Below are 56,235 nucleotides of genomic sequence, written 5' to 3'. Positions count from 1 at the left end.
GCAGCGCCAGCGTCGTTTCCGGTGGCACCATGCCCGTCTCGTCGAAATCGCCATGATTGATGGAGGTGCGAATCCGGTCGGCAATCTGCCGCCAGAGCGCCACGCCCGTTTGTCTCTGTATCTTCTGCCCTGCCATTTCGCCTACTCGCCCTGTCACACGCTTGTCACGACTCGCTAATAGATATAAGACTATCTTGTATGGTTGTCTATATCAATAGACATTTAGAGGAAGGCGCGATGAATTCAGCACAAAGGCAGGAAGCGGCCGCACAGGAGCGTCGGGAGCGCAAGCGCGTCGCCGATCTTCTGGCGCAGGCAGAACGCGACGAGCTAGAGGCAGCCTGGGAAGCATTGCCGAGCAAGCCGACGGTGCAGCCGGTGCGCGGTCCCGAAACCGGACTCGTCATGGTGCGCGGCCGCATCGGCGGCGGCGGCTCCCCCTTCAATCTCGGCGAAGTCACGGTGACGCGCGCTACCGTCCGGCTGGCATCCAACACCATCGGCCACTCGCACGCACTTGGCACGGATCGGGAAAAGGCACGGCTTTCAGCCATCTTCGATGCCCTCTGGCAGCAATCGGCCACGAAGGAATTCGTCGAAAAGGCTCTTCTGCAGCCGGTTGCCGAGCGTATCGCCGAATATGACCGCAAGCGCGCCGAAGAGACGGCAGCGACCCGCGTCGATTTCTTCACCATGGTTCGCGGAGAAGATTGATGAGCCTTTCCAGCACCCCGACCTTTGGCAACGAGGCCCTGACCGGCGGTTTCACCGATCCGGTTTTCGACGCACAGAGCGTCTTCAAGATGACGATGGACGCCATGGCGCGCCCGGGAACGTTACAGGCCGTTACGGCCGATATCGCGCCGCCGGCACCGCTCGGTATCGCTGCCGGTGCCATCAGCCTCACCCTTTGCGACCATGATACGCCGGTCTGGCTTTCCAACAGCCTTGGGAGATCGAGCCTGCCGGAATGGCTGGCCTTCCACACCGGCGCGCCCGTCATTTCGGAACGGCTGGAAGCGCATTTCGCCTTCATCGAAGCAGGCATGGCTCTTTCCTCCTTCAGCCAGTTCGGCATCGGCACCCAGGAATATCCCGATCGGTCGACGACGATCGTTCTGGAAATCGAAAGTCTGGTAGGTGGCAAGCAACTGGCGCTTTCCGGCCCCGGCATCAAGGATATCAACATGATCGCCCCGATTGGGCTGCCCGATGCGCTCTTACGCATCTGGAACGACAATCGCGCGCTCTTCCCGCGCGGCGTCGATCTCATCCTGACGGCGGGCCGGCAATTCCTCTGCCTGCCGCGCACCATCAAGATCACCGCGACGGAGATGTGACATATGTATGTTGCCGTAAAGGGTGGCGAAGCCGCCATCGCCAATGCTCACCGGCTTCTCGCCGACCGTCGCCGCGGCGACCGTTCACTGCCGGCGCTCGGCATCGACCAGATCGTGGCGCAGCTGGCGCTCGCCGTCGACCGCGTCATGGCCGAAGCCTCGCTTTATGACCGTACGCTGGCCGCACTTGCCGTGCGCCAGGCGCGCGGCGACATGATCGAGGCGATCTTCCTGCTCAGAGCCTACCGCACGACGCTGCCGCGCTTCGGCTACTCCCAGCCGCTCGACACAGCTGCGATGAAGATCGAGCGCCGCATCTCGGCAACCTACAAGGATCTGCCCGGCGGCCAGCTTCTGGGACCGACCTTCGACTATACGCACCGCCTGCTCGACCCCAGTCTTTTGACTGACGAGCCGGTGGACGAGCCGATGCAGCGACCGGCGGAGCAAGGCCGCATCATGCGCGTCTCGGAAATTCTCGGCCAGGAAGGATTGATCGAAGGCGACGGCATCCTGCCGGTCGATCACGAGATCGGCGACCTGACCCGCGAACCGCTGGAATTTCCGATGACCCGTGACCTTCGCCTGCAGGCGCTCGCCCGCGGCGACGAAGGCTTCCTGCTGGCGCTCGGCTATTCGACCCAGCGCGGCTATGGCCGCACGCACCCCTTCACCGGCGAGATCCGTATTGGCGAAGTGGAGGTCGAATTCGATGTGCCGGAACTCGGCTTTGCCGTCTCGCTCGGCCGCATCCAGGTGACCGAATGCCAGATGGTCAACCAGTTCATGGGCTCGGCCAAGGCACCGCCACAGTTCACCCGCGGCTATGGCCTGGTCTTCGGCCAGAGCGAGCGCAAGGCCATGGCGATGTCGCTGGTCGACCGTGCGCTGCGCGCCGAAGAACTCGGCGAAGACATCGTTGCGCCGGCGCAGGACGAGGAATTCGTCATCTCCCACTCCGACAACGTGCAGGCGACCGGCTTCGTCGAACATCTGAAGCTGCCGCATTATGTCGACTTCCAGGCCGAACTCGACCTGGTACGGCGGATGCGCCGCGATTTCGAGGCCGCTCGCGAGCGCGGCATGGAACCTATGACGGAGGCAGCCGAATGACCGAACTCGCTACCTACAACTTCGCCTATCTCGACGAGCAGACCAAGCGGATGATTCGTCGCGCCATCCTGAAGGCGATTTCCATTCCTGGCTATCAGGTGCCCTTCGCCTCGCGTGAAATGCCGATGCCTTACGGCTGGGGTACCGGCGGCGTACAGCTGACGGCGGCGATCATCGGCCCGCAGGACGTGCTGAAGGTCATCGACCAGGGCGCGGACGACACGACCAACGCCGTTTCCATCCGCGCCTTCTTCCGGAAGGTTGCCAATGTCGCCGTGACCACCCGCACGGACGAGGCGACGATCATCCAGACGCGACATCGCATTCCGGAAGCCAAGCTCGGCCCGAACCAGGTGCTGGTCTATCAGGTGCCGATTCCGGAACCCTTACGTTTCCTGGAGCCGCGCGAGACCGAGACGCGCAAGATGCACGCGCTCGAGGAATACGGCCTCATGCACGTGAAGCTCTACGAGGACATAGCCCGCAACGGCCGCATCGCCACGACCTATGCCTATCCGGTCAAGGTCGCCGGCCGCTACGTGATGGACCCCTCGCCGACGCCGAAGTTCGACAATCCGAAAATGCACCTTTCCGACGCGCTGCAGCTTTTCGGCGCCGGCCGTGAGAAGCGCATCTATGCCGTGCCGCCCTATACTGAAGTCGTCAGCCTGGATTTCGAGGATCATCCCTTCGAAGTGCAGCGCTTCGACAAGCCCTGCGCACTTTGCGGCGCCGAGCAAGTCTATCTCGACGAGGTGATCCTCGACGACAAGGGCGGGCGCATGTTCGTCTGCTCCGATACCGATTTCTGCGAAGACCGTCGTGCCCACGGCCATGCCGGCCACATGCTGGCGTCAAATGGGCTGGCGTCAAATGGGCTCGCATCCGATGGATTGCCTGGTGGCAAGGAGGCTGCTGAATGAGTGACTCACCTCTCCTGAAGGTCAAGGACATCTCGAAATTCTACGGCAGCCGCATCGGCTGCCGCGATGTGTCCTTCGAGCTTTGGCCCGGCGAAGTTCTCGCCATCGTCGGCGAATCCGGCTCCGGCAAGACGACGCTCCTCAACTGCATCTCGACGCGGCTGCTGCCGACGACAGGCAGCGTCGAATACCACATGCGCGACGAAACCTATCGCGACCTGTTCCGCATGAACGAAGCTGAACGTCGCTTCCTGATGCGGACCGACTGGGGCTTCGTGCATCAGAACCCGGCCGACGGCCTGCGCATGACGGTTTCGGCCGGCGCCAATGTCGGCGAGCGGCTAATGGCGATCGGCAACCGCCACTACGGCAACATCCGCAATACCGCCATCGACTGGCTGGAGCGGGTCGAGATCGATGCCGACCGCATCGACGACCAACCGCGCGCCTTCTCCGGCGGCATGCGCCAGCGCCTGCAGATCGCCCGCAACCTGGTGACTGCCCCACGCCTCGTCTTCATGGATGAGCCGACCGGCGGTCTCGACGTGTCCGTGCAGGCCCGTCTGCTCGACCTCGTGCGCGGCCTCGTCAACGATCTCGGCCTTTCGGCTATCATCGTGACGCACGACCTCGCCGTCGCCCGCCTTCTGTCGCATCGCATGATGGTGATGAAGGACGGACAGGTGATCGAGCACGGTCTGACCGACCGCGTGCTCGACGATCCGCGCGAACCCTATACGCAACTGCTGGTCTCTTCGATCCTGCAGGTCTGAGGAAGAAACATGGCAACCCCACTCGTCGTTTCCGAAGTCTTCAAAAGCTTCACCATGCATCTGCGCGATGGCATTCGCCTGCCAGTCGTTGCCGATGTCTCCTTCTCCGTCGCTTCGGGCGAATGCGTCGTGCTCGGTGGCCCATCGGGCATCGGCAAGAGCTCGCTGCTGAAAATGATCTACGGCAATTATGCTGTCGACAGCGGCCAGATCCTCGTCACGCACAGGGGCAGGATCGTCGATCTTGCCACAGCCGATCCGCGTACCGTGCTCGACGTGCGTCGCCAGACCATGGGCTATGTCAGCCAGTTCCTGCGCACCGTGCCCCGCGTTGCCGCCATCGATGTGGTTGCCGAGCCGTTGGTGGCCCGTGGCGTGACCGTCGCCGATGCACGCGACAGGGCAGCCGAGCTGCTGGCGCAGCTGAACCTGCCGCAGGAACTCTGGCAGCTGCCGCCAGCCACCTTCTCCGGTGGCGAGCAGCAGCGCGTCAACATCGCACGCGGTTTCATCACCGACCACGCCATCCTGCTGCTCGACGAACCCACGGCGTCGCTCGATGCCCGCAACCGGGCCGTTGTCGTCGACATGATCGAGCAGAAGAAGGAGGCCGGTGTCGCCCTTCTCGGCATCTTCCATGACGAGGAAGTGCGCGAGGCCGTCGGCAGCCGCATCCTCGACGTCTCGCAGTTCTCGCCGCGGAAGGCCGCCGCATGAGCCGCAAACTGGGCGAGACGCCCTTCATCAGCCCCTCGGCGAGCGTCAACAATTCGACGCTCGGCCGCTATACCGAAGTGTCCGATCGCTGCCGGATCGATGAGGTCGAGATCGGCGACTATTCCTACATCATGCAGGATGGCGTGGTCTGGTGCGCGACGATCGGCAAATTCGTCAACATCGCCGCTGCCGTGCGCATCAACGCCACCAACCATCCGACATGGCGCGCCACGCTGCATCATTTCACCTATCGCGCTGCCGATTATTGGCCTGACGCCGATATGGAGACCGATTTCTTCACCTGGCGGCGCGACAACCGGGTCGTGATCGGCCATGACGTCTGGATCGGCCATGGCGCCACCGTGCTACCTGGCGTCACTGTCGGCAACGGTGCCGTCATCGGCGCCGGCGCCGTCGTCTCCAAGGACGTCGCGCCCTATACCATCGTCGGCGGTGTACCGGCCAAGCTGATCCGCGAGCGCTTCACGGCCAAGGTCGGGGCACGCATGGACAAGCTCTCATGGTGGGACTGGGATCACGACCGTCTGCGCACGGCGCTTGCGGACTTCCGTGCCCTTTCGGCGGAGGAATTTCTGGATCGCTACGACGCCTGAGGCTGTTTTTCGCCCTGATCGGGCTTGCATGGGGCCGACGGGCGTTCCAGCCTCAAGCGATCCGTCGAGCCCGGTACAAGGGAGGCCTTTTTTCATGGCAAAGCAGTTTTCCAGCATCGATGACAGGCTGCGCGATTTCATCGCGCGCCAGCACATCTTCTTCACGGCATCGGCAACCTCGGAGTCCCGCGTCAATGTTTCGCCGCGAGAAACGCTGTGCCTGCGCATCATCTCCCCGAATGCCGCCATCTATCTCGACCGCACCGGCAGCGGCAACGAGACGTCAGCGCATATGAAGGCGGATGGACGGTTGACCATCATGTTCTGCGCGGTCGAGGGACCGCCGATGATCCTGCGGCTTTACGGTCGTGGCCGGATCATCCATCGATCGTCGCCCGAATATCGTGAATTGCTGCACGATCATTATGCCGGCGAAGAGCCACTCGGGGCGCGGCAGATCGTGCGGCTGGACTTCGATCTCGTACAGACCTCATGCGGTTTTGGCGTGCCGCTCTTCGCTTATGAAGGCGAGCGGCCGAGCCTCGACCAATGGGCGAAAGCCAAGGGTCCTGATGGCATTGAAGAATACCGGCGCGAGAAGAATAGCCTCAGCATGGACGGCCTGCCGACCGGCATGTTTGACGGCTAAACTTAAGGAAAACCCTCAGCCGGCTAATCTTGCAAAATCGGCGAGAATTGTAACAGCAGTTACATAAAACTGACATTGGAGCTTCATGAAGCGGGACTAATCGGTTGCCTTGTGGTTGGCGCCAGCCCCCTCGAAACTCCCTTCGAGGCAGGGGCTCGCGCCCATTCTTAGCACCGGTAACGCTGAAATTTTTGCAGCCCGGCAGCCGCGAAAGGGAAGCATTATGTTCGAACTCAGGAATGTCTCGCGCCGGTTTGGAAACAAGCTCGCTGTCGATTCCGTGACTTTGGACATACCGCAGGGACAGATGGTCGGCGTCATCGGCCGTTCCGGCGCCGGCAAGTCCACCCTGCTACGCATGATCAACCGTCTGGCTGACCCGAGCTCCGGCTCGATCCATTTTTCTGGCGTCGAAGTGTCGAAGCTCACCGGCCGCGCGCTGCGCAGCTGGCAGCGCGACTGCGCCATGATCTTCCAGCAGTTCAACCTCGTGCCGCGTCTCGACGTACTGACCAATGTCATGCTCGGCCGCCTCAACCATCGTTCCACCACGCTGAGCCTCCTCTCCGTCTTCACCCGCGAAGAGCGCATCGAAGCCATTGCCGCGCTGGAGCGCCTCGGCATCGAGCAGACGGCCCTGCAGATGGCCGGCACGCTTTCCGGCGGCCAGCAGCAGCGCGTTGCGATCTGCCGTGCACTGATGCAGCAGCCGAAGATGATGCTGGCCGATGAGCCGATCGCCTCGCTCGATCCGCTGAACGCCAAGATCGTCATGGACGCGCTGCGCGATATCAACGAGCGCGAGGGCATCACCGTCATCACCAACCTGCACACGCTGGATACGGCCCGCAACTATTGCGAGCGCATCGTCGGCATGGCCGCCGGCAAGGTCGTCTTCGACGGCAAGCCGACCGATCTGACGGCAGCCGCCGTCAAGGAAATCTACGGCACCGACAAGGACGGCGCCGGCATCGACGAGACCATGACGTCGACGTCGATCAACATTGCCGATCCGGCCGCGCAGACCGCGGCAACCGAATCTGCCGGCCCGCAACCGCTGGCGCTGGCCGGTCTCTGAGAGGGACGGCCGGGATCGAAGGCCCGCGTCAAGGGCGCATTTCTTCTAGACCGAAGGCATCCGGGGACACCGGTTAATCAGGAGACGAACCCATGTTGAAGAAAGCACTTTTTGCTGCTACGGCGCTCGTCGCGCTCGCAGTCGGCGCTGCTGCCAACGCTGCAGACCTCAAGGAATTCCGCGTCGGCATTCTCGGCGGTGAAAATGAAGCCGACCGCCTGCGCAACTACGCCTGCCTCGCCGACCACCTGAAGAAGGAATTCGGCTTCGAGAAGGTTTCGCTGTTCCCGGCTGCCGACTATGACGGCGTTATCCAGGGTCTGCTCGGCGGCACGCTCGACTTCGCAGAACTTGGCGCTTCCGGCTACGCAGCTGTCGCCATCAAGGATCCGAAGGCTGTTACCCCGATCCTGACGACGCAGCAGACCGACGGTTCGACCGGCTACTACTCGATCGGCCTCGCTCTCAAGTCCTCCGGCATCAAGACGATCATGGACGCCAAGGGCAAGAAGCTCGGCTACGCCGATCCGGACTCCACCTCGGGCTACCTCGTTCCGCTGACGCAGATTCCGAAGACCACCGGCGTTCCGAACGACAAGTTCTTCGCTTCGACCCAGTTCAACGGCGGCCATGAAAACAACCTGCTCGCAGCTTACGACGGCAAGGTCGATGTTGCTGTTGACGACTCCTCGGGCGTTGGCGATTTCAAGGATGGCTTCACCTCCGGTACCTTCCGCAAGGAAGTCGACAAGGGCGCAGTCGACCCGAACAAGCTCGTCGAAGTCTGGCGTTCGCCGCTGATCCCGAACGGCCCGCTCGTCGTTCGCAACGCTCTCGGCACTGAATGGCAGACCAAGCTTTCCGACTTCTTCATGAAGCTGCCGACGGCTGACGCCAAGTGCTTCAACGCCATCGAAGGCGGCGACTTCAAGGGCTACGTCAAGGTTACCCCGGACTTCTACAACGCCGTTATCGACGTTCGTAAGGCTGCTATCGGCGGCTGATACACATCCAGATGATTGGGCGGCCGGCAACGGCCGCCCTTTTGCTATTCACACCCCTTTGCATTCACAAGGGCAGGATTTCATGACGATCGCCGATACGCACCCGAGCATGCAAAGCGCGCCGCAGAGCGCCAAGGAGATCGGCGACGCCTGGAGCAAGATGGTGGCCAAGCGCCGCCTCTACACCGGCATCGGCCTCGTGATCCTGCTCGTCGCTTTCGTCAGTTCGGTGCGCTTCGCCGACGAAAGCAATGCCGGCCACTTCTTCGAGCGCCTGCCGCATCTCTTCGATTTCTTAAGCTGGCTCATCCCCAAGGACTGGAACGACGTCTACCGCGCGCTCTTCGACCTGCCGAGCCCGAATGGCGCGAACGGCGCCGGCGGCGAGGAGTTCAATTTCCCGCTCGGCCGCGTCTATGTCTGGGGCGATTTCTACATCCCCGAATATTTCGAGCTGATGATCATCACGATCAACGTGGCGCTGGTGTCAACCATCATCGGCTTCGTCTTTGCGGTGCCTTTGGCTTTCTTCGCCGCCCGCAACATGTCGCCGTCCCATCCCGTCCGGCTGGTGACGAAGCGCATCATGGAATTTCTGCGCGCCTTTCCGGAAATCGTCATCGCCGGCTTGTTTTCGGCGATCCTGTCGATCGGCCCGATCGCCGCGATCATTGCCGTCGGCCTGCACACGATCGGCGCACTCGGCAAGCTCTTCTACGAAGTCGTCGAAAATATCGACATGAAGCCCGATGAGGGCATGCGCGCCGTTGGCGCGAGCTGGAGCGAACGCGTCCGCTTCGCCGCTCTGCCGCAGGTGCTGCCGAATTTCATGTCCTACACATTGCTGCGCCTGGAGATCAACGTCCGTGCCTCCACCATCATCGGCGCCGTCGGCGGCGGCGGTATCGGCGAGGAGCTGAAGCTTTCGATCTCGCGCGGCTTCGGCGCCAAGACTATGGCGCTGGTGCTGCTGCTCTTCGTGACCATCATCGCCGTCGACCAGTTTTCCGCATGGCTTCGCCGCCGTCTCGTCGGCGAACATGCCTTCCTTTTGCAGCATTGAGGTTGACCATGTCCGTCATCGACGCCGGCCGTATGCAGGAAATCGAAGCGCGGTACCCGGAGGTTCTCCACCGATCCTTCCGCCAGCGCTTCGGCGCGCTGATGATGTTCATCGGCGTCATCCTCTACGGCATCTATGCCGTATGGTTCTTCGACCTCCCGAAAGTCATTTCGGAAGCGCATTGGGAACGCGTCGGCATCTATCTCAGCGAATGGATCAGCTATGACGTGCAGCCGGAATTCCGCATTTCCGGCGATAAGATCAGCATCAAATATCCACGCTTCTCGCCGCTCGGCGACAATCCGAACCCGGACTGGGTAAAGACCAACCCGGATGGCAGCATGGTCGTTTCGGTCAGCGGCACGAGCCGCACCGTGACGGTGACGAAGACGCAGGCGATCGTAACGGCGCATGGCATCACGATCCCGATCGATATTACCGGCGACACGCCGAAGGTCATTGGCTCCGAGCCTGTTCCCAGCTGGATGACCGTCTATGACGACAATATCCTGGTCAATCTCGGCTTTGCCGGCGATGCCAGCATCTCCACCGATCGCGTGAAGATCCGCAAGCGCTTCCTCGGCTGGGCCAACTTCGTCTTCGACACGCATTCGCCCTTCTTCGACAAGCCAGCAAGCGAAGTCATCAGCCTGATCGTCTCCGGGCCGCGCCTGGACCCGGCGCAGTCCAATCTCTCGCTCGCCTTCGACAATATCTGGAACAACGGCGCCTGGCAGCACGGCGACGTCTGGACCAAGCTGTTCCAGACGATCGTCATGGCCTTCCTCGGCACGCTGCTCGGCTCGATCGCCGCCTTCCCGCTCGCTTTCCTCGCAGCCCGCAACATCACGCCGAGCCGCCTCGTCAACCAGATCCTCAAGCGCTTCTTCGACTTCCTGCGTTCGGTGGACATGCTGATCTGGGCGCTGTTCCTGACCCGCGCCTTCGGCCCTGGCCCGCTCGCCGGCAGCGGCGCGATCTTCCTTACCGAGACGGGTACGCTCGGCAAGCTCTATTCCGAAGGCCTTGAAAACATCGACAACAAGCCGCGCGAGGGCGTGAAGTCCACCGGCTCGCCGACCATTCTCGTGCATCGCTACGGCATCATGCCGCAGATCGTTCCCGTCATCGTCAGCCAGACGCTCTACCAGTGGGAATCCAACGTGCGCGGCGCCACCATCATCGGCGCGGTCGGCGCAGGCGGCATCGGTCTCAAGCTTTGGGAAGCCATGCGCACCAATGCCAACTGGGAAAACGTCGCCTATATGGTGCTTTTGATCCTCATCGTGGTCTTCCTGTTCGACGCCGCATCCAACGCCTTGCGCTCCCGCCTGATGGGCACACGGGTGAAATAAAAAAGAACCGGAAAAAATCGTTCCGCATCATCATTCTGTCACGGGAATCCGATAGCGCAGGCCGGCAAGACCGTAGCGTTCAAACCGGCTTTAGCCGGATTCGAGCTGTTGCTGCCTTGCTGCTCTTGCGGTTTGTCGCAAATCACCCAACAGTGTCCCGCGCAGCCGATTTTTCCAAGGAATGCAGCCTTGCGCTATGCTCTCTATTTCACGCCGCCCAAAGATGATCCGTTGACATCGCTTGCCGCCCGCTGGCTCGGTCGCGACGCATTTTCGGGTGAGATTTTTTCCGACAAGGCAATGGCGCCGCTACCGGAAGGCCATGCCGAACTAACGGCCGATCCCCGCCGTTACGGCTTCCATGCCACGCTGAAGGCACCGTTCGAGCTTGCCGGCTCGGTGACCGAGCGCGATCTCCTTGAGGTTGCTGCCGAATTTGCCGCTAAGGCCAAGGCTTTCACCATTCCGGAACTGGTGCTCGGTCAGCTCGGCCATTTCTTCGCGCTCGTTCCTGGCACCGTTTACCCGCCGCTGCAGGATTTTGCCTCACGGGTGGTGAAAACCTTCGAGCCGTTCCGCGCACCGCTTTCGGACCATGATATCGCCCGGCGCAACCCGGAAGCGATGACCGAACCGCAGCGCGCCAATCTGCTGCGCTGGGGCTATCCATACGTCAACGACGAGTTTCGTTTCCATATGACGTTGACCGGGCGCGTTCCGACCGACCGCCAAGCTGAAATGCATGATGTCCTGCGCGAGCGCTTCGCCGAGCATACCGGCAAGCCGCTCGAGATTTCCGGCCTCGCCATCTTCGTCGAAGACGAGCGCGGAGCCCCCTTTACCGTCCGTTCCTGGCTGCCGCTTGCTGGCGCCTAACAGTGAAAGACCCGACATGACCAAAGAAACCGTCCTTTCCAACGCCCGCATCGTCCTCGAAGACAAGGTCGTCGAGGGTTCCGTGCTGATCCGTGACGGTCGTATCGCCGCCATTTCCGAGGGCAAGTCGGAGATCGGCGAGAATTTCGAAGGCGACTATCTGATCCCCGGCCTAGTCGAGCTGCATACCGACCATCTGGAAGCCCATTACTCGCCTCGTCCGGGCGTTCGCTGGAACAAGACGGCCGCGATCCAGGCGCATGATGCCCAGATCGTCACCTCGGGTATCACCACCGTGTTCGACTGCCTGCGCATGGGCTCGGACGAGGACGGCGGCTTCGAAAAGGGCGAGATGCGCGACATGGCCGACGCCATTCAGGCCGCCCAGCGCGAGGACCGTCTGCGCGCCGATCACCTGATCCATCTGCGCTGCGAAGTCTCCTCCGACAACGTTCTCGACCACTTCCAGGATTTCGAGAAGGACGCCTACGTTCGTCTCGTCTCGCTGATGGACCATGCGCCGGGCCAGCGCCAGTTCCAGACCATGGACCAGTACATCTTCTACTACCAGAAGAAGCGCGGGCTCAGCGACGAGGCCTTTGCGAAGTTCGTGGCCAAGCGCCAGGACGAATCGGCCAGGTATGCGACGCCCAACCGCGACGTGATCTCCAAGGTCTGCGCCGAGCGCGGCATCACCGTTGCCAGCCATGACGACGCGACGCTCGCCCATGTCGACGAAGCCATCCACTACGGCGTTCGCCTCGCGGAATTCCCGACCAGCATCGATGCCGCCAAGGCCTCGCATGGCGCCGGCATGAGCGTGCTGATGGGCGCGCCGAACATCGTGCGCGGCAAGTCGCATTCGGGCAATATCGCCGCTCGCGATCTCGCCGAACTCGGCGTTCTCGATGTGCTTTCCTCCGATTACGTGCCGCTCAGCCTGCTGCATGCCCCCTTCATCCTCGCGGACGAAGTCGAGGGTATTTCGCTGCCGCAGGCGATCGCCATGGTGACGGCTACGCCGGCAAAGACGGTCAGCCTGAACGACCGCGGCCGCATTGCCGAGGGCTTGCGCGCCGATCTGGTTCGCGTTCGCCGCGATCATGGCGTGCCGGTCACGCGCTCGGTCTGGCGGGAAGGACGGCGGGTCGCATGAGCGCGGACGCCAATATCAAGCCGGCTAATGCAGGTCTGGCGGATGCGGCGGCGGGCATACTCGCCGTCGTCGTCGGCCCGAGCGGCGCCGGCAAGGATACCCTGATGAACCTGGCCGCCCAGCACTTTGTCGGCCGGCCCGATGTGCACTTCGTCCGCCGCGTCATCACCCGCGACGGCGATGCCGGCAATGAGGATCACAGAAGCGTTTCGGAGGTCGACTTCAACGCCATGGAGCAGGCCGGCGCCTTCGCCGTCTCCTGGGAAGCACATGGCCTGAAATACGGCATTCCCGCCGACGTCTTCGGTGAGCTTGCACAGGGCCATCTGGTGATCGCCAATGGCTCGCGTTCGGCTCTGCATCACTTCCAGAGCACATTTCCGCGGCTGAAGATCATCAATATCACAGCCACGCGCGAAGTGCTGGCCGAGCGCCTGATGGCGCGTGGACGCGAGAGCCGCGAAGACGTGCTGAAGCGGCTGGAGAGAAGCTCGCTGACCGTCGAGGGCAGCTATGACGTCGCCGATATCGACAATAGCGGTACGCTCGAAGAGGCGGAACGCGCCATTATTTCGGTGCTGGAAACGCTGGTCCGCAAATAAGCCCATCTCGGTGGCGGCGATGCACGGTCATTTGACCCGCCACACATCCTCATAGCCCTGATCGTCGATGATGAACCGCGTCCCCACCGGAAGATGGAGGTATCTGACGACGGCCGGCAACACATCGCTCAAATGCGCTGTGTGCACGGGCTGATAAAAATCCTCGGCGTCGGAATATTCGCCACAATAGAAAAACCAGCTGATATTGCCGCCGTCGGGCACGGCCTGCCGCACGCCATAGATCGGCATGCGGCCGAGCGTCGACAGGGCGACGGCCACCATGGCTTCCGGCTCCGTTTCCGGCTTGCCTGGTTCGGGCTCGCTTCCGCTCAGTGCGCCTCATCCCAATTATGAGCGGCGCGGGCGTCGACCTTCAGCGGCACCGCCATATCGACTGCGGGCATCGCGGCATTTTCCATGACCGAGACGATGATCGGCGTCGTGCGCTCGACATCGGCATCCTCGACTTCGAAGATCAGTTCGTCATGCACCTGTAAAAGCATGCGCACGCGATCGCCGAGCCCGGCTGCAGCTAGCGCCGGCTCCATCTTGATCATGGCGCGGCGGATGACGTCGGCGGCAGAACCCTGGATCGGCGCATTGATCGAGGCGCGCTCGTTGAAGGCGCGGACGGACGGGTTGGAAGAGCGGATTTCCGGGAAGTGGATGCGGCGACCGAAGATCGTCTCGACATAGCCCTTGTCGCGCGCGGCCTGCTTGGTGCTGTCCATATAGTCGCGGATGCCTGGGAAGCGCTCGAAATACTTCTTGATGTAATCGCTCGCTTCCGAGCGCTCGATCGAAAGCTGGTTCGCCAGACCGAAGGCGGAAATGCCGTAGATGATGCCGAAGTTGATGGCCTTGGCACGGCGGCGCACCTCGCTCGGCATGCCCTCTACCGGGACGCCGAACATTTCGGAGGCCGTCATCGCGTGAATGTCGATGCCGTCTTCGAAGGCCTGCTTGAGCTGCGGGATATTGGCGACATGCGCCAGCACGCGCAGTTCGATCTGGCTGTAGTCGGCCGAGACGAGCTTGTGGCCCGGCGTCGAAATGAAAGCCGTGCGGATCTTGCGGCCTTCCGCCGTGCGCACCGGAATATTCTGCAGGTTCGGCTCGGAGGACGACAGGCGCCCGGTCGTGGTCGAGGCCAGCGAATAGGAGGTGTGAACGCGCTTCGTCTGCGGATGGACGTAGCCCGGCAGCGCATCCGTATAGGTGGATTTCAGCTTGGTGAGCTGGCGCCAATCGACGATCTTGCGCGGCAGTTCGAAGCCGGCCGCGGCCAGATCCTCCAGCACCTGCGCCGAGGTCGACCATTGGCCGGTCTTTGTCTTGCTGCCGCCGGCCAACCCCATCTTGCCGAAGAGAATGTCGCCGAGCTGCTTCGGAGAGCCGATGTTGAAGCGCTCACCGGCCAACGTATAGATCTCATCCTCGAGCGCTGCGGCGCCCTGCGCCAGTTCGCCGGAAAGGCGAGAAAGGATCTGCCGGTCGATGGTGATGCCGCGCTCTTCCATATGGGCAAGCACAGGCACCAGAGGCCGCTCCAACCGCTCGTAGACGGCCGAAAGTTTTTCTGCCGCAAGTCGTGGTTTCAGCACCAGCCACAGGCGCAGTGTCACATCGGCATCCTCGGCGGCATAGGCCGTGGCGCGGTCGATATCGACGAGATCGAAGGTGACATTGGATTTGCCGCTGCCGGCCACGTCCTTGTAGGCGATCGGCTTGTGGCCGAGCCAGCGCTCGGAGAGGCTATCCATGCCATGCGTCGCATTGGAGCCGCCATCGAGCACATAGGAGAGCAACATCGTGTCGTCGAACGCCTTCGTCTCGATGCCGTAGCGCTTCATCAGCAGATAGTCGTATTTCAGGTTCTGCGCGATCTTGAGGATGGAGGCATCCTCCAGCAGATCCTTCAATCTCGCCAGCGCATCACGCAGCGGAATCTGATTGTCGGCCAGGCCGCCGCCGAGCAGATCGCCGACGCCGGTCTTGTGGGTGAGAGGCACATAGGCAGCACGGATCGAAGCGCCCGTCGGATCGTTGCGGTTGTCGGCGATCGCCAGCGAGAAGCCCACGATCTCGGCCTGCATGACATCGAGCGATGTCGTTTCGGTGTCGAAGGCGACGATGCCGGTTTCGCGCGCATCGGCGATCCAGCGATCGAGGGTGGCGATATCGCGAATGGTCACATATTTCGAATGATCGATCGGCGCGGTGGCAAAGCTTGCCGCACGCGCATTGGCAAGCTCCGCCGGCTCCGTCAGCCCTTCGACAGCCAAACGCGGCTTGACCGCCGGCGCCGGCACGGAAGCACCTTCAGCCGAAGCCTCGCTGCCGGCAACGAGCTCGACATTGTCGCCGACATCGAGATCCGGACCATGGGCGGTCTCGCCCAGTTCGACCTTGACGACGGCGGGTTCGATCGCCGCCGGATCGCAATCGCAGGCATCGGCCACGCGGCGCGTCAGCGAGGTGAATTCCATTGCCTTCAGGAAGCCGATCAGCTTCGGACCGTTCTGCGGCTCGAGCACCAGGGCATCGAGGTCGAGATCCAGCGGCACATCGGTCCTGAGTGTCACCAGCTGGCGGGAAATACGGGCGAGTTCGGCATTTGCGATGATGTTTTCGCGGCGCTTCTGCTGCTTGATCTCACCGGCGCGGGCAAGCAGCGTGTCGAGATCGCCGAATTCTTCCAGAAGCTGCGCCGCCGTCTTCGGGCCGATGCCGGGAATGCCAGGGACATTATCGACGGAGTCGCCGGTCATGGCCTGCAGGTCGATCATCTTGTCGGGCGGCACGCCCCATTTCTCGATGACGTCGGGAATGCCGATCTGCTTGTCCTTCATGCTGTCATACATGTGGACCATGGGCGTGACGAGTTGCATCAGGTCCTTGTCGGAGGAGATGATCGTCACATCGGAGCCGGCTGCTTCCGCCTGACGGGCATAGGTGGCAATGATGTCGTCGGCCTCGAAGCCGTCGGTCTCGATGCAGGGCAGATTGAAGGCGCGGGTCGCCTCGCGGATGAGGCCGAACTGCGGGATGAGCTCTTCCGGAGGTGCTGCACGATTAGCCTTGTATTCCGGGAAAATCTCCTTGCGGAAGGTCTTCGAGGAATAGTCGAAAATGACGGCGAAATGAGTCGGCGTCACCCCGACCGAGGTGTCGCGCGCCGAGGTCAAAAGCTTCCACAACATGTTGCAGAAACCGGAGACGGCGCCGACAGGCAATCCGTCGGACTTGCGCGTCAGCGGCGGCAGGGCGTGAAAGGCCCGGAAAATGAAACCGGAACCGTCGACGAGGAAGAGATGATCACCTTTTTTCATGGAAGCATGGATAGCGTGACGCACTTCCAACGTCCATATAAACTTCAGTTCTGCAGGCTAGAGCCCTTCCGCTTTTCTTCGAATCGCGGAAGCGCTCTGTCTTTTGTTTTTACGCAATTCCGGACGGAAAACCGCGATACACTTTTCCTAGAATTGCTTTGATGGGAGAGCCAAATCTCTCACCGAAACGTTACTAACTTTTAATCAATCTAATCTGCGCATTCCCTTGAAAAACCACATTCGGAACCACAAATCTTACTCACCGGCGATTGATACGCCGCGGGTCTGGCAACCGGCCTGTCCCCCGCCATGTCAGACTTGGACAAAGGCCTATCCCCTCTCCGGGCCTTTGTCCCCCTTTCATGAGCCGCCATGGCGCCCTCCAGGCCATGGCGGCTTTTTCATGCCGAAAAATGCAACCTATGAAGGTGAAAAAATCGACTGAAGTTGCTGATTTCAGAGGAGCTCTACCCAAATAATTGCTGATTGTCTTGACCTTGAATTATCGGCATATTTGCAATCATGGGATTTAATCGGATGGACTCCGCCGCCTACCTTGCCAGTCAGATGGCAAAGGGATTCGCTCGCTCGCTACAGCAACGCGCGGCGAAGCTTGGCTTTTCCCCCGGTCAGTTTCCAATCCTGCTGGAATTGTGGTCCGAGGACGGGCTCACGCAGAAGCAGTTGCTCGAGAGGGTCGATATCGAACAGGCGACGATGGCCAATACGCTGTCGCGCATGGAACGGGACGGACTGGTGGAGCGCCGCCCGCATCCCTCGGACAAGCGAGCGCAGCTGGTCTTCCTGACGAACAGGGCTGCAGCCATGCAGGCGGAAGCGATCGAGGCTGCCATGGCCGCGGACACGGATCTCCTCAAAGACTTTCGTCAGTTCGAGCGCGAGTTGCTGCTGGAATATATTCGGCGCGTGCTGGAGAATGCCAAGCAACTCTAGCGCAATTCCAGGGAAGAGCACGGTGGATTTCCGCCTGGGATTATGCTGCTCTCCAAAACAGCAGATGCCCTAGCCCCGCCCGACCGCCTTATCCATGGCGGGGTGAAGTTGGCTGGGGTTGACATCCGGCTTGCCGAAGAATATGCCTTGAAGCTGGGCGCAGCCTTCCTCGATGACGATGCGGCGCTGGGTTTCCGTTTCCACACCTTCCGTTACAACCGGCATGTTCAGGCTGTGCCCGAGGCCGATGATGGCGCGAACGATCGAGCGAGCTGCGGGATCATGTTCGAGGGCGCCCGTGAAGCTGCGGTCGACCTTGATCTTGTCGAAAGGGAAGGCGCGCAGATTGCTGAGCGAGGAGAAGCCGGTTCCGAAATCATCCATGACCACACGGACGCCGAGGCGATGCAGCCGCTGCAACGTCGCGATGACGGCCGTGCGTTCGCGCATCAGCGCTGCCTCGGTGATTTCCAGTTCGAGACGCTGCGGATCGAGACCGGTCTTGCGCAGGATCCGTTCGATCTGATCATAGAGGGTCGGGATCATGAATTGCAGCGGCGAGAGGTTGACGGCAACATTTGCCGGCTCGCTCCAACGGGTCGCCTCCTGGCATGCCTGCTGCAGCACCCACTCCCCGATCGCCACGATCGAGCCGCTCTCCTCGGCAATCGGAATGAAGGTTTCCGGATCGATGACACCCCGATCCGGATGCGCCCAGCGCAACAGGGCCTCATAGCCGCTGACCCCATCGCTGCCGACATCATAGATCGGCTGATATTCCAGAAAGAGCTGGCGGCGAAGGATAGCCTGGCGCAGATCGTTCTCGAGCTGGCGACGCATGCGTACGGCCTTGTCCATTTCTGCATCGAAGAAACAGGCATGGCCGCGACCGGCATGCTTGGCGCGATAAAGCGCCATATCCGCATTGGCATAAAGTTGCTCGGCGCTCGCCCCATCACGCGGATAGATGGCGATGCCGATGCTGACGCCGACGGCTGTCGGATCCCGCGCCGTATCCATCTCCATGCCGAATTCCGCGAGAATGCGCTCGGCAAGACGCGTGGCTCCCTCAGGCTGCCGCCGCTTGGGCTGGATGATGGCGAATTCGTCGCCACCGAGCCTTGCCACCGTATCGCCATCCTCGATCGTGCGCTGTAGGATGCCGGCGACCCTGCAGAGGATGCGATCTCCTTCGGCGTGACCGAAGACATCATTGATTGCCTTGAAGCGGTCGAGGTCCAGGCAAAAGATGGCGACTTCGCCGCCTTTGCGATTGACCATCTGCAGCGCCTGACGCATGCGCTGGTCGAACAGCGAGCGGTTGGGAAGATCCGTCAATATGTCATGATGCGCCAGGTGCTCGATCATCTGCTGCGCCTGGCGACGCTCGGTCAGGTCGCGCACGACAAGCACGCTGCATTCGTGACCGCGATAGGTGATGGAACGACGCACGGTTTCGACGGGGATCGCCTTGCCGTCATGACCCGACAGCGTCGTCTCCAGCGGAATGGCGGCTTCGGCATGAATATCCATGTCGATGTTCAGGAAGACCTCGGGCGCGACACCGATCACCTGCTGTGCCGACCAGCCGGAAATGGCGAAGAACCGCTCGTTCGCATCGATCACCCGGCCGTCACGGACGATGAGCAACCCTTCCAGCGACGCGTTGGCGAAACCTCGGAGGTCAGTCAAATGACGGTCGATGAAGATGGCGCCAAGAGTAATGAGGATCAGACCCATCGCGGCAGCCATGACGATGCTGGCAAGGATGCTTCGATCCATGGAGAGAGCAGCACCCGACACGCCCACTTCCGGCGTCAGCGTGACGCCGCTCATCGCGGTGAAATGGAGGGAGCAGATCGCAAGCAGCAGCAGAAGAGCGCCAGCCATAATGCGCTTGAAGCCAGGAAGGCTGCGAAACACCAGGAAAGCCAGCGAGGAGAAGACGGCACCGATGACGACTGAAGCGACGACACGCGGTATATCGAAGGAAAGTTCTGCCGAGGCTTCGATGGCCTGCATGCCTGTGAAGTGCATGGCGGCTATTCCAAAAGCCATCAGCATGCCGCCGGCCGCAAAGGAAACGCGATTATCCCATTCGAAGGCGACGGCGATGGCAAGCCATGAGCCGACGATGGCAAGAACCACCGAAAGCACGGTCAGCGAAACATCATAGGAGATCGGAAGACTGCTCTCATAGGCGAGCATGGCAATGAAATGCGTTGCCCAGATGCCGACACCGCTCGCAAAAGCCGCAGCAACAATCCAATAGCGACGCTGATGCGACTGGCATTCCTGCGCACGCGAAAAAAGAAGCATGGTGGCAAGGCTGCCGATGAGGCAGATGACTGCCGCTACAACAATAAGCCTAAAGTCATGATCGTCACGAATACATGCAATCACTGAAAACATTATGCGTCTCCAGAATACGCTTCTGGATTGAGGTTATTTCTAATAATCTAAAAAACTTGTAAACTACATACGCAACTAATCACATAAGAGCAGGCCTCGATCGAAAGACGCAAGCTACGGTAAATTTTCAATTTTAACGCCTCGAAACCCGCCGGGCTTTGGTCTATCGTCCATCCAAATCTCATGTAAGGAGTCGGATATGACCGATCTATCGCCCGTTCTCGACCGCGCCGATCAGAACCTCCCTTCCAGCCTCGACAATCTCTTCGAACTGCTGCGCATCAAGTCCATCTCGACGGACCCGGACTACAAGGCGGAATGCCGCAAGGCGGCGGAATGGCTGGTCACCTACCTGAACTCGCTCGGCTTCGAGGCCTCCGTGCGCGACACGCCCGGACATCCGATGGTGGTCGCCCATCACGACGCCGGCAGCGCCGATGCGCCGCATGTGCTGTTCTACGGTCACTATGACGTGCAGCCGGTCGATCCGATCGAGCTCTGGGAAAGCGACCCTTTCGCGCCTGAAATCAAGGATATGGGCAATGGCCGCAAGATCCTGACCGGCCGCGGCACGTCGGACGACAAGGGCCAGCTGATGACCTTCGTCGAGGCCGTTCGCGCCTATAAGGAAACCAGGGGCGCGCTGCCGGTGCGCATCACCATCCTGTTCGAAGGCGAAGAGGAATCCGGCTCGCCGTCGCTGAAGCCCTTCCTCGAAGCCAATGCCGCCGAGCTGAAGGCGGATTTTGCCCTCGTCTGCGATACCGGCATGTGGGATGGCGACACGCCGGCAATCTCGGCTGGCCTGCGCGGACTGGTGGGCGAGGAAATCGTCATCACCGCCGCCGACCGCGATTTGCATTCGGGTCTCTTCGGCGGCGCTGCCGCAAATCCGATCCACATCCTGACCGACATCCTCGCCGGCCTGCATGACGAGACAGGGCGCATCACACTTCCCGGCTTCTATGACGGCGTCGAGGAAACGCCCGCCAACATCAAGGCCTCCTGGGAGAAGCTCGGCATGACGGCCGAAAAATTCCTCGGCGAAGTCGGCCTGTCGATCCCTTCGGGCGAGAAGGGCCGTTCGGTGATGGAGCTCACCTGGGCGCGACCGACGGCAGAAGTGAACGGCATCTGGGGCGGCTATACCGGCGCCGGCTTCAAGACCGTGATTGCAGCCAAGGCATCGGCGAAGGTTTCGTTCCGTCTCGTCGGCCAGCAGAACCCGGCGGCGATCCGCGAGAGCTTCCGCGCCTATGTGCGCTCGAAGATCCCCGCCGATTGCTCGGTGGAGTTCCATGAGCATGGCGGCTCGCCGGCCATCCAGCTTTCCTACGATTCGCCGGTGCTGACCAAGGCGAAGACGGCGCTTTCCAACGAATGGCCAAAGCCCGCCCTCATCATCGGCATGGGTGGCTCGATCCCGATCGTCGGCGACTTCCAGAAAATGCTCGGCATGGAATCGCTGCTCGTCGGCTACGGCCTCTCCGACGACCGCATCCATTCGCCGAACGAGAAGTACGAGCTGCGCTCCTATCACAAAGGCATTCGCTCCTGGATTCGCATCCTCGACGCGCTCGCCAGCTAAGCAACTTCCGGGACGCGCGTTTCGCACGCGCGCCCCGCAACCGACCCCGCCTCGACGGCAAGGCATGCCGTCATCCGGACCGAGAGGTGAACCGCCGCCCTCGCGTCATTTCGCTGAGATCGACGAGATAGGACATGGGAATCTGGATCGATACCGATATGGGGTTCGATGACATCGCCGCCATCCTGGTGGTGGCGCATTCCGATCTTGTCATCGACGGCGTTTCGCTCGTCTGCGGCAACGCACCGCTTTCCCATGTTCAGGCCAATGCGGCAGGCGCCGCCGCCGTCTTCGGCTGGAGCTTTCCGATCCATACCGGCCGTGAACTGCCGGTTCTGTGCAAGTTGGAAACGGCGCAGAGCATTCTTGGCCAGACCGGCATCCCGACGACCGGCCGAAGCTTGCCGCCGGCCGATCCGCTACCCTCAAGCGAGGCCTTTACGGCGCTCTGCGACTGGCTTTCCGACGGAAACGGGCCGAAACGCATCCTGGCGCTCGGGCCGTTGACGAACATTGCTGCCCTGGCGCTGGCGCGACCGGATCTCGCCGTCGGCATCGACGAACTGACATGGATGGGCGGAGGGGTCACGTCGGGCAATCATACGGCGTCGGCGGAATTCAACGCCCTAGCTGATCCCGAGGCGCTGGCGATCGTGCTGGCGCACAACCTGCCGTTCCGCATGGTCGATCTCGATATCTGCCGCAAGGTGCTAGCCTGGCCGGAAGATGTTGCCCATATCCGCGAGATTGCCGGCGAAAAGGCGCAGCTGCTCGCGGACCTGCTCGAAGGCTACATCAACATCGCCATCAGCCGTGGCAGGCCGGCCATGGCAATCTACGATCCAACGGCCGCCGCCATCTTCGTCGAGCCGGGGATCGCCACCCTTCGGCATGCCCGGATCGATGCAGAATTGCAGGGGCAGCATACGCGGGGGCGCACCGTCGTCGAAACGCGGGCCTCGCATGGGCAATTCAATGCCCATTTCGCCGCGGAGATCGACGCCGAAAGGGCACGCCGGATCATCCTCGATGCGCTGCTGCGAGAAGCTGGTTACTGAAAAGAGCCCCCGCTGGTCATTAGATATTGACACCTCGGAGCTGTGCTCATGGGGGTGAGCAGCGGCGAGGCGCGTTAAAATTGCCTCAGCCCTCCCCCAACTCCTGCCCGACCAATGTCGTCCAGAAGGCTACGCCCGAGGCGATTGCCTCGTCGTTGAAATCATAGGCGGTATTGTGATGCAGGGCGCCGTCAACGGCGGGGCCATTGCCGAGCCAGACGTAGCAGCCGGGAACATTCTGGCCGAAAAACGCGAAATCGTCGCCGGCAGTCGATGGCGGGAAGCGGGTCTGCACGTTCTCGCCAAAAACGGTCGTCGCAGCCTTCAGCGCCCGCGCCGTGGCATCGGCATCATTGACGACGGGCGGAATGCGGCGCTCGAACTGGTAGTCGACAGCAATGTTGAACATGGCGGCCGTGCCATGCGCCAGGCGCCCGATTTCCTCTTCCAGCTGATCGCGAACCTCCGGCGTATAGGCTCGCGCCGTGCCGCCGATCTCGACCGTATCGGGTATCACATTCAGCGCCTTGGGGTCGCCCGCCTGCAAAGAGCAGGCGCTGACGACCGCCGGCTGCAGCGGATCGACGACGCGGCCGACGATGGTCTGCAGCGAAGACAGGAAAGTCGCCGCCGCCGTGATCGGGTCCTTGCCGAGATGCGGCTTGGCGCCGTGGGTTCCCGTTCCCCGGAAGGTGATACGCCAGCTATCCGATGAGGCAAGCTGCGGTCCTTCGACAACGGCCATCTCGTCGACCGCAAGACCCGGCATATTGTGAAGTCCGTAAACGGCGTCGCAGGGGAAGAGATCGAAAAGGCCTTCCTCCACCATGCGCTTGGCGCCGCCACGCCCCTCCTCGGCCGGCTGGAAGATGAAATGCACCGTGCCGGAAAAGCCGCGCGTAGCGGCAAGGTGACGGGCGGCACCGAGCAGCATCGTCGTATGGCCATCATGCCCGCAAGCGTGCATCTTGCCGGGAATGGTGGATTTGTAGGGGCGATTGCCCTTCTCCGGCATGGCAAGCGCATCCATGTCGGCACGAAGACCGATGCGACGCGTGCCGTTGCCAACCTGCAGCGTGCCGACGACACCGGTCTTGCCGAGACCGCGATGCACCGTCAGCCCGGCCTCCTCGAGCAAGGTGGCGACGATGCCGCTGGTGCGTTCCTCCTCGAAGCCGAGTTCGGGATGGGCATGAAGGTTGCGGCGAAGCGAGGTGAGGAAGGGGAGATCCTGCGCGATCTCATCGGGAAAAGACATGGGCGTTCCTTCGGCGTGGAGCACGATGATGGCGTGCCCTATCTTCCCCAAAGCTGTGCCTGCTTCAACCCAAATGGCGCTCAGGCACCGAGCTTGTTGAAGACATGTGCCTTTCCGATAACGGTCACCGAAACCATGCTGCCGATCTCGGGCAAGCCGACACCGGAGCTCTTGATGTTCAATGTCTCCGAACCATTGGCATTGGAAAGCACCACCGTCACCGTGCAGACGGCGCCGCCAAACTCGATTTCGGTCACCTTGCCGATACAGGCAGCTCCCGCACCGGTCTCATCGAAGGGGCCTAAACGCAACTGCTCGGGCCGCAGCATGATATCGGTGCGCCCCTGCCGGTTCTCGGCATCGACCAGAATCTGCCCGAGGACGCACTTAGCCGATCCCTTATCGAGATCAGCGGAGAGTACGATGGCATCGCCAAGGAAGAGCGCGGTCTCGCGATCCCTTGGGCTGAGATAGAGGGCTTGCGGCGTGCCTGCCTGTATAAGCTTGCCCTCGCGCAGGACGGCAACCTGATCAGCGAAGGACAGGGCTTCCGCCTGGTCATGCGTCACCAGAACCGCCGTGATGCCGGCAATCTGCAGCACGCGGGCGACCGCCTTGCGCATGTTTTCGCGCAAGCCGGTGTCGAGGGCGGAGAAAGGCTCATCGAGCAGCATCAGCCTCGGCTTGCGTCCGAGGGCGCGGGCCAGCGCCACGCGCTGCTGCTGGCCGCCGGAGAGCTGATGCGGGCGGCGGTCGAGCATGCCGCGATCGAGCTCGACCATGTCGATGAGGGCGTTGATGCGCTGGTCACGATCGCGCGCACCGCGCTCCATGCCGAAACCGATGTTCTCGGACACACTCAGATGCGGAAACAGGGCGCCATCCTGCGAGACGATGCCGATGCCACGCCGATGCGCCGGGACGATCGCCTCGCCGTCCGCCAGGGTCTCACCCTGCAGCACCACTTGACCGGCATCGGGGATCTCGAAGCCGGCGATGATGCGCAGCAGCGTCGTCTTGCCCGAGCCGGACGGGCCGACAATGGCGGTGCGGCTGCCGGCGGCGACCGTGAGATCGATATTGTCGAGCGCATGCACAGGGCCGTAGCGCTTGCTGATGTTCTTGATCGCCAGAAAGGTCATTGTCCGGCCGTCCGCTTGGATTGCACGTAGAGGAGAAGGGTGAGCGGCAGCGACAGGACGACCATCATGAAGGCGTAGGGTGCTGCGGAAACATAGTCGATCTCGCTGGTCAGAGACCAGAATTTCGTCGCCAGCGTTTCCGTGCCGTTGGGGGAGAGCATCAGTGTTGCCGTCAGCTCGTTGGTGATGCCGAGCGCCACGAGCGCGACGCTGGCGGCAAAGCCGGGTGCGGCAAGCCGCATGGTGATCTGCCGCACCGCCTGCGCCGGCGTGCGGCCGAGCGCCATGGCGGCGCGCTCGAGCTCAACGGGTGCCTGAGCGATACTGGCGCGCAGGCCGACCATGGCGCGCGGCAGAAACAGCAGCACATAGGCAAGCAGCAACGTCGCAAAGGTCTGGTAGAGCGGCAGGATCAGCCGGACGGTGATCGACACCAGCGCCAGGGCGACGACGACGCCCGGCAGTGAGCCGACATAATAGTGGCAGGCTTCGAGAATGCGCTGCAGCCGGCCCGGCGCGCGCACCGACAGCCATGCCATAGGGGTCGCCGCGATGGTGGCGAGGAGGCCGCCAGCGATCGCGAGAAGAATGGTCTGCAGCAAAGCGGAGCCAACCGTATCGAGGCGCCAGACGCCTGCGCCACCAAGATAAAGCCAGCGCGCCAGGGTGACGAAGGGAATGCCGAGCGTCAGTGCAGCCGTGACGATGGGCAGTGTGACAGCGGGAACGACGAACCAGCCGAGACGACGGCGATCGGTCGGGCGCGCAGCACCCGAACCGATGCGGGCATAGCGCTCGTTGCCCCGCACCAGCACCTCGATGCCGAGCAGCAGCAAGCAGCAGAAGACGAGCACACCACCGAGCATATTGGCCGCCGGACTGTTATAGGCCGACTGGAACTGATCGACGATGGCGGTCGAGAAAGTGTCGAAGCGGATCATCACGTAGAGACCGTATTCCGCCAGCAAATGCAGGCCGATCAGCAGCGAGCCGCCACAGATGGCGAGGCGCAGCTGCGGCAAGATCGCCCGGAAGAAGACGCGCCAGGGGCCAAGGCCGAGCGAGGCGGCCGCATCCTCGATCGCCGGATCGAGCCGGCGCAGGGCGGCCGCGACAGGCAGATAGAGAAAGGGGTAGTAGGCAAGCACCGAGACCAGCACGCCGCTCCAGAGCCCACGCATGCTCGGCACGAGACTGACCCAGGCATAGCTGTGCACGAACGCCGGGACGGCAAGCGGTGCCGCCGCAAGCCAGGACCAGAGGCGCGCGCCCGGAATATCGGTGCGCTCCGTCAGCCAGGCGAGCGTGACAGCCAGCAGGATGGAAAGCGGTATGGTGCAGACTTCGAGCAGGACGGTATTGACGAGCAGCTCGCCGACGCGATTGCGGAAGATCAGGGCGATGACCTCGGCCCAGCCGGTATCGATGGTGATCCAGACGATGAAGCCGAGCGGCACCAGGCTTAGAAGCGCGACGACGGAAGCAAGAGCGACGACGGAAGCATGCCGGACGCGGCTGCGGGGAGCAGCCGTCAGCGGGGGCATTCGCATGGCGGCAGGTTCGCCGGCATATGTGTTCTTCTGCAGCAAATCCGAGCTGCCTTTCACGCCCTGAAATAGGAAGGCAACCGCCGTAGACGGCGATTGCCCGATCGATCGGCCTTGAGGCCATCCGTATGCCCCTAGCAGGGCATAGGACAATGATGCAAGAGCAAAGCCCCTCCGAAAGCGCGCGCAAGGCGCTGCGGCGCGGGCTTTCTCCTTAGATGAGACCAGCTTCCGTCATCAGGTCGGTGACCTTCTTGCTGTTCAACTTTGAAGGCTCGACCTTAGGCGCCTGCAGTTCGGAGAGCGGCACCAGCTTCGAGTTGGAAGCATCGCCATTGCCGACAGCATATTCATAGGAATCGCCGTCACGCAGAACGGCCTGACCGCCCTTGCCGGTGATCCACTTCAGGAATGCCTGGGCTTCCTTCTGATGCTGGCTGGATGCCAGCACGCCGCCGCCCGAGATGCTGACGAAAGCGCCCGGATCCTGGTTCTTGAAGTAGTGCAGCGAGACGTTCTTGCTGTTTTCGCCGGTCTTGGCCTGATCGCCGAACCAGTAGTAGTGATAGATGACAGCGCCTTCGATCTCGCCGGCATTGACGGCCTTCATGGCAACACTGTTGCCCTTGTAGAAACTGGCATTTTCCTTCATGGCCTTCAGCCAGGCGCGGGTTGCATCCTCACCCTTCAGCTCAAGGAACGCGCTGACGATCGCCTGGAAGTCTGCGCCGGCGGGCGAAGCGCCCCAGCGGCCCTTCCACTTGGGATCGGCGAGATCCAGCATCGACTTCGGCAGATCGGCTTCCTTCAGCTTGGTCTTGTCATAGGCGAAAACCGTCGAACGGGCGGCAACGCCGACCCAGTTGCCATCGGCAGCCTTGAAGGTTTCCGGCACCTGGGCGAGCGTCGCGGCATCGACCGGAGCGAAGAGCTTGCTGGCATCGACCAGCGTCATGCCCGGCGAATTTTCCGTCAGATAGACGTCTGCGGGAGAGGCAGCACCTTCCTGGATGATCTGGTTGGCAAACTGCATGTCGCTACCATTGCGGATCGTGACCTTGATGCCGGTTTCCTTGGTGAAGCCATCCGCCCAGGCCTGCGTCAGCGCCTCGTGCTGGGCGTTGTAGACGACGATGCCTTCGGATTCGGCGGCGTTCGCCATCATCGGAGCAACGGCGAGGCCTGCGGCAAGCGCCAGCGCGCTGGTGAGATGAGAAAAGGAAAAAGTCATTAAGTCCTCTCGCTTGAAAGTCGCCGCCCCCGGCAGCGATGCGATAGCGTATATTTTTCCTGAGCGTTCTTTTCAAGTTTACACTCTGGTCGCTTTATCACAAAAGTTTGAGAATAGAGTCAAGATTTCGCCGCGATCTCCCCGGCGAGGTCGAGCCAGGCACGACCGGCATGCGACAGATAACCGCCGCGCCGCCAGATCCAGGCCATGTGCCATTCCATTCCCGGCTCGACAACAAGGGCGTGATGGATGCCCGGACGCTGGCGCTGTTCGGCAATCAGCCGCGGCAGGAAGCCGAGCCCGAGCCCCGCGGCGACGAGCTCGACGATGAAATTGATCTGGCTCGAGTGGGCGGCAATATCAGGGGCAAAGCCGGCGGCGCGACAGGCTTCGAGAATAATGCCGTTCAGCGCGAAACCGGTTTCGAACAGGAGGAAGGGATTGCCCTTGAGTGCCGCCAGCGGCACCTGCTCCTGCCCGGCAAGCGGATGGGATGACGGCAGGAGGACATGCATGGGCTCGCACCGTACGCTCTGCCACTCGAAGGCTTCGAGTGTGGGCAGGAGCGAGGCGCCGAGATCGACCTCGTCAGCCAGCACCATTTCCTCGAGCCGTTTTGCCCCCTGCTCCACCAGCCTGATCTCGATGCCGGGGTAGCGGTTGCGGAAGACGGCGAAGACCGGGGCGAACAGCGCATCATTGCCGATCGGCGGCAGGCCGAGACGCAAGGTGCCGCGCGTGAGGCCGCGCAGCTCGGACAATTCGGCGAGAAGGTCGTCGCGCCCCGCAAGGATCGTTATCGCCCGACGATAAACCACCTCACCGGCATCCGTCAGTGTCGTGCGGTGACCGATCCGATTGAGCAAAGGCACGCCGAGCTCGTCTTCAAGCTGGCGAACCGACTTGCTGACGGCGGATTGCGTCGTGAACACCACCTTGGCGGCTTCCGAAAAGCCGCCCTGGCGCACCACCTCGACAAAGGCTCTGAGTGTCCGAAGTTCCATAGCTATTCCATACAGGACTGGATTTCATGAAATCAATTCATTTTGCTCATGGAGCGGAAAGGCTTATTTTCAGGCCAACAGATTTCCCTCGAGTTTTTCCATGCGTATCGACCTACAGAACCATCCGACGCTGGGCCGGCTCGCCCAGATCCTGCTGCTGCTCGCTTTCTGGCAGGCAGGCGAAATCATCGTGCGCCTTGCGCATCTACCAATCCCAGGAGCCATCGCGGGCATGCTTTTGGTGCTGGCGCTGTTTGCGAGCGGCAAGGTCAAGCTGGCGAGCATGAAGCGTGGCGCAGAATGGTTTCTCGCCGAAATGCTGCTGTTCTTCGTGCCGGCGGTGCTGGCTTTGCTCGATCATGGCGAATTCATCGGCATTGTCGGGCTGAAGGTGCTTGCAGTGATCTTCGCCGGCACCGTGATCGTCATGGGCGTGACCGCCATCGCCATCGATATCGGCTACCGCCTGATGATGCGCCAGGGAGCGCCCAGACATGCCCAGCATTGAAAGCTTTGCGGCCGGCCTGTTCTGGCCGATGGCGACGGTGGGCCTCTATTACCTATCAAAGGCGCTCTATCGGCGCCGGCCATCACTCTGGCTGTCGCCGCTGGTCGCAGTGCCGGCGGTGCTGATCGCCATCGCACTCCTGCTGCATGCAAACTATCAGGACTACATGCATGACAGCCGCTGGCTGCTTGCCCTGCTCGGGCCTGCGACCGTCGCCTTTGCCGTGCCGATTTACGAACAGCGCGACCTCATCAAGCGCTATTGGCCAGTTCTATTGTTCGGCGTGACGGCCGGCAGCACGACAGCCATGGTTTCGGCCTGGGGGTTGGCCAGCCTGCTTGGCCTCGACGAGAGCCTGCGGCTCAGCCTGATGCCGCGCTCGATCAGCACGCCGTTTGCCATGGTGGTTTCAGGCGATATCGGCGGCGTACCCAACCTGACGGCCGTCTTCGTCGTCATCACCGGCCTGTTCGGCGCCGTCGTCGGCCAGACCTTGTTGCGGCTGCTGCCGCTGCGATCGGGCATGGCGCGCGGCGCGCTTTACGGCATGGGAGCGCATGGCATCGGCGTTGCCAAGGCGCATGAAATCGGCCGCGAGGAAGGGTCGATCGCCGGTCTCGTCATGGTGCTTGTGGGAATGACGAACGTACTGGCGGCGCCGCTGATTGCCTGGCTCATGCATTGAGCCAGAACGAAAAAGGCCGCGGCGCTTTCATGCCGCGGCCTTTCGATCTCAAAAGCTGACTATCAGTTGTCCCGCGTTTCCAGCGTCTTGCTGAAGAAGATCGCGACCAGCGTGCAGACGACGCCCGACAGCAGATAGAGGCTGGTATAGACGAGGCCGAACTGGCTGGAGAGGGCAAGCGCCACGAAGGGCGCAAAACCGGCACCGATCAGCCAGGACAGATCCGACACGAGGGCCGAGCCGCTATAGCGATAGTTCTGGCTGAAGCGCGACGCGCTGGCGCCGGCCGCCTGACCGAAGGAGAGGCCGAGCAGCGTGAAGCCGAGAACCACGTAGATATGGCGGCCGGTGGCCCCGCCATCAAGCAGCCAGGGAGCCACGAAGGCGAAGCAGGCGATCAGCACCGCACCGATGGCGAGCTGATTGCGGCGGCCGATCCTATCGGCGAGCATACCCGAACAGATGATGGCGAGAATGCCGCAGATCGCGCCGAGAAACTCCATCAGCAGGAACGAACCAGGGCTCTGCTCGCTGTAGAGCGTGACCCAGCCGAGCGGGAAGACCGTGACCAGATGGAAGGTCGCAAAGCTTGCGAGCGGCACGAAAGCGCCGATCAGCACGTCGCGGCCATGGACGCGCAACAGCTCCGTCATCTTCACGGGTTCAAGCTCGTGGCGTTCCAGCAGCGTGCCGAACTCCTCGGTGGCGACCAGACGCAGACGGGCAAAGAGCGCGACGACGTTGACCGCGAAGGCGCAGAAGAACGGGTAGCGCCAGCCCCAATCCAGGAAGTCAGCCGTCGTGAGGCTCGTGACGAAATAGGCGAACAGGGCGCTTGCCAGCATGAAGCCGATCGGGGCGCCGAGCTGCGGTATCATCGCATACCAGCCGCGGTGGTTCGTCGGAGCATTGAGCGCGAGAAGCGAAGCGAGACCATCCCAGGCACCGCCGAGCGCAAGACCCTGACCGATGCGGAAGAACGCGAGCAGGACGATCGCATAGGCGCCGACTTCGGAATAACCGGGCAGGAAGCTCATGGACGCCGTGGAACCGCCGAGCAGGAACAGCGCGATCGTCAGCTTGACGCCACGGCCATAGGCGCGGTCGATCGCCATGAAGATGAACGAGCCGATCGGGCGCGCAATGAAGGCAAGCGAGAAAACCAGGAAAGAAAGCAGCGTGCCATGCAGCGGATCGGCGAAGGGGAAGATCAACTTCGGGAAGACCAGAACGGATGCGATGGCATAGACGAAGAAATCGAAGAATTCGGACGTGCGACCGATGATCACGCCGATGGCAATATTGCCGGGGGCTACGGAGCCGCCTGCATGCATGCTGCGGGCATCGCTCTCCAGAGTAGAAGATTTGGGGTTCAGTGATTCATGCGTAACGCTGACCATGCGCGGGAGCCTCCCTCTCCGAGCACGAATTCCTCCACGAATTCGTGCATAATGAAAATGTCGATCAAACGTGCGAACATATCAAGTATCGAGCATGAAATAATTCGCAAATTAGCGATCAAATCGGGTCATTTCCGTCTTTGACGCCACATTTCAGATCAGACAGGAACCGCCGCCGATAGCCATTTGTTCCGATCCAGGTATATTGGCGGCGATAAAAGCGAATGGCCTCGTGGAAAACCTTCTGGATTTCTGAGGGTTTTCCCGATACGTGGGACAGCATTCCATACCGCAATGCACTCAAGCTTGCTGCGGTGCGACGAAACACCTCATATCGTTCATGACCGCCGTCCTTTAGTCGCGGTAGGGTCGAAACAAAAAGAGCTTTAAGACGTGCCAAGACTATCGAAGATTTTCAGCCGTTTATCCGTCATCCCGTTGTTTTTGCTGCTGTCAGGTTGCAATCTGGTGGTGATGGCTCCCTCCGGCGATATCGCCATGCAGCAACGGGACCTCATCATCGTCTCGGTCGTGCTGATGCTGATCATCATCATCCCGGTGATCTTCCTGACGCTGTTCTTCGCCTGGAAATACCGCCAGTCGAACAAAGAGGCGACCTACGAGCCGGAGTGGCATCATTCGACGCGTCTGGAGCTGGTCATCTGGTCCGCTCCGCTTGCCATCATCATCGCGCTCGGCGCGGTGACCTGGATCAGCACCCATCAGCTCGACCCCTACCGGCCGCTCGACCGCATCGCCGCAGACAAGCCGCTCGCCGCTGACGTGAAGCCGCTGACGGTGGAAGTGGTCGCACTCGACTGGAAATGGCTCTTCTTCTATCCGGAATACGGCGTCGCTACCGTCAACGAGATGGCCGCTCCGGTCGACCGCCCGATCAACTTCAAGATCACGTCCTCCTCGGTGATGAACTCCTTCTTCATCCCCGCACTGGCCGGCCAGATCTACGCGATGCCGGGCATGGAGACGAAGCTGCACGCCGTCATCAACCATCCCGGCGAATTCCAGGGCCTGTCGGCCAATTATAGCGGCGCCGGCTTCTCGAACATGCGCTTCAAGTTCCACGGTTTGGATCAGGCCGGTTTCGATCAATGGGTCCAGAAGGCGAAGAGCCAGGGCACCGCGCTCGGCCGCCAGGAATACCTGGCACTTGCCAAGCCGAGCGAACGCAATCCCGTGCAGTATTTCAATGCCGTCGACGACGGGCTCTACAACGCCATCCTCAACATGTGCGCCGATCCGAGCAAGATGTGCATGAGCGAGATGATGCATATCGATGCCAAGGGCGGCGGCGGCAAGGAAAGCCACGAAAACCGCGAACGCCTGATCTATGACAACCGCGATGGCGCCGGAGCCGAGGTCACGCCGATCAAGGCCGATGGCGGCGCCGCCCAAACCATGCAGCATGGAGACAACTCGATGCAGGGCATGGATATGGGCAACGGCTCTTCTTCCGATTCGTCGACCGGTTCGGCGCAGCATCAGGGTCACTGATCCGGTGCGCTCAATAACAAGACATTCATAAGGGACAGAGGCAATCCATGTTTTCCAACCCGGACCTCTATAAATTCATCTTCGGTCGGCTGACGCTCGACTCGATCCCGTATCACGAGCCGATCCTCGTCGTGACCTTCCTCGGTGTCGCGGTCGGCGGTATCGCCCTTCTCGGCCTGCTGACCTACTTCCGCCTGTGGGGCTACCTCTGGAAGGAATGGTTCACCAGCATCGATCACAAGAAGATCGGCATCATGTATGTCGTGCTGGCGCTGATCATGCTGCTGCGCGGCTTCTCCGACGCATTGCTGATGCGCCTGCAGCAGGCGATCGCCTTCAACGGCTCCGAGGGCTACCTGCCGCCGCATCACTACGACCAGATCTTCACCGCCCATGGCGTCATCATGATCTTCTTCGTGGCGATGCCCTTCGTCACCGGCCTGATGAACCTCGTCGTGCCGTTGCAGATCGGCGCGCGCGACGTCTCCTTCCCCTTCCTTAACAACTTCTCGTTCTGGATGACGACGGCCGGCGCGATCGTCATCATGATCTCGCTGTTCATCGGCGAGTTCGCCAAGACCGGCTGGCTGGCCTACCCGCCGCTTTCCGGCATCGCCTACAGTCCCGACGTCGGCGTCGATTATTACATCTGGGGCCTGCAGGTCGCGGGTATCGGAACGACGCTTTCGGGCATCAACCTGATCGCCACGATCGTCAAGATGCGCGCGCCGGGCATGACCTTCATGAAGATGCCCGTCTTCACCTGGACGTCGCTCTGCACCAACATCCTGATCGTTGCCAGCTTCCCGATCCTGACCGCCACGCTCGCTCTGCTGACCCTCGACCGCTATGCCGGCACGAACTTCTTCACGAACGACCTCGGCGGCAATCCGATGATGTATGTCAACCTCATCTGGATCTGGGGTCACCCGGAAGTCTATATCCTGATCCTGCCGGCCTTTGGCGTCTTCTCGGAAGTCGTCGCCACCTTCTGCGGCAAGCGCCTCTTCGGCTATGCCTCGATGGTTTACGCCACCTGCGTGATCATGATCCTCTCCTACCTCGTCTGGCTGCACCACTTCTTCACCATGGGCTCGGGCGCCAGCGTCAACTCCTTCTTCGGCATCACGACGATGATCATTTCGATCCCGACGGGTGCGAAGCTCTTCAACTGGCTGTTCACGATGTATCACGGCCGCATCCGCTACGAGCCGCCGATGCTGTGGACCGTCGGCTTCATGGTGACCTTCACCATCGGCGGCATGACCGGCGTCATGCTTGCAGTTCCGCCGGCCGACTTCGTGCTGCACAACTCGCTGTTCCTGATCGCCCACTTCCATAACGTGATCATCGGCGGCGTGCTCTTCGGCATGTTCGCAGGCGTCAACTACTGGTTCCCGAAGGCCTTCGGCTTCAAGCTCGATCCTTTCTGGGGCAAGATGAGCTTCTGGTTCTGGCAGATCGGCTTCTGGTTCGCCTTCATGCCGCTCTACATCCTCGGCCTGATGGGCGTCACCCGCCGCGTCAGCCAGTTCGACGATCCGTCGCTGCAGATCTGGTTCATCATCGCGGCCTTCGGCGCCGGCCTCATCGCCATCGGCATCGCCTGCTTCCTGATCCAGCTCGCCGTCAGCTTCATGAAGCGCGAAGAGCTTCGCGATCATACGGGCGATCCCTGGGGCGGCCGCACGCTGGAATGGTCCACCTCGTCGCCGCCGCCGGCCTACAACTTCGCCTTCACGCCGATCGTCTACGATCATGACGCGTGGTGGGACATGAAGAACCGCGGCTACGTCCGGCCGACCGAAGGCTTCATCCCGATCCACATGCCGAAGAACACCGGCACAGGCATCATCCTCGGCGTTCTCTCCATCGGCTTCGCATTCGGCATGATCTGGTACATGTGGTGGCTCGCCGCCATCACCTTCGTCGCGATGATCGTCATAACGATCGGCCATACCTTCAACTACAAGCGCGACTACCACATCCCCGCCGACGAGGTCGTTAAGACCGAGAACGAGCGTACGAAGCAGCTCGCAGGACAGGTGTAAGACTTATGACCACCCAAACCGCACACGCTCCCAAGGATGGCGAAACGCCCGCCTTCTACATGACGGAAGAGCATCATCCGGAAGGCAGCACCATGCTGGGCTTCTGGATCTACATCATGAGCGACTGCCTGATCTTCGCAGTCCTCTTCGCGACCTTCGCCGTACTCGGCCATAGCTATGCGGCCGGCCCGTCGCCGGCCGACCTCTTCGAGCTGCCGCTCGTCGCCCTCAACACGGCGATGCTGCTCTTCTCCTCCATCACCTATGGCTTCGCCATGCTGGCGATGGAGAAGAACAACAAGTCGGGCACGCTGATGTGGCTGACGATCACCGGTATCTTCGGTGCTCTCTTCATCTTCTTCGAACTCTATGAGTTCTACCACCTGATCCTCGACGGCGCCGGTCCGCAGCGCAGCGCCTTCCTGTCCGCCTTCTTCACGCTGGTCGGCACGCACGGTCTGCACGTCACCACCGGTATCGTCTGGCTGATCACGCTGATGGTGCAGGTCGGCCGCTACGGCCTGATCACGGAAAACAAGCGCCGCCTGATGTGCCTTTCGATGTTCTGGCATTTCCTCGACGTCGTCTGGATCGGCGTGTTTTCCCTCGTCTACCTCATGGGAGTTCTCGGATGAGCTCGAACGCAAACCATTCGCATCATTCCGGCGACGCCCACGGCCACGATCACCATGGCGGCCACGAGGCTGCACACGGCACCTTCAAGAGCTACATGACGGGGTTCGTCCTCTCCGTCATCCTGACCGCCATTCCCTTCTGGCTGGTCATGGCCAAGGTGATCCCCGATCCGGCCGTCACCGGGGCGATCGTCATGATCCTCGGTGCGATCCAGATCGTCGTGCACATGATCTACTTCCTGCACATGAACACCCGCTCGGAAGGCGGTTGGAACATGATGGCGCTGATCTTCACCATCGTGATCGTCATCATCGCGCTGTCCGGCTCGCTCTGGGTCATGCATCACCTCAACGCGAACATGATGCCCATGTCGCCGGAGATGATGCGCAACATGCCTTAAGACTGAGCGGCGGGCCTTCAGGCGAAGGCCCGCCCTCTTACCGGCGCAAACATTCCGCCGGATGCTGCGCAGCGCATGTCTGAGAATGCCAGGAGCCGCAGCCCAAGATTCCCGACGACGCGTGATCTTCAGCGAAGAGAATTGAACCTCCCGAAATCATGCGGCAGCGCCTCCCCGGAGACCAGCGCCATGACCGACATTTCCTCGACTACATCGCAGAGCCGGCCGCGCTCGACGCTTACCCTTGTCATCTGGGTGTTGCTGCTTCTGCTTCTGACAGCCCTCCTCATCGGGCTCGGCACCTGGCAGGTGAAGCGGCTGCACTGGAAGCTGGATCTGATCGCCAGGGTCGATGCCCGCGTCCACGCACCAGCGATTCTGGCTCCCGGTGCCGCGCGGTGGGCCGATATCACGGCAGAAAACTCGGAATACAAGCATGTGCAGGCGAGCGGGACTTTCCTCAACGATAGGCAAGCGCAGGTCTATGCCTCGACCGCGCTCGGCGCGGGCTACTGGGTGCTGACGCCACTGAAGCTTGCAGACGGCACGATCATCATCGTCAATCGCGGCTTCGTGCCGACCGAAAAGCGCAATCCGTCGACGCGTGCCGAAGGCGAGATTGCTGGCGAAACCTCCGTGACCGGCCTGCTCAGGATCAACGAGCCCAAAGGCACGCTGCTGCGTTCGAACGTGCCGGCGGACGAGCGCTGGTATTCGCGCGACGTGACGGCGATTGCGGAAGCCCGCGGACTGCAGAACGTGGCGCCCTACTTCATCGATGCCGACGATACGAAAAATCCGGGCGGACTGCCGGTGGGAGGGCTGACACAGATCACCTTCCACAACAGCCATCTCGTCTATGCCATCACCTGGTATGGACTGGCCGCGATGACGTTCGGCATGGCTGGATATCTCGTCTACTCCGAACGGCGGCGGACCAAAGCGGCCCGCTGATCACCACCCTTTGCTTTCACGCAATTTCCGACGCGAAACCGCACTTTTGCGGAAACTGCTCTGAGGTCTATGGGAATTCATCTTGAATTGATGACGGCTGCGGCGAGATGGATGATGGCACCACTTAGGCCGTGTGGACGGGAATGTTATGATCGAAGTTGGATTCGACGATGGTTTGAACAAAAGATGAAGCTGCTGAAGCAGCGGTTTTGAGGTAGCGCTCCTCACGATAGATAGTGTCAAGTAACAGCCTGGAAATATTCAAAATAATGGACTGGTTCCCTATAGTCTTCATTACGTTCAAGGTTCTCGTGTTAGGCACGGGCATGTTCTTCGCCATCAAGTGGCATCATGATCAAGCGAAGAAGAAATAACGAACCGTAAGCGCCCGCCGAACACACCCTGGATGCTTCAAGATTAAGGTCTGTGGGGATTCATCTCGAATTGATGACGGCTGCGGCGAGATGGATGAAAGCTCGCGATCCAGAGGCAATGGCTTTGAAAAGCGATGTCCTGGCAAAAGCTCGAACCGCACCAAATTGCCGAATGCATCGGCCAGCGCCAGGATTTTAGACGTCATTCCACCTTTCGAGCGACCTATGGCCCGGCTCCGAGTCCCCCTTTGAGCCCTGTCCATGGCGGTGGACATTGACGATGATCGCATCGTCCATTGCATATTCGAGGTCTGGCTCATCCGAGCAGGCTTCAAAAAGCTTTGCAAATACATCTCCACGACGCCAATCGCTGAAGCGACGGGATGCAATGCTCCAGTTTCCAAAATGCTCTGGGAAATCACGCCGGGGGAGCAAGAACGCACTATCCAAAGAACAGTCTCTATAAAAAGTCGGTTGTCACTGCAGCTGCGTCCGGGATCGGTTGGTTTGCGCAGACAATACGGCGCCATCTTCGCCCATTGGGCGTCAGTCAGAATAAAACGGTCCATCAAAGGCTTGAATCACATCAAGCAAATGTTGTGGAATTCTCACAGACCTTAGATCGTCATCTTTGGGAAGCGAAGCTGCCAGCGCCGGCCGTCGCTCGTCATTTCAACAATCCCGAACGGCTCGATATCGACCGCCCAGAATGCCGCAGGCGGCGACTGCAGGGCCTGCAGAACGGCGGCGCGAATGACGCTCGCATGGGTGATGACGACGATATGGCCAGTATCCTCGATATGGTTTCCCATCCATTCGCCGACACGCTTCATGACCGACGAGAGGGCTTCGCCGCCATGCGGCGCGACCGACGTATCCGTCATCCATAGCGCCAGAGAATCCGCGTCCCTCTCATGCAACTCGGCAAGGGATTGCCCTCGCCAGTCGCCATAATCGCATTCCCGCAAACCGACATCCGGGATAGCGTCGAGACCCAGGACCGTGGCTGTCTGGCGCGCGCGCAGGGCCGGGCTTGTCCAGACGCGATCGATCGCCCCGAGCCCGAAGGACAGTGATTGAGCCTGCTGCGCTGCCTTCACCTCCAATGGTTCATCATCTGGAAAGCAGCCGTTTCGATTGGCTTGCGTCGCCCCATGGCAAATCCAGCTCAAACGCGTTTTCATGCGACTTCCCAACTCCATCCCCTGCCGCGCTCTTGTCGCGATTTCACATCGCAGTGGCGCTTGATTGACAACCATCTTTACAAATAGATATAAACTTGCACTTGCGGGTGCGGAAGCCGGTGGAATTCCGGCGCGGTCGCGCCACTGTAATCGAAGGCGGACCGGTTCCGCCCCTCGAGAGCCAGACCCTTCCCGCAAGAACCCTTCCGCAAATGGAACGCGCTTTTCTTCAAGAGGGAAATACAATGTCCGACACCACTTTCGCCCCAACCGCAATTCCGCAGCCGATTCCGCTCGGTCAAATCCTGCCCTGGGCCATTTTTGCCGGCCTGCTGATGCTGCTCGCGATCTATTTCGTCGGCGCTGAGGAAGGCGCGACCTCGCTCATCTCGGGCATGTATGTGCACGAGTTCGTGCATGATGCCCGTCATCTTCTCGGCTTCCCCTGCCACTAAGGGGTCAAGCACATGGTTGGACGTCTTTTGCTCCGCGGCATGATCGTCGGGGCCCTTGCCGGTATTCTCGTTTTTGCTTTCGCCCACATCTTCGGCGAACCGCTGGTCGACTGGGCCATCGGCTTTGAAGAAAAAGCCGCACAGGCGGCTGGCGAGGCGCCGGAGCCGGAAATCGTCAGCCGCGCCACACAGGCGGGCATCGGCCTCTTCACCGGCAGCGTGATCTTCTCGACCGCAATAGGCGGATTGTTCGCGCTGGTCTTTTCCTTCGTCTACGGTCGCGTCAGCCCTCTCGGCGCGCGCGGCACGGCAGCCCTGCTCGCCATCGCCGCTTTCGTGACGATTTCTCTCGTACCCGACATCAAGTATCCGGCGAACCCGCCGGCCGTCGGCAATCCGGAGACGATCGGTGCGAGAACGGAACTGTTCTTCATCATGGTCGTTGCCTCCGTCGCCGGCATGATCGTCGCCGTTGGCTTCGGTCGCCGGCTGGCGGCGCGATATGGTTCCTGGAACGGTGCGCTCATTGCCGGAATCGGCTACCTCATCTTCATCGCGCTGATCCAATATCTGCTTCCTTCGATCAACGAAGTGCCTGAGCAATTCTCCGCTGTCGTGCTCTGGCGCTTCCGCGTCACATCGCTCGGCATGCACGCCATCCTCTGGACGACGCTTGGCCTTGCCTTCGGAGCCTGGGCGGAACGCCAGCTGCCGCAGACACGCTACGGCAGTGCGACCCTGCGCCGGGCTTAGCATGATAAATAGCTCGCTTCCCGCGCATGGCAACATGCGCGGGAGATACCCGCATCCAAGCGGCGTCCTGCTTGCAATCTTCTGTCTTATGCTGTCGGGCTGGCCGGCTTCGGTTGCCGCGCATGGCGGCGGGTCCTCCGGAAGCCAGGCTGGCATTCCAATACCAAGCCTTACCCATGGCGAAATGGCTGTGATCGCTCCCTTTTACGGGCGGATCATCTCGCTTGCCGAGAGCACATCGGATACCGACGAAACCTTCCGCCGCCTCATGAACTTCGCGCAGATCCAACATGCCTATTGCCTCTGGGGCCTGATGCCGGACAGCGTCAGCAACGAGGAAAGCCCGTTCAACGAATGCTCGCACGCCTATCTTGCGGCAGCGAAGGCGGTGCTTCTGCGGATGCGAGTAATGAAGGTGGAAAAAGTACCGGTCGACGACCTCGTCTCCGATATCGACGCGACGCTCGCGCGCAACAATCTCGCGCTCATCCTGTGCAAATTCAGCGGCGAAAGCTTCAATACGGCGGATCTCATCCGGCCGAAACTTGCCGAGATCGCGCTTCATGTGAAAAGCCTTGCCGCGATTTTATCGACCGGCTTGCTCGCTCTTGCGGGACTATGGCTCGGAGCGCGCGCGTTACGGCCCCAAACTCAGCCTTAAGCAAAACACCGCCGCAAGATGCGGCGGTGTTTCTGATCCTACCAGTCGCGCGGACGATCGCGCCAGCGGCGGTCGCCCCAACCGTCACGGTGATGGCGATAGCCCCCGTGCCAGCCCCATGGCGGCGGCGGTGGCGGCCTGTAGTAGCCCCAGCGCCGCGGCGGCGGGCCCCAGCGATTCGGGCGGCATTCACCCCAACGCGTCAGGTGCCAGCCACGACCGCAGGCATAGTCAACTTTCACGATCGGCGCCGAGGCCGCTGTCCCAACGGCTGGGATAGGCATTGCCTCTGCCGAAGATACGATCAAGCCGCCGAACAAGGCAGCGATGGCAATCACGGAAGATCTCATTTTGATGGCCCTCTATCCAAGTCCCTTACATGCGAGATTTAACCCCCGAAGGTATGAACGCGGGCTGAACCGAAAAAGGCCTTTTGGCGGCGAAATCAAGATCAGCGCAAACGCCTGCCCACAGCTGAAAAAGCGTACTATTGCCGGTATTTGCCGCCGGCCGCAACCTACTCGCGCGTCACGAGAGTTTCATGAAGGAAGCTTACACCAACGATATCAATTGCCATAAAGGAGTTTGGGATGGTCGACCTCGCTTCAAACACTTCGGAGGGTGGCAATGCCAACCATCCAATTCACGGAGCCGGTAGTTCGGCAAAATGGTTTCTACCGATCTTCGGCGTCATTGTGCTGGCCGGTCTCGCCTATGTCGGCTACGCCCTCGGCAGCGACCTCGCCGAAGCCGCCGCTGTTCCGTGGATCCTGCTCGGCCTGGCACTCCTGATCGCGCTTGGCTTCGAATTCGTCAACGGTTTCCATGACACGGCCAATGCCGTGGCAACCGTCATCTATACGCGCTCGCTGCCAGCGGAATTCGCTGTCATCTGGTCGGGCTTCTTCAACTTCCTCGGTGTTCTCACGTCTTCGGGCGCCGTCGCTTTCGGCATTCTGGCACTGCTGCCGGTGGAGCTGATCCTGCAGGTCGGCTCCGGCTCCGGTCTTGCGATGGTCTTCGCCCTTTTGACGGCGGCCATCATCTGGAACCTCGGCACCTGGTATCTCGGCCTACCGGCCTCGAGTTCGCACACGCTCGTCGGCTCCATCATCGGTGTCGGTCTTGCCAATCAGTTCCTCGCCCCTGCCGGCTCCGCCACCAGCGGTGTCGACTGGTCGCAGGCAAGCAGCGTCGGCATGTCTCTGCTCCTGTCGCCGATCATCGGTTTCGCCATGGCCGCTGTGCTGCTGCTGGTTTCCAAGGTGCTGATCCGCAACAAGGAACTCTATGAAGCACCGAAGGGCAATGCGCCGCCGCCGGCCTGGATCCGCGGCCTGCTGATCTTCACCTGCACCGGCGTCAGCTTCGCCCACGGTTCGAACGATGGTCAGAAGGGCATGGGTCTGATCATGCTCATCCTCATCGGCCTCGTGCCGACGGCCTTCGCGCTCAACCGCACGCCTGACATCAACTATCTCGAAGCCTACAAGACCGCCTCGGCGCAGGTCGAAACGGTGCTCGGCAAATATGTGAAGCCGGGCGTTGCCACGCCGGCCGATCCGAAGGCTGCCGTCAGCGATGCCGTGAAGACCAAGACCTGGACCGACGCGACAACGCCGGCATTGCAGGCCTATATCCACGCCACCAGCGCCGAGATATCGGCCTATCCCAGCGTCGAGAAGTTGCCGAACGGGCTCGTCGGCAACGTTCGCAACGACATCTACCTGATCGGTGAATCGCTGAAGCTGATCGACAAGCAGAAGCTGCTGCCGATGAGCGCCGACGACCTGAAGGCCGTCACGAACTATCACGCCGCCGTCGATCACGCGACCAAGTTCATCCCGCTCTGGGTGAAGGTCGCCGTCGCATTGGCGCTCGGCCTCGGCACCATGGTCGGCTGGAAGCGCATCGTCGTCACAGTCGGCGAAAAGATCGGCAAAACGCATCTGACCTATGGCCAGGGTGCCGCCGCCGAAGTCGTCGCCATGCTGACGATCGGCGCTGCCGATCATCTCGGCCTGCCGGTCTCGACAACGCACGTCCTGTCCTCCGGCGTCGCCGGCACCATGGCGGCAAATGGTTCCGGCCTGCAATGGTCGACCGTGCGGAACATGCTGATGGCGTGGATACTGACGCTGCCGGCTTCGATCGCACTGGCCTTCGTGCTGTTCGTCGTGCTGCGTCAGGTCTTCTGATCGTCGCCGATAGCGACTTCGGACATTCTCGATAAGACAATGGCGCCCCTTGCCGGGCGCCATTTCATTTAGAGCATTCCGCCGGCAGACATGGCCCCGCGGCAAGCGTCGCAAAACACATGGAAACCGCTCGCGAATATCCGCCCGAATTCCCGCGGAGTGTCGAAGCCATGCCCGTCAGGAACGCGGGAGGCGCCTGTTTCCGAATTGCGTCAGCCGACGCCTTCCCTTTTGTTGCCATTCGCACCGAGGCCGGAAATCTTGGCAAGCTCCGAACGACGGTTGGCGTAATTCTGTGCAACCATCGGATAGTTGGGAGCAAGGCCCCATTTCTGTCTGTACTCCTCGGGCGTCATGCCATAATGCACACGCAAATGGCGCTTCAGCGTCTTGAAGCGTTTGCCGTCTTCGAGGCAGACGATGTAGTCGTTTGTCACCGATTTCTTCAAATCCACAGCCGGCACCAGATTGCTTCGATCGACGATCGAAGCCGACCCATTCAATGCTTGCAGCGCCTCGTGAATATCCTTGATAAGCCTGGGGAGGCTGTGAACAGGGATGGCATTGTGGCTGACATAGGCCGAAACGATCTTCACGCAGCCGTCGAACAAGGAGGGCATCTTCTGGGGTACGGGGTCTTTTCTCTCGCTGAAAGAATCCATGATCTTTTCCCGGATCTCATTTGGTTCCTCGTGCGCCGCCCCGCTCGAATTGCATCATGCGCGATACCCGCAGCCGGGCAGCGCGCCGTTTCGATTTGCGCCCTGTTCCAGGAGCGCGATCCCGGTTTGGTAACCGGGGCACAATGCGTCCGCATGAAATGCGTGCGCAATCACAGCCGGTAGCTTTTCGCTCCGTATCCCGTATCCGCAGCGGTCTGCGGCAGTTCGCCGGCGGAGTCCGAGAAATAGACCGCCAGCTTGTTGCAAAGAGTGACGAGCGGCATGTCGAGCATGAACGCCGTGTGAGTGGGATCTCCGCCGCAATGATGCAGCGTCTGGAGAATAAGCTTGCGCTCGACATCCTCCATCGTCTGGCCGACAAGGCTGCTGACGGCCGTCTCGACCGCTCCCTGCAGCAAACGGCCATCGCCGAGATGAAGGGTGATCTCCTCAATCAATCGATTTTCGCTCGCGGTCACGATGACGACGTCATCGGCGTGACCGCCGAGCTCGCACAGGACATAGAGGCCGGTCTCGGCATCTATGGTGACGCGGCCAATGGCCTCAGCCGCCCGATCGGAAATAAGAACATGCGGGTCAGCTCCGCCGACGAATGTGGCGGACAGCTCGCCGCTCCCGGAGAAGACGATGTGAAGCCGGCTCACAAAAGCACACAGCAATGTCTTCGTCTTCAGCTCGCTCGCCGCCCGGGCCGCCGAGATCTGATAGGCCGATGCAAAAGCCGGCTGCTTCATCATGACATCACCTGCGAGGCCCTGATGGCAGGCTTCAGCGAAGGACCGGCAGACATACGCCATGCACAACGATTGAAGATTGCGATCATGTCCGGCGGGAAAACAGCAGGAACGGTCATTCCACCCCCCGCAAGACGGCTTTCCGCTTGTAGCGCCGGAGCTGCGCCAGGGAAACCGGCTTCGACAGCAGGAAGCCCTGCACATGCGTTGCGCCGGCTTCCCGCGCCACATCGAGCTGAGAGCTGGTTTCGATACCCTCGACGACGACAAAGGGAGCAAAGCAGGCGGCAAAGCCGACAAGATGAGAAAGGCTGTCGCTCCCGTCGCGGCCTCGCCTGTTGTCCCACACGAAGGCTGCATCGATCTTGATGATATCGGCTGGCACCTGCAACAGCGATGCCGGCGTGGCAAAACCCGACCCGAAATCATCAATGGCGATACGACAGCCGAGATCACGGATCATCTTCATGCGCTCGATGGATGCGCCAACTACGGGATAGCTTTCGGTGACCTCGATGATGAGGCGCGAAGCAAGCTCCGGGCGGCGGCTAATTCGACCGAACACATCGGCAAACCGATCGGAGTGCGACAGGCTGGTGGCGGAAAGGTTGAAGCCGAGAACCAACGCCTTGTCCGCGGCCAGATCGGACAGCACCATATCCAGAATACGCAGATCGAGATCGAACCAGCGATCCTGCCGCTCGAGGAGTGAGACGAAGGTGCCGGCCGTGTGCACGGTGCCGTCCGAGTCCGTTACGCGCGCCAGGCTTTCCGCGTAGAACACCTTGCCGACATTTCCGGCATCATGAATCCATTGCGCCGCAAAACCCAGGCCACCCTCGGCGATCGCCTTCAAGATGAGGGCTCCATGCCCCTCCTCCTCGCGGCTTGCACTACCGTTCATCGGACTTCCCTTTCGGGGCGACACGGCGATCGAGGAACATCCAGGAGTAGGAAACAGCGGGTGATAAACGGCGCGCCTCGCTCCGAAACATCGGATTCCGGTGTCTATAATCCACCTCTTCCATCTTCCAGACACCCTCAAACCTCAATCATTGAGGCCCCCTTCATCGAGCTGGAAATATTGCACCGAAGACCATAGTCAACCCGGCGCGGACATGCCTACGAGATAGTTATTTAATAATTGCTAATACACTAATTAACTAGCGCTGCAAAAGTCAATCTCCGTGCAGCCTTCTCCCATACAACTAAACTAAAATATTAATGCTCTTCAACAATTATTCACCATTTGCCGCGTGGACCACCAGCCATTTTGCCGCGCCGCCTGCAGAGCCAGATCCAGAGGCGGTAGATCCTGATGCCACAATCTTTCCCACTCCAGACTCATGATGCCGGCATAACCATCGGCATCGAGCGCTGAACGCAGTGTCGCCATCGGGAACTCGCCGGTACCGGGCAGTACATAACTATAGGGCAGTCTCGGCCCCGGCCTGGAAACGCTGTCCTTGATGTGGAGATGTTGCGTGTTGCGCCGAACCTGTTTCCAGGTTTCGACGGGATCTTGCCCGCCCTTGCGCCAAGTGTGATGCGTATCCCAGATAAGCGCGCAATCGGGCGCTATTTCAAGGAAGCGCGGAATAGCGTCCGGCAACGCAAGGAAATCATGTGTCTCGATGACCATAGCGGCATGAAAGCCTTCCCGTTCTGCAGTTTCACGCCACCATTGCAGCGTCGCCAGCGCCTCGGCCAGCTCGTCCTTGTCGCCGGTTTCACCGCCGTCGAAAACCCTGAGCGAACGAACGCCGGCGGCCTCTGCCCATGGAAGATAGCGCAGGAACTCTTCCTTTGCCTGCATAGTCGCGCCGACAAGACGCAGCGAAGTATTGAAAGCGCAGACGCTTACGGCAGAAGCTTCCAGCACTTTGGCCAGGCCGGACGGAGAACCGAACCTTTCGGTGAAATAGGCAACCAGATCGACAGTGCCGCCAAGGGCGCGGATTTCAATGGCGTCGATGCCATGCTTCGCGGCCAATCCGAGGGCTTCGTTCAATTCGAATTCCGCACATCCCAGTGTGGAAAATGCCGACATTATCCGCGGCCTGTCACTATCAACTGCAGTCACCAGAGCCTCCTCCGCCCGGTTGCCGCCCACCAATGTGCGGATGAATACGCTTCACCCTTCCACAGTCTGCGGTTCGACATAAGTAACCAAACGGATAATTAATGAGCTAGCTTCGGCCGTCAAGCTCGGATCGCAATCCACCCCATAGGACAGCTCACCAACGTTCGACGACACAGGGGTGGATATTCAGAATAAGGAAGAGGGATATCTCTACCAGACGACCGGATGGGTTTCACCGGTCGCGACATTGACGAAACCTTCCGGCGCTCTTTCGGAGGGAGCGACCAGAACCCAGCGCCAGGGCGCGCAGGTGAGCGTCGCGAAGGAAAGCCGTTCGGGAAAGCCCGGCCACCAGCGCGGCGAGAAGGTCGGTTCATACATCCAGTCGATCTCGGCGCCAGCCTTATACAGCGCCTGCATCTGCGTATCCAGCTCTTCGGCCGAGCGCGCCGTCATCAGGCCGCCGACTTCATAACGGACACGGGCGACGACCTTGCCGCCCGAGACCAGCACCCAGCCGCCCTGCTGCTCCTTCAGGGCATTGGCGACCATGGCCATCGCTTCGTCGGAGGAACCGACGACCCAGATATTGTGCTTGTCATGCCCGAGCGTAGCGCCGAGGGCGGTATCCGGCGTGCGCGGCCCGGTGCCGAGCCAGAACATGCGGGCGACCTTGGCCTCGCCCGAAAAGCGATCGACGATCGCGAATTTCGTGACGTTGCGATCATGATCGCGCTGGACTGCACCATCGCGAACAGGCAGATTCATGGTGATGAAATCATCGGCCCAATGGAAGGGACGCAACAACGCCGCCTTGGCCGTGGCGGCATCCGACGGGGCGGCGATGCGAAAATCTTCCGCGCGGACGACGCGATCGATGCGAACCGTCTGCGTCGCCCACGCCGGCCAGTCGATCTCGGGGCGAATGCCGATGAAGGTCTTGTCCTCCGATGCCGGCCGGCCGTCAGCCCAGACCTTGGCGATCGACAGCGCTTTCACGTCATCCAGCAGCACGATATCGGCGAAGCGGCCGGGCGCAATCGAGCCGACCCAGGGGGTCAGCCGCATATGGCGGGCGGGATTGATCGTCACGCATTGAATGGCGATCTCCGGCGCCAGCCCATTCTCGATCGCAAGGCGGACATTATGATCCGTAGCACCCATCTTCAGCGTATCGCTGGCGCTGCGATCATCGGTGACAAAGGCGATCTGCGACCAGTCGGACAGGCCCTTGTCGATCAGCCCCTGGATGACCTCAGGCAGGGAATGCGGCCGAAGCTCGATGAACAGGCCATGCGTCAGCTTTTCCCAGATCTCGTCGAGAAACCAGCCTTCGTGATCGGAGGCAAGGCCAGCGCCGGCAAAGGCATTGATCGACGCCAGATCACGCAGGCCGGCACCATGGCCCTCGACGACGCCGCGCTGCTCGAACGTCGCCCGGATCATGCCCCAGAGACGATCGTAAGCCGGATTCTCCGGATTGCTGACCGACGGCCAATCCATGACCTCGTCCAGGCCGGCCACCATCAGGCTTTCGCTGAGAAAGGATTTCTGCTCGTCATAGCCGAAATGACCGCCGCCCCATTCATAGGCGGTCGGCGGCACGGCCGATCCGGGCAGCGGAAAAATCTTCATCGGCGAGCCGCGGCGGCGCGCTTCCAGCCAGAATTCCAGATTGCGGGCGCCGTTGACATTGGAGAATTCATGGCTCGCCTCGCAGGTCCAGGTGACGCCATGCGGCATGACCAGAGCCGCTTCCCATTCCGGCGTCAGATGCGAGCTTTCGATATGCTTGTGCGCCTCGCCGAAGCCGGGGACGGCAACGAGATGCGGCTCGTGCACGCGCTCGCTCACCTCGCCCTGATAGCTGCCGGCCGGGCCGACATAGGCAATACGCCGGCCCTTGATGACGATTTCCTGATCGTCCAGCCAGGTGCGGCTATGCACATCCAACAGCTTGCCGACGCGCAGCAGTCGATCCGCCGGACGACGGCCGAGGGCGGTCAGCGTCAGATCCTGGCGGATCAGCACTTCGTCTGCCGCATTGACGAGCAGATCGTCGGGAAGGGTTATTTTCGGGGATGTCATGAGACGCATGCCTGCCAAGAAATTCGATCAGTCGAGGGTAGAGATGACGGGCCAGCATGTAAAGCCGACTGGCTCGCTTGTGGAAGGCGAGCGATCTCAAGCATTTGCAATGTCCGAGTGCTACAGGTGATGATGCGGGATATTCATCCCACCAAAGGCAAAAACTGCTACCCTGCCCATTTGTTGGGCTTGTAAAGCCGATGCTCGAAAAATAGTATCCTGCAAGCTTGAAACATATGCCCGATTTCATTGACCAAAAGGATTTCGAGAATGAAAGGCCTCACCCTTGCCCGCGCTGCGGGATTTGCTCTCCTTGCCGCGGCAACCGCCATGCCGGCCTTCGCCCAGGCAAAGACCCTGACCGTTTCCTGGTGGGGCTATAATGGCGAGAAGATGCAGGCCAACATCATCGAGCCCTTCAAGAAGATCTGCGGCTGCGACGTCGTTTTCGAGACCGGCAACAATGCCGATCGCCTCAACAAGCTGAAGCTGCGCGGCGGCAAGGGCATCGACGTCATCTATCTCACCGACAGCTATTCGCAGCTCGGCATCCAGCAGAGCCTCTTCCAGGAAGTCGACCGCAGCAAGATCCCGAACCTTGCCGACCTCTACGATATCGCCAAGGCGCCGCAGGGCAATTACGGCCCCGCTTACACAATCGGCCGCGTCGGTATCGTCTACGATACGGCGAAAGTGAACCCGCCGATCACCTCCTGGAACGATCTGTGGCGCGATGACCTGAAGGGCGCCGTTTCTCTTCCCGGCATCACCACGACAGGCGGGCCGCTGACCGTGCTCGAAGCCGGCAAGCATGCCGACGTCGATCCCTATGCCGATGCCGACAAGGCCTTTGAAGCCATCGAGGCGCTGAAGCCGAATGTGGTCAAGAACTACAATACCGGCTCCGAGCTGGTGAACCTGATCTCGACAGGCGAGGCCAAGGTGGCGATAACGCAGGACTTCGTTCTGTCATCCCTGCGCGCGGCCGTTCCGACGATGGCCTGGGCCGATCTGAAGGAGGGCGATATCGCCGTCCTCAACACCGTCAATATTCCGAAGGGCTCGGAAAACGTCGAGCTTGCGCACCAGTTCATCAACTTCATCTTGTCGAAGGACGTGCAGCAGGCGGAAGCCGAACAGGGCGTCGATGCACCGGTTTCGACCAAGGTGGTGCTGCCGCCGGAAAAGGCCAAGCTCTGGACCTACGGCGCCGACATGATCGCCAAGCTCAGCCGCATCGATTATGAGAAGCTGATCGAGGCGCAGTCGGACTGGGTCGATCGCTGGAACGAGATCTTCGGCATGTAACAGGGCATGCCGCACGCTCCTTGCGGCGTTCTCACGGAATTTAGTTGATGAAGCATTTGATGAAATGGGGTTTGGCGACGCCGGCGATCCTCGCCGTAACGCTCTTCCTGCTCATTCCGGTGATCATTACGATCGCGGCAACTTTCGGCGAACCCAAGGGGATATTTTCCCCTTATGTTGCCTTCTTTTCCAGCGGCTTTCGCCGGACCGTACTTTTCAGAACCATCGAGGTTGCTCTCATTACGACGGCGATCTCCTTGATCATCGGCTTCATCGCCGCCTATGTCATCGCGCAGATGCCGGGCCGCGCCAAAAGCGTGATGATTATTGCCGCCGTCTTTCCGCTGCTGACGGGTGTCGTCGTGCGCTCCTTCGCGTGGCTGATCATCCTCGGCAAGAACGGCATTCTCAACACCATCCTCATGTCGATCGGCATCATCAGCGAGCCGTTGTCGATGCTCTACACCGAGGGCTCGGTGATCGTCGCGATGGTCTATCTCTTCGTGCCCCTGATGATCTTGACCCTTGTCGGCGTGCTTGAGGGCATACCGCAGGATCTCATTCAAGCCGCCACTTCGCTCGGCGCGACGCCGGCCGCAACCTTTCGCCAGGTCATCCTGCCGCTTGCCACGCCCGGCCTCATCGTCGGCGCCGTGCTTGTTTTCACCGGCAGTTTCACCTCATACGCCACGCCGCAGCTGCTTGGCGGCGAAAAGCAGATGATGATGGGCACCTTCCTCTATCAGCGCGCCATGGTCACCTTCGACTGGGTCGGCGCCTCGACGATCGCCGCCATCATGGTTGTCGTGACGATCGGCATTGTCGCAATCATGAGCCGCCTCGCACGCCGGCTGAACCCGATGGCGGTGTGACTATGACAAAGTCCGTCCACCCCGCACTTATCGCTTTCACGGCCCTTGTCTTCCTGTTCCTGCTGGCGCCGCTCGTCATCATCATCGGCGCCGCCTTCAGCGACACCACCTATCTCACCTTCCCGCCGCAGGGCCTGACGCTGCATTGGTTCTCGAACATCTTTCAGATCGAAGCCTTCCGCACGACGGCGATCACCAGCCTGGAACTGGCCTTCCTCGGAACCGCACTTTCGCTTTTGATCGGCGTACCTGCGGCCTATGCCATCAGCCGCTACAGGGTCGAACTGCCGCGCTGGCTTTCGACGCTCTTCGTGCTGCCGATCCTTGTTCCGGAAATCGTCTTCGGCTTTTCACTGATGAAATCGATCACCATCGGGCTTGGGCTGCCGATCTTTCCGAGCCTCTTGATCGGCCATGCACTGCTGGTGCTGCCCTATTCGGTGCGCGTCGTCAGCGCCAGCCTCGCGAGTTTTGATTTCTCGATCGAGGAAGCGGCGATCAGCCTCGGCTGCCCGCCTCTTAAGACGTTTCTGACCATCGTGCTGCCGAATATCCGCGCCGGCGTCATTGCCGCCTTCATCCTCGCCTTCATCACCTCCATCAATGATGTCTCCGTCTCGGTCTTCCTGACCGGTCCCGGCATCTCCACCCTTCCGATCCAGATCCTCGCCCACATGGAACAGTTCTTCGACCCGACCATCGCCTCGGTTTCCGTGCTGCTGATGCTCGTGACCGTCGCCGTCATGGCGATCGTCGAAGCGACCCTGGGCCTCACCTTCCTGACAAAGTAGCCGCCCGTGACCGTATCGCTCTCCATCAATTCCATCAGCGCCCATTACGGCAAGACGGCCGTCCTGCAGGATCTCTCGCTTTCCGTCGCGGCCGGCGAACTGGTTTCGCTGCTCGGCTCGAGCGGCTGCGGCAAGACGACGACTTTGCGGCTCGTCGCCGGCTTCCTGCAGCCGACGAGCGGCACGATCAAGCTCGGCGACCGCGACCTGACGACGTTGCCGGCGCACGCCAGGGATATCGGCCTGGTGTTCCAGAACTACGCGCTGTTTCCGCATCTGACTGTGCTCGAAAATGTCGCATTCGGCCTGAAACAGCGCCGGATGGCAACACAGGAGCGCCTGCTGAAGGCTAAGGCCATGTTCGAGCGCGTCGGCCTTTCCGGCCTTGGCGACCGCCTGCCTTCGGCCCTGTCAGGCGGTCAGAAGCAACGCGTTGCGCTGGCACGCGCCCTCGTCATCGAGCCACCGCTTTTGATGTTCGACGAGCCGCTTTCCAATCTGGATGCCAAGCTTCGGGTCGACATGCGGGTGGAGATCCGCCAGCTGCAACGCGCCAATGGCACGACATCGCTTTATGTCACGCACGATCAAGAGGAAGCCTTCTCGATCTCCGATCGTGTCGCCATCATGAATGCCGGCCGTATCATGCAGCTCGATACGCCAGAGATCCTCTACCGCAAGCCCGCCAACAGCTTCGTCGCCCGCTTCGTCGGCTTCGAAAATCTGCTGCCGCTGCGGGTCGTCGATCGGGCGGGCGTACTGGTGACGGCGGAGGCTGTAGGCGGCGCGAAGATCACGCTGTCACAGGATGATTTCGGTCCTATTCCGGACAGCTTTGTCCTCGGTTGCCGTGCGGACGGGCTTTCGGTTCGACGCGAAGGCAACGGTCTGCCAACTGTTTTGGGAACACGCACCTATCTTGGCCGCGCCTATCAGTATCAGTGCGAAACGGCGGCCGGTGCTATCGTCGCCAATGGCGCCTTATCGGAGCCGATGGCGGCAGGAAGCAGCGCAGTGCTGCTGCCTGTGTCCGAGCAATGCTGCATCCTCTCACCGGAGGCGTAGGCAGGGAGTAGTCTGTTACGCTGCCGCAAGTTCCTGGAATTGCCCTATCCCTCCGCATCGTAGGACGCGCGGTGCGTTTCGATCTCGCCCAGATGTTCCACCACCCATGCCGCAAGATGCGTCAGGGGTACCGATAGCGAACGCCCGAGCTCGGTCAGGCCATATTCGACCTGGGGCGGTATGGTCGGATAGACCGTTCTCGTCACCATTCCCTCACGCTCCAGGGCCTTCAGGGTGCGGGTCAGCATCTGCTGGGAAACGCCGCCGATCATCCGCTTCAGTTCGTTGAAGCGCCGCGGCCGCTCCACCAGCATGGCGATGGCAAGCACCGTCCATTTATCGCCCATGCGGCCGAGAATTTCGATCACCTTGCGGCAGTCGTCATTGTTTCCCGGCTGATAGGGAGCAGCAGTCATAAGCATGTGACCAGGCCTCGAACATATGCGTTCTTGCGACGTTGGCAGTCAATATACCATATCTAGTCAGTAAAACATACCACCTCAAGGAGCAGGTTATGACTGACAGGAAAACGATCGCAATTTTCGGAGCGGGCACCGGGCTCGGCGCCTCGCTTGCGGCACGCTTCGGGCGAGAAGGCTACCGAGTAGCACTCGTCGCACGCAATGCCGCATCGCTTGAAGAACGCGTTGCAGAGCTCAACAGCATAGGTATCGAAGCAGCTGCTTTCCCCGCCGATCTCTATAATGTCGATGGCATTTCCGCCCTCGTTCAGTCCATGGAGGCGCGTTTCGGTTCGATAGACGTCGCCGTCTATGCGCCAGTCCCATCCGATGTCGGCTTCACGCCCGCCGCCGAACTCAACGCAGCAAAGCTTCAGTCGGCGGCGACCATCTTTGCTTTCTCGCCCGTCGAAGTGTCGCATGCCGTATTGCCCGGTATGCTGAAGCGCGGCGACGGCGCTGTCGTCATCGTCGGCGGATTGTCGGCCGTGGTGCCGATGCCGGGTTTCGCCCGTCTCGGTCCGGTCATGGCGGCTGCGCGCAACTACGCCCTGACGCTGAATGCCGAACTGGGACCTCAAGGCATCTATGCAGGCACTGTGAGCATTGGCGGCCTTATCGACCGTTCGGCCGGAAAGCGTGCCCTGGAGGCCAATGGCGTGAAGCTCGATGGGGCGTTCCCGACCCTCGATCCCGACGATATCGCACAAGAGATCTGGAGCCTCGTTTCCGAGCGCAGCCGGGCCGAAGCCATTCTCCCGCCACTGCCTTCGGCATGAAGCGGAAGGTTTGATGCATAAACCCAGAAATGGAAAAGCCGCCCGAATTGGGCGGCTTTTCCGATATGAATCATTGCCCGGCTAGGCTGAGGTCTTGGCGACACTATGAGCTTTGTCTTTTCGCAAGACGCGGCTTGAATCGCAGGAGTTCAAGATTGGCAGGCCTTTGCCCTTACGTATTGGGGGAGTTTTGTGTTTTTGAGGGGTGCTGCGGGGGGAATTGATTGGTTTTGGGGGCATGATTTGAACCTGCTGCGATCAGGTTATGGTCCTGAGGCACGATGAGCTACCATCGCCAGCGAAGATGAAGTCTTCGCGCGAGCGATAGGAGTGCTGCCGGGGGAATTGATTGGTTGCGGGGGCAGGATTTGAACCTGCGGCCTTCAGGTTATGAGCCTGACGAGCTACCGGGCTGCTCCACCCCGCGTCACCAGCGCAAACCCTTTGGGTTTGTCGCGCCAAAGCAAGCCTTCCGGCTTGCGTCATCAGCGTAAACCGCGAAGCGGTTTATCGCGTGTTGTCAGCGCAAATCCGGAGGATTTGTCGCGTGCAGGCACCCTTATTATGGGTTCCTACAAAATTCCAAAGCGTTTTCTTGCTTCCCTCAGAAGCGACAAAGGCCGCTTTGAGCGGCCTATTGTAACACGGCCGGGCCGTTTCAGCGTAAACCTTTTGGGTTTATCGCGTGTGATCAGAGAAGATTTTTTGAGACGCATAAACCGCGATGCGGTTTAGCGTGAGGCATAAATTGCTTGAGCAATTTAGCCTGAGTTGCGTTTAGCAGACCTGGCAGCGACCTACTCTCCCGCGTCTTAAGACGAAGTACCATGGGCGCAGGGGCGTTTCACGGCCGTGTTCGGAAAGGGAACGGGTGCAGCCACCCCGCCATAACCACCAGGTCGGCAAAGCGCAACTTCGGGCTAAACCGCGCCAGCGGTTTATGCCCTATGAGAAGCTGGTGAGGCCAGAAGCCTCGTTTTGTCTTTATGAACACGTCTTTGGTTTGTCCGGACACGGTCGCTAAGACCGCAAGCGCAAAGCGCGTCGCCGGACGTCCGGCGCCCTCGCGGAGCATAGGGTCGAAGACCCGCTCATGCGTGAGCGCTGAACTTAAAGCCTCATCAAACTTGTTTGATGAGCACTGGCAATGGGAACGATCAAGCCAATCGAGCTATTAGTACCGGTAAGCTTCATGCGTTGCCGCACTTCCACACCCGGCCTATCAACGTGGTCGTCTTCCACGGCTCTGATAGGGAACACTCGTTTCCAGGTTGGTTTCCCGCTTAGATGCCTTCAGCGGTTATCCATTCCATATATAGCTACCCTGCTATGCCCTTGGCAGGACAACAGGTCCACCAGAGATATGTCCATCCCGGTCCTCTCGTACTAGGGACAGATCCTGTCAATATTCCTACACCCACGGCAGATAGGGACCGAACTGTCTCACGACGTTCTGAACCCAGCTCACGTACCGCTTTAATTGGCGAACAGCCAAACCCTTGGGACCTGCTCCAGCCCCAGGATGCGATGAGCCGACATCGAGGTGCCAAACAACCCCGTCGATATGGACTCTTGGGGGTCATCAGCCTGTTATCCCCGGCGTACCTTTTATCCGTTGAGCGATGGCCCTTCCACACGGGACCACCGGATCACTATGACCGACTTTCGTCTCTGCTCGACTTGTCAGTCTCGCAGTCAGGCGGGCTTATGCCATTGCACTCGACGACCGATTTCCGACCGGTCTGAGCCCACCATCGCGCGCCTCCGTTACTCTTTCGGAGGCGACCGCCCCAGTCAAACTACCCACCATACACTGTCCCGGATCCGGATAACGGACCGCGGTTAGACATCCATGACGATAAGGGTGGTATTTCAAGGATGGCTCCACAAGAACTGGCGTCCCTGCTTCAAAGCCTACCACCTATCCTACACATGCCGACACGAATGCCAGTGTAAAGCTATAGTAAAGGTGCACGGGGTCTTTCCGTCTGACCGCAGGAACCCCGCATCTTCACGGGGAATTCAATTTCACTGAGTCTATGTTGGAGACAGCGGGGAAGTCGTTACGCCATTCGTGCAGGTCGGAACTTACCCGACAAGGAATTTCGCTACCTTAGGACCGTTATAGTTACGGCCGCCGTTTACTGGGGCTTCGATTCAGAGCTTGCACCCCTCCTCTTAACCTTCCAGCACCGGGCAGGCGTCAGACCCTATACGTCGTCTTGCGACTTCGCAGAGCCCTGTGTTTTTGGTAAACAGTCGCTACCCCCTGGTCTGTGCCACCCTCACATACTTGCGTACATAAGGGTCACGCTTCTTCCGAAGTTACGCGTGCAATTTGCCGAGTTCCTTCAACATAGTTCTCTCAAGCGCCTTGGTATACTCTACCTGACCACCTGTGTCGGTTTCGGGTACGGTCTATACGGTGGAGCTATTTCCTGGAACCGCGTCCCCGCCCACACAATCCAATAAGTGTGAACAAGTTAAGCAATCCGTCACTACCACCAGGCCCACGAATATTAACGTGGTTCCCATCGACTACGCGTGTCCGCCTCGTCTTAGGGGCCGGCTAACCCTGCTCAGATTAACTTTAAGCAGGAACCCTTGGTCTTTCGGCGAGAGGGTCTCTCACCCTCTTTATCGTTACTCATGTCAACATTCGCACTTCCGATACCTCCAGGACCCCTCACGGGTATCCCTTCATCAGCTTACGGAACGCTCCGCTACCACTCCTCAAAGAGGAATCCTCAGCTTCGGTGCATGGCTTCAGCCCCGTTACATTTTCGGCGCAAAGACCCTTGACTAGACCAG

At 60.7% G+C, this 56,235-nt stretch carries 53 protein-coding genes, 1 tRNA gene, 2 rRNA genes and 1 riboswitch (2 of these 57 running past the window's edge); of the genes, 34 read left to right on the top strand and 22 right to left on the bottom strand.

Going from position 1 to position 56,235, the window contains the following annotated elements:
- Window positions 1-136 carry the start of a phosphonate metabolism transcriptional regulator PhnF gene (gene phnF / locus ABOK31_RS18355; protein WP_174178962.1) on the bottom strand. It extends 599 nt beyond the left edge of the window, so only the first 136 of its 735 coding nucleotides appear in the window; its start codon is at window positions 134-136; its stop codon lies off the left edge, out of view.
- Window positions 137-237: 101 nt separating this feature from the next.
- Between phnF and phnG the strand changes: the two genes are divergently transcribed.
- The 15 genes from phnG (at window position 238) to phnN (ending at window position 13,263) form a co-directional block, all read left to right on the top strand.
- On the top strand, window positions 238-714 hold the full coding sequence (gene phnG, locus ABOK31_RS18350) for a phosphonate C-P lyase system protein PhnG (RefSeq protein WP_174178964.1): 477 nt from the start codon (window positions 238-240) through the stop codon (window positions 712-714).
- Window positions 714-1,340, top strand: coding sequence for a phosphonate C-P lyase system protein PhnH (gene phnH / locus ABOK31_RS18345; RefSeq protein ID WP_349957082.1), 627 nt, complete (start codon window positions 714-716; stop codon window positions 1,338-1,340). The genes phnG and phnH overlap by 1 nt, the downstream gene beginning before the upstream one ends.
- Before the next feature lie 3 nt (window positions 1,341-1,343).
- The gene (locus ABOK31_RS18340) at window positions 1,344-2,453 is read left to right on the top strand and encodes a carbon-phosphorus lyase complex subunit PhnI (RefSeq protein ID WP_349957081.1); all 1,110 of its coding nucleotides are present in this window, start codon (window positions 1,344-1,346) and stop codon (window positions 2,451-2,453) included.
- A complete protein-coding gene (locus ABOK31_RS18335) occupies window positions 2,450-3,376 on the top strand; it encodes an alpha-D-ribose 1-methylphosphonate 5-phosphate C-P-lyase PhnJ (RefSeq protein ID WP_349957079.1) in 927 nt (308 codons plus the stop codon). Before ABOK31_RS18340 ends, ABOK31_RS18335 begins: the two co-directional genes overlap by 4 nt.
- Window positions 3,373-4,149: a phosphonate C-P lyase system protein PhnK gene (gene phnK, locus ABOK31_RS18330; protein WP_174178972.1), complete on the top strand. Its 777-nt coding sequence runs from the start codon at window positions 3,373-3,375 to the stop codon at window positions 4,147-4,149. Before ABOK31_RS18335 ends, phnK begins: the two co-directional genes overlap by 4 nt.
- Window positions 4,150-4,158: 9 nt before the next feature.
- Complete coding sequence (phnL, locus tag ABOK31_RS18325) at window positions 4,159-4,866, top strand: phosphonate C-P lyase system protein PhnL (protein WP_174178974.1); 708 nt, start codon at window positions 4,159-4,161, stop codon at window positions 4,864-4,866.
- The gene (locus ABOK31_RS18320; RefSeq protein WP_174178977.1) at window positions 4,863-5,480 is read left to right on the top strand and encodes a DapH/DapD/GlmU-related protein; all 618 of its coding nucleotides are present in this window, start codon (window positions 4,863-4,865) and stop codon (window positions 5,478-5,480) included. Before phnL ends, ABOK31_RS18320 begins: the two co-directional genes overlap by 4 nt.
- 94 nt (window positions 5,481-5,574) lie before the next feature.
- Window positions 5,575-6,129: a pyridoxamine 5'-phosphate oxidase family protein gene (locus tag ABOK31_RS18315; RefSeq protein WP_174178979.1), complete on the top strand. Its 555-nt coding sequence runs from the start codon at window positions 5,575-5,577 to the stop codon at window positions 6,127-6,129.
- Window positions 6,130-6,352: 223 nt separating this feature from the next.
- Window positions 6,353-7,207 (top strand): phosphonate ABC transporter ATP-binding protein, encoded by an 855-nt coding sequence (phnC, locus tag ABOK31_RS18310; RefSeq protein WP_349957076.1) that lies wholly within the window; start codon window positions 6,353-6,355, stop codon window positions 7,205-7,207.
- 92 nt (window positions 7,208-7,299) lie between these two features.
- Window positions 7,300-8,211, top strand: coding sequence for a phosphonate ABC transporter substrate-binding protein (phnD, locus tag ABOK31_RS18305; RefSeq protein ID WP_349957074.1), 912 nt, complete (start codon window positions 7,300-7,302; stop codon window positions 8,209-8,211).
- A gap of 82 nt (window positions 8,212-8,293) precedes the next feature.
- Window positions 8,294-9,274 (top strand): phosphonate ABC transporter, permease protein PhnE, encoded by a 981-nt coding sequence (gene phnE, locus ABOK31_RS18300; protein ID WP_349957072.1) that lies wholly within the window; start codon window positions 8,294-8,296, stop codon window positions 9,272-9,274.
- 8 nt (window positions 9,275-9,282) lie between these two features.
- A complete protein-coding gene (gene phnE / locus ABOK31_RS18295; RefSeq protein ID WP_349957070.1) occupies window positions 9,283-10,629 on the top strand; it encodes a phosphonate ABC transporter, permease protein PhnE in 1,347 nt (448 codons plus the stop codon).
- Between the two features lie 189 nt (window positions 10,630-10,818).
- Window positions 10,819-11,505, top strand: coding sequence for a DUF1045 domain-containing protein (locus ABOK31_RS18290; protein WP_349957068.1), 687 nt, complete (start codon window positions 10,819-10,821; stop codon window positions 11,503-11,505).
- A gap of 16 nt (window positions 11,506-11,521) precedes the next feature.
- Window positions 11,522-12,661 carry an alpha-D-ribose 1-methylphosphonate 5-triphosphate diphosphatase gene (locus ABOK31_RS18285; protein ID WP_349957066.1) on the top strand — a complete coding sequence of 380 codons (1,140 nt, stop codon included), beginning with the start codon at window positions 11,522-11,524 and terminating at the stop codon, window positions 12,659-12,661.
- A complete protein-coding gene (gene phnN / locus ABOK31_RS18280; RefSeq protein WP_349957065.1) occupies window positions 12,658-13,263 on the top strand; it encodes a phosphonate metabolism protein/1,5-bisphosphokinase (PRPP-forming) PhnN in 606 nt (201 codons plus the stop codon). The genes ABOK31_RS18285 and phnN overlap by 4 nt, the downstream gene beginning before the upstream one ends.
- Before the next feature lie 27 nt (window positions 13,264-13,290).
- On the opposite strand, the gene ABOK31_RS18275 is transcribed toward phnN, so the two are convergent.
- Window positions 13,291-13,545 (bottom strand): hypothetical protein, encoded by a 255-nt coding sequence (locus tag ABOK31_RS18275; RefSeq protein WP_349957064.1) that lies wholly within the window; start codon window positions 13,543-13,545, stop codon window positions 13,291-13,293.
- A gap of 47 nt (window positions 13,546-13,592) precedes the next feature.
- Window positions 13,593-16,595 carry a DNA polymerase I gene (gene polA / locus ABOK31_RS18270; RefSeq protein WP_349957063.1) on the bottom strand — a complete coding sequence of 1,001 codons (3,003 nt, stop codon included), beginning with the start codon at window positions 16,593-16,595 and terminating at the stop codon, window positions 13,593-13,595.
- A gap of 537 nt (window positions 16,596-17,132) precedes the next feature.
- Here polA and ABOK31_RS18265 point away from each other — a divergent pair.
- Entirely contained in the window at window positions 17,133-17,549 is a 417-nt protein-coding gene (locus ABOK31_RS18265; RefSeq protein WP_349957061.1) for a MarR family transcriptional regulator, read from the top strand.
- A gap of 69 nt (window positions 17,550-17,618) precedes the next feature.
- Here ABOK31_RS18265 and ABOK31_RS18260 read toward each other — a convergent pair whose 3' ends face one another.
- Entirely contained in the window at window positions 17,619-19,961 is a 2,343-nt protein-coding gene (locus ABOK31_RS18260; protein ID WP_349957059.1) for an EAL domain-containing protein, read from the bottom strand.
- A gap of 199 nt (window positions 19,962-20,160) precedes the next feature.
- Here ABOK31_RS18260 and ABOK31_RS18255 point away from each other — a divergent pair, with 199 nt between their 5' ends.
- Window positions 20,161-21,549, top strand: a complete 1,389-nt coding sequence (locus ABOK31_RS18255) for a dipeptidase (RefSeq protein WP_349957058.1) — start codon at window positions 20,161-20,163, stop codon at window positions 21,547-21,549.
- Between the two features lie 134 nt (window positions 21,550-21,683).
- Window positions 21,684-22,607, top strand: a complete 924-nt coding sequence (locus tag ABOK31_RS18250; RefSeq protein ID WP_349957056.1) for a nucleoside hydrolase — start codon at window positions 21,684-21,686, stop codon at window positions 22,605-22,607.
- 85 nt (window positions 22,608-22,692) lie between these two features.
- On the opposite strand, the gene ABOK31_RS18245 is transcribed toward ABOK31_RS18250, so the two are convergent.
- The 5 genes from ABOK31_RS18245 to ABOK31_RS18225 form a co-directional block, all read right to left on the bottom strand.
- Entirely contained in the window at window positions 22,693-23,865 is a 1,173-nt protein-coding gene (locus ABOK31_RS18245) for a M20 aminoacylase family protein (RefSeq protein ID WP_349957054.1), read from the bottom strand.
- A gap of 80 nt (window positions 23,866-23,945) precedes the next feature.
- Window positions 23,946-25,007 carry an ABC transporter ATP-binding protein gene (locus tag ABOK31_RS18240; RefSeq protein ID WP_174179007.1) on the bottom strand — a complete coding sequence of 354 codons (1,062 nt, stop codon included), beginning with the start codon at window positions 25,005-25,007 and terminating at the stop codon, window positions 23,946-23,948.
- Window positions 25,004-26,557 carry an iron ABC transporter permease gene (locus ABOK31_RS18235; protein ID WP_349959026.1) on the bottom strand — a complete coding sequence of 518 codons (1,554 nt, stop codon included), beginning with the start codon at window positions 26,555-26,557 and terminating at the stop codon, window positions 25,004-25,006. Before ABOK31_RS18235 ends, ABOK31_RS18240 begins: the two co-directional genes overlap by 4 nt.
- A gap of 211 nt (window positions 26,558-26,768) precedes the next feature.
- Window positions 26,769-27,785 carry an iron ABC transporter substrate-binding protein gene (locus ABOK31_RS18230; protein ID WP_174179009.1) on the bottom strand — a complete coding sequence of 339 codons (1,017 nt, stop codon included), beginning with the start codon at window positions 27,783-27,785 and terminating at the stop codon, window positions 26,769-26,771.
- 119 nt (window positions 27,786-27,904) lie between these two features.
- Window positions 27,905-28,789 carry a LysR substrate-binding domain-containing protein gene (locus ABOK31_RS18225; protein WP_349957052.1) on the bottom strand — a complete coding sequence of 295 codons (885 nt, stop codon included), beginning with the start codon at window positions 28,787-28,789 and terminating at the stop codon, window positions 27,905-27,907.
- 100 nt (window positions 28,790-28,889) lie between these two features.
- Between ABOK31_RS18225 and ABOK31_RS18220 the strand changes: the two genes are divergently transcribed.
- Entirely contained in the window at window positions 28,890-29,297 is a 408-nt protein-coding gene (locus tag ABOK31_RS18220; RefSeq protein WP_349957050.1) for a CidA/LrgA family protein, read from the top strand.
- The gene (locus ABOK31_RS18215) at window positions 29,284-29,982 is read left to right on the top strand and encodes an LrgB family protein (RefSeq protein WP_349957049.1); all 699 of its coding nucleotides are present in this window, start codon (window positions 29,284-29,286) and stop codon (window positions 29,980-29,982) included. Before ABOK31_RS18220 ends, ABOK31_RS18215 begins: the two co-directional genes overlap by 14 nt.
- A 62-nt stretch (window positions 29,983-30,044) precedes the next feature.
- Here ABOK31_RS18215 and ABOK31_RS18210 read toward each other — a convergent pair whose 3' ends face one another.
- Window positions 30,045-31,382: an MFS transporter gene (locus ABOK31_RS18210; protein ID WP_174179018.1), complete on the bottom strand. Its 1,338-nt coding sequence runs from the start codon at window positions 31,380-31,382 to the stop codon at window positions 30,045-30,047.
- Window positions 31,383-31,775: 393 nt separating this feature from the next.
- Between ABOK31_RS18210 and cyoA the strand changes: the two genes are divergently transcribed.
- The 5 genes from cyoA to ABOK31_RS18185 all read left to right on the top strand — a co-directional run bounded on the left by cyoA (window position 31,776) and on the right by ABOK31_RS18185 (window position 36,935).
- Window positions 31,776-32,894, top strand: coding sequence for a ubiquinol oxidase subunit II (cyoA, locus tag ABOK31_RS18205; protein ID WP_174179020.1), 1,119 nt, complete (start codon window positions 31,776-31,778; stop codon window positions 32,892-32,894).
- 47 nt (window positions 32,895-32,941) lie between these two features.
- The gene (cyoB, locus tag ABOK31_RS18200; protein ID WP_174179022.1) at window positions 32,942-34,945 is read left to right on the top strand and encodes a cytochrome o ubiquinol oxidase subunit I; all 2,004 of its coding nucleotides are present in this window, start codon (window positions 32,942-32,944) and stop codon (window positions 34,943-34,945) included.
- Window positions 34,946-34,950: 5 nt separating this feature from the next.
- Window positions 34,951-35,580: a cytochrome o ubiquinol oxidase subunit III gene (cyoC, locus tag ABOK31_RS18195; protein ID WP_349957046.1), complete on the top strand. Its 630-nt coding sequence runs from the start codon at window positions 34,951-34,953 to the stop codon at window positions 35,578-35,580.
- Window positions 35,577-35,981 carry a cytochrome o ubiquinol oxidase subunit IV gene (gene cyoD / locus ABOK31_RS18190; protein WP_075856463.1) on the top strand — a complete coding sequence of 135 codons (405 nt, stop codon included), beginning with the start codon at window positions 35,577-35,579 and terminating at the stop codon, window positions 35,979-35,981. Before cyoC ends, cyoD begins: the two co-directional genes overlap by 4 nt.
- A 189-nt stretch (window positions 35,982-36,170) precedes the next feature.
- On the top strand, window positions 36,171-36,935 hold the full coding sequence (locus ABOK31_RS18185; RefSeq protein WP_349957045.1) for an SURF1 family protein: 765 nt from the start codon (window positions 36,171-36,173) through the stop codon (window positions 36,933-36,935).
- A gap of 355 nt (window positions 36,936-37,290) precedes the next feature.
- Here ABOK31_RS18185 and ABOK31_RS18180 read toward each other — a convergent pair whose 3' ends face one another.
- Window positions 37,291-37,878, bottom strand: a complete 588-nt coding sequence (locus tag ABOK31_RS18180; RefSeq protein WP_349957044.1) for a hypothetical protein — start codon at window positions 37,876-37,878, stop codon at window positions 37,291-37,293.
- A 48-nt stretch (window positions 37,879-37,926) separates the two neighbouring features.
- Window positions 37,927-38,493 carry a histidine phosphatase family protein gene (locus ABOK31_RS18175; protein ID WP_349957043.1) on the bottom strand — a complete coding sequence of 189 codons (567 nt, stop codon included), beginning with the start codon at window positions 38,491-38,493 and terminating at the stop codon, window positions 37,927-37,929.
- Between the two features lie 111 nt (window positions 38,494-38,604).
- Window positions 38,605-38,680, top strand: a riboswitch (cobalamin riboswitch).
- Window positions 38,681-38,738: 58 nt separating this feature from the next.
- On the opposite strand from ABOK31_RS18175, the gene ABOK31_RS18170 reads away from it, so the two are divergent.
- From ABOK31_RS18170 to ABOK31_RS18160, 3 genes are read left to right on the top strand one after another with little or no spacing between them, the layout of a single operon-like run.
- Window positions 38,739-38,948 carry a CbtB domain-containing protein gene (locus ABOK31_RS18170; RefSeq protein WP_092714474.1) on the top strand — a complete coding sequence of 70 codons (210 nt, stop codon included), beginning with the start codon at window positions 38,739-38,741 and terminating at the stop codon, window positions 38,946-38,948.
- 12 nt (window positions 38,949-38,960) lie between these two features.
- The gene (locus tag ABOK31_RS18165; RefSeq protein ID WP_349957041.1) at window positions 38,961-39,701 is read left to right on the top strand and encodes a CbtA family protein; all 741 of its coding nucleotides are present in this window, start codon (window positions 38,961-38,963) and stop codon (window positions 39,699-39,701) included.
- A gap of 34 nt (window positions 39,702-39,735) precedes the next feature.
- A complete protein-coding gene (locus tag ABOK31_RS18160; RefSeq protein ID WP_349957039.1) occupies window positions 39,736-40,362 on the top strand; it encodes a hypothetical protein in 627 nt (208 codons plus the stop codon).
- A gap of 38 nt (window positions 40,363-40,400) precedes the next feature.
- On the opposite strand, the gene ABOK31_RS18155 is transcribed toward ABOK31_RS18160, so the two are convergent.
- Window positions 40,401-40,712 carry a hypothetical protein gene (locus tag ABOK31_RS18155; protein WP_174179036.1) on the bottom strand — a complete coding sequence of 104 codons (312 nt, stop codon included), beginning with the start codon at window positions 40,710-40,712 and terminating at the stop codon, window positions 40,401-40,403.
- 240 nt (window positions 40,713-40,952) lie between these two features.
- On the opposite strand from ABOK31_RS18155, the gene ABOK31_RS18150 reads away from it, so the two are divergent.
- Window positions 40,953-42,560: an inorganic phosphate transporter gene (locus tag ABOK31_RS18150; RefSeq protein WP_174179038.1), complete on the top strand. Its 1,608-nt coding sequence runs from the start codon at window positions 40,953-40,955 to the stop codon at window positions 42,558-42,560.
- A gap of 212 nt (window positions 42,561-42,772) precedes the next feature.
- On the opposite strand, the gene ABOK31_RS18145 is transcribed toward ABOK31_RS18150, so the two are convergent.
- The 5 genes from ABOK31_RS18145 to ABOK31_RS18125 form a co-directional block, all read right to left on the bottom strand.
- Window positions 42,773-43,222, bottom strand: a complete 450-nt coding sequence (locus ABOK31_RS18145) for a MucR family transcriptional regulator (RefSeq protein ID WP_174179040.1) — start codon at window positions 43,220-43,222, stop codon at window positions 42,773-42,775.
- Window positions 43,223-43,392: 170 nt separating this feature from the next.
- Complete coding sequence (locus tag ABOK31_RS18140; RefSeq protein ID WP_349957037.1) at window positions 43,393-43,980, bottom strand: helix-turn-helix domain-containing protein; 588 nt, start codon at window positions 43,978-43,980, stop codon at window positions 43,393-43,395.
- 112 nt (window positions 43,981-44,092) lie between these two features.
- Window positions 44,093-44,881, bottom strand: a complete 789-nt coding sequence (locus tag ABOK31_RS18135; protein WP_349957035.1) for an EAL domain-containing protein — start codon at window positions 44,879-44,881, stop codon at window positions 44,093-44,095.
- Window positions 44,882-45,208: 327 nt separating this feature from the next.
- Entirely contained in the window at window positions 45,209-45,988 is a 780-nt protein-coding gene (locus ABOK31_RS18130; protein ID WP_349957033.1) for a TIM barrel protein, read from the bottom strand.
- A gap of 282 nt (window positions 45,989-46,270) precedes the next feature.
- Window positions 46,271-48,148: an adenine deaminase C-terminal domain-containing protein gene (locus ABOK31_RS18125; RefSeq protein ID WP_349957032.1), complete on the bottom strand. Its 1,878-nt coding sequence runs from the start codon at window positions 48,146-48,148 to the stop codon at window positions 46,271-46,273.
- Window positions 48,149-48,478: 330 nt separating this feature from the next.
- Between ABOK31_RS18125 and ABOK31_RS18120 the strand changes: the two genes are divergently transcribed.
- The 4 genes from ABOK31_RS18120 to ABOK31_RS18105 are packed head-to-tail and all read left to right on the top strand — an operon-like array spanning window position 48,479 to window position 52,184.
- Window positions 48,479-49,456 (top strand): ABC transporter substrate-binding protein, encoded by a 978-nt coding sequence (locus ABOK31_RS18120; RefSeq protein WP_349959024.1) that lies wholly within the window; start codon window positions 48,479-48,481, stop codon window positions 49,454-49,456.
- A gap of 47 nt (window positions 49,457-49,503) precedes the next feature.
- The gene (locus ABOK31_RS18115; protein ID WP_174179049.1) at window positions 49,504-50,328 is read left to right on the top strand and encodes an ABC transporter permease; all 825 of its coding nucleotides are present in this window, start codon (window positions 49,504-49,506) and stop codon (window positions 50,326-50,328) included.
- A 2-nt stretch (window positions 50,329-50,330) separates the two neighbouring features.
- Window positions 50,331-51,119: an ABC transporter permease gene (locus tag ABOK31_RS18110; protein WP_174179051.1), complete on the top strand. Its 789-nt coding sequence runs from the start codon at window positions 50,331-50,333 to the stop codon at window positions 51,117-51,119.
- A 6-nt stretch (window positions 51,120-51,125) separates the two neighbouring features.
- Window positions 51,126-52,184 (top strand): ABC transporter ATP-binding protein, encoded by a 1,059-nt coding sequence (locus tag ABOK31_RS18105; protein WP_349957029.1) that lies wholly within the window; start codon window positions 51,126-51,128, stop codon window positions 52,182-52,184.
- Window positions 52,185-52,228: 44 nt separating this feature from the next.
- Here the strand turns inward: ABOK31_RS18105 and ABOK31_RS18100 are convergent, their stop codons facing one another.
- Window positions 52,229-52,600 (bottom strand): helix-turn-helix domain-containing protein, encoded by a 372-nt coding sequence (locus tag ABOK31_RS18100; RefSeq protein ID WP_202034566.1) that lies wholly within the window; start codon window positions 52,598-52,600, stop codon window positions 52,229-52,231.
- A gap of 98 nt (window positions 52,601-52,698) precedes the next feature.
- Between ABOK31_RS18100 and ABOK31_RS18095 the strand changes: the two genes are divergently transcribed.
- Window positions 52,699-53,424 (top strand): SDR family NAD(P)-dependent oxidoreductase, encoded by a 726-nt coding sequence (locus tag ABOK31_RS18095; protein ID WP_349957028.1) that lies wholly within the window; start codon window positions 52,699-52,701, stop codon window positions 53,422-53,424.
- A gap of 350 nt (window positions 53,425-53,774) precedes the next feature.
- On the opposite strand, the gene ABOK31_RS18090 is transcribed toward ABOK31_RS18095, so the two are convergent.
- The 3 genes from ABOK31_RS18090 to ABOK31_RS18080 form a co-directional block, all read right to left on the bottom strand.
- Window positions 53,775-53,851, bottom strand: a tRNA-Met gene (locus tag ABOK31_RS18090).
- Window positions 53,852-54,208: 357 nt separating this feature from the next.
- A 5S ribosomal RNA gene (gene rrf, locus ABOK31_RS18085) occupies window positions 54,209-54,323 on the bottom strand.
- A gap of 254 nt (window positions 54,324-54,577) precedes the next feature.
- A 23S ribosomal RNA gene (locus tag ABOK31_RS18080) occupies window positions 54,578-56,235 on the bottom strand (it continues 1,250 nt past the right edge of the window).

Origin of the sequence: Rhizobium sp. ZPR4 (genome assembly GCF_040215725.1) — a bacterium.
In the GTDB taxonomy this organism is placed as follows: Bacteria; Pseudomonadota; Alphaproteobacteria; order Rhizobiales; family Rhizobiaceae; genus Rhizobium; species Rhizobium rhizogenes_D.
The sequence above is the reverse complement of the archived record's forward strand: the minus strand, read 5'-3'. Positions and strand labels throughout refer to the sequence as shown.

Bases quoted from the DNA above. Each gene is read 5' to 3' on its own strand.
- phnG (WP_174178964.1), top strand. From the start codon at position 238: ATGAATTCAGCACAAAGGCAGGAAGCGGCCGCACAGGAGCGTCGGGAG.
- phnH (WP_349957082.1), top strand. From the start codon at position 714: ATGAGCCTTTCCAGCACCCCGACCTTTGGCAACGAGGCCCTGACCGGC.
- ABOK31_RS18340 (WP_349957081.1), top strand. From the start codon at position 1,344: ATGTATGTTGCCGTAAAGGGTGGCGAAGCCGCCATCGCCAATGCTCAC.
- ABOK31_RS18335 (WP_349957079.1), top strand. From the start codon at position 2,450: ATGACCGAACTCGCTACCTACAACTTCGCCTATCTCGACGAGCAGACC.
- phnK (WP_174178972.1), top strand. From the start codon at position 3,373: ATGAGTGACTCACCTCTCCTGAAGGTCAAGGACATCTCGAAATTCTAC.
- phnL (WP_174178974.1), top strand. From the start codon at position 4,159: ATGGCAACCCCACTCGTCGTTTCCGAAGTCTTCAAAAGCTTCACCATG.
- ABOK31_RS18320 (WP_174178977.1), top strand. From the start codon at position 4,863: ATGAGCCGCAAACTGGGCGAGACGCCCTTCATCAGCCCCTCGGCGAGC.
- ABOK31_RS18315 (WP_174178979.1), top strand. From the start codon at position 5,575: ATGGCAAAGCAGTTTTCCAGCATCGATGACAGGCTGCGCGATTTCATC.
- phnC (WP_349957076.1), top strand. From the start codon at position 6,353: ATGTTCGAACTCAGGAATGTCTCGCGCCGGTTTGGAAACAAGCTCGCT.
- phnD (WP_349957074.1), top strand. From the start codon at position 7,300: ATGTTGAAGAAAGCACTTTTTGCTGCTACGGCGCTCGTCGCGCTCGCA.
- phnE (WP_349957072.1), top strand. From the start codon at position 8,294: ATGACGATCGCCGATACGCACCCGAGCATGCAAAGCGCGCCGCAGAGC.
- phnE (WP_349957070.1), top strand. From the start codon at position 9,283: ATGTCCGTCATCGACGCCGGCCGTATGCAGGAAATCGAAGCGCGGTAC.
- ABOK31_RS18285 (WP_349957066.1), top strand. From the start codon at position 11,522: ATGACCAAAGAAACCGTCCTTTCCAACGCCCGCATCGTCCTCGAAGAC.
- phnN (WP_349957065.1), top strand. From the start codon at position 12,658: ATGAGCGCGGACGCCAATATCAAGCCGGCTAATGCAGGTCTGGCGGAT.
- ABOK31_RS18275 (WP_349957064.1), bottom strand. From the start codon at position 13,545: ATGGTGGCCGTCGCCCTGTCGACGCTCGGCCGCATGCCGATCTATGGC.
- polA (WP_349957063.1), bottom strand. From the start codon at position 16,595: ATGAAAAAAGGTGATCATCTCTTCCTCGTCGACGGTTCCGGTTTCATT.
- ABOK31_RS18265 (WP_349957061.1), top strand. From the start codon at position 17,133: ATGGACTCCGCCGCCTACCTTGCCAGTCAGATGGCAAAGGGATTCGCT.
- ABOK31_RS18260 (WP_349957059.1), bottom strand. From the start codon at position 19,961: ATGTTTTCAGTGATTGCATGTATTCGTGACGATCATGACTTTAGGCTT.
- ABOK31_RS18255 (WP_349957058.1), top strand. From the start codon at position 20,161: ATGACCGATCTATCGCCCGTTCTCGACCGCGCCGATCAGAACCTCCCT.
- ABOK31_RS18250 (WP_349957056.1), top strand. From the start codon at position 21,684: ATGGGAATCTGGATCGATACCGATATGGGGTTCGATGACATCGCCGCC.
- ABOK31_RS18245 (WP_349957054.1), bottom strand. From the start codon at position 23,865: ATGTCTTTTCCCGATGAGATCGCGCAGGATCTCCCCTTCCTCACCTCG.
- ABOK31_RS18240 (WP_174179007.1), bottom strand. From the start codon at position 25,007: ATGACCTTTCTGGCGATCAAGAACATCAGCAAGCGCTACGGCCCTGTG.
- ABOK31_RS18235 (WP_349959026.1), bottom strand. From the start codon at position 26,557: ATGCGAATGCCCCCGCTGACGGCTGCTCCCCGCAGCCGCGTCCGGCAT.
- ABOK31_RS18230 (WP_174179009.1), bottom strand. From the start codon at position 27,785: ATGACTTTTTCCTTTTCTCATCTCACCAGCGCGCTGGCGCTTGCCGCA.
- ABOK31_RS18225 (WP_349957052.1), bottom strand. From the start codon at position 28,789: ATGGAACTTCGGACACTCAGAGCCTTTGTCGAGGTGGTGCGCCAGGGC.
- ABOK31_RS18220 (WP_349957050.1), top strand. From the start codon at position 28,890: ATGCGTATCGACCTACAGAACCATCCGACGCTGGGCCGGCTCGCCCAG.
- ABOK31_RS18215 (WP_349957049.1), top strand. From the start codon at position 29,284: ATGCCCAGCATTGAAAGCTTTGCGGCCGGCCTGTTCTGGCCGATGGCG.
- ABOK31_RS18210 (WP_174179018.1), bottom strand. From the start codon at position 31,382: ATGGTCAGCGTTACGCATGAATCACTGAACCCCAAATCTTCTACTCTG.
- cyoB (WP_174179022.1), top strand. From the start codon at position 32,942: ATGTTTTCCAACCCGGACCTCTATAAATTCATCTTCGGTCGGCTGACG.
- cyoC (WP_349957046.1), top strand. From the start codon at position 34,951: ATGACCACCCAAACCGCACACGCTCCCAAGGATGGCGAAACGCCCGCC.
- cyoD (WP_075856463.1), top strand. From the start codon at position 35,577: ATGAGCTCGAACGCAAACCATTCGCATCATTCCGGCGACGCCCACGGC.
- ABOK31_RS18185 (WP_349957045.1), top strand. From the start codon at position 36,171: ATGACCGACATTTCCTCGACTACATCGCAGAGCCGGCCGCGCTCGACG.
- ABOK31_RS18180 (WP_349957044.1), bottom strand. From the start codon at position 37,878: ATGGACCGTTTTATTCTGACTGACGCCCAATGGGCGAAGATGGCGCCG.
- ABOK31_RS18175 (WP_349957043.1), bottom strand. From the start codon at position 38,493: ATGAAAACGCGTTTGAGCTGGATTTGCCATGGGGCGACGCAAGCCAAT.
- ABOK31_RS18170 (WP_092714474.1), top strand. From the start codon at position 38,739: ATGTCCGACACCACTTTCGCCCCAACCGCAATTCCGCAGCCGATTCCG.
- ABOK31_RS18165 (WP_349957041.1), top strand. From the start codon at position 38,961: ATGGTTGGACGTCTTTTGCTCCGCGGCATGATCGTCGGGGCCCTTGCC.
- ABOK31_RS18160 (WP_349957039.1), top strand. From the start codon at position 39,736: ATGCGCGGGAGATACCCGCATCCAAGCGGCGTCCTGCTTGCAATCTTC.
- ABOK31_RS18155 (WP_174179036.1), bottom strand. From the start codon at position 40,712: ATGAGATCTTCCGTGATTGCCATCGCTGCCTTGTTCGGCGGCTTGATC.
- ABOK31_RS18150 (WP_174179038.1), top strand. From the start codon at position 40,953: ATGGTCGACCTCGCTTCAAACACTTCGGAGGGTGGCAATGCCAACCAT.
- ABOK31_RS18145 (WP_174179040.1), bottom strand. From the start codon at position 43,222: ATGGATTCTTTCAGCGAGAGAAAAGACCCCGTACCCCAGAAGATGCCC.
- ABOK31_RS18140 (WP_349957037.1), bottom strand. From the start codon at position 43,980: ATGATGAAGCAGCCGGCTTTTGCATCGGCCTATCAGATCTCGGCGGCC.
- ABOK31_RS18135 (WP_349957035.1), bottom strand. From the start codon at position 44,881: ATGAACGGTAGTGCAAGCCGCGAGGAGGAGGGGCATGGAGCCCTCATC.
- ABOK31_RS18125 (WP_349957032.1), bottom strand. From the start codon at position 48,148: ATGACATCCCCGAAAATAACCCTTCCCGACGATCTGCTCGTCAATGCG.
- ABOK31_RS18120 (WP_349959024.1), top strand. From the start codon at position 48,479: ATGCCGGCCTTCGCCCAGGCAAAGACCCTGACCGTTTCCTGGTGGGGC.
- ABOK31_RS18115 (WP_174179049.1), top strand. From the start codon at position 49,504: ATGAAGCATTTGATGAAATGGGGTTTGGCGACGCCGGCGATCCTCGCC.
- ABOK31_RS18110 (WP_174179051.1), top strand. From the start codon at position 50,331: ATGACAAAGTCCGTCCACCCCGCACTTATCGCTTTCACGGCCCTTGTC.
- ABOK31_RS18100 (WP_202034566.1), bottom strand. From the start codon at position 52,600: ATGACTGCTGCTCCCTATCAGCCGGGAAACAATGACGACTGCCGCAAG.
- ABOK31_RS18095 (WP_349957028.1), top strand. From the start codon at position 52,699: ATGACTGACAGGAAAACGATCGCAATTTTCGGAGCGGGCACCGGGCTC.